This window comes from Actinomycetospora callitridis (genome assembly GCF_028737265.1).
GTDB lineage: Bacteria > Actinomycetota > Actinomycetes > Mycobacteriales > Pseudonocardiaceae > Actinomycetospora > Actinomycetospora callitridis.
Genome location: NZ_JAQZAK010000001.1, coordinates 114,263 through 169,040, shown reverse-complemented (window position 1 = coordinate 169,040; position 54,778 = coordinate 114,263). Strand labels below are relative to the sequence as shown.

The 54,778-nt window shown below is 74.5% G+C and carries 64 protein-coding genes (2 of these 64 cut by a window edge); 41 read left to right on the top strand and 23 right to left on the bottom strand.

What is annotated here, in order from left to right:
- The 4 genes in view from PH191_RS00845 to PH191_RS00830 are tightly spaced (at most 33 nt apart) and all read left to right on the top strand, a layout consistent with a single transcriptional unit that may run on beyond the window.
- On the top strand, nt 1–408 hold the 3' portion of the coding sequence (locus PH191_RS00845; RefSeq protein WP_274192736.1) for an SRPBCC family protein. 72 nt of this gene lie to the left of the window's left edge; only the last 408 of its 480 coding nucleotides appear in the window; its start codon lies off the left edge, out of view; the stop codon is at nt 406–408.
- Nucleotides 409–441: 33 nt separating this feature from the next.
- A complete protein-coding gene (locus PH191_RS00840; RefSeq protein ID WP_274192735.1) occupies nt 442–843 on the top strand; it encodes a nuclear transport factor 2 family protein in 402 nt (133 codons plus the stop codon).
- Nucleotides 840–1,490: a class II aldolase/adducin family protein gene (locus PH191_RS00835; RefSeq protein WP_274192734.1), complete on the top strand. Its 651-nt coding sequence runs from the start codon at nt 840–842 to the stop codon at nt 1,488–1,490. The genes PH191_RS00840 and PH191_RS00835 overlap by 4 nt, the downstream gene beginning before the upstream one ends.
- A 23-nt stretch (nt 1,491–1,513) precedes the next feature.
- Nucleotides 1,514–2,302, top strand: a complete 789-nt coding sequence (locus PH191_RS00830) for a GntR family transcriptional regulator (RefSeq protein WP_274192733.1) — start codon at nt 1,514–1,516, stop codon at nt 2,300–2,302.
- Here the strand turns inward: PH191_RS00830 and PH191_RS00825 are convergent.
- The 4 genes from PH191_RS00825 to PH191_RS00810 form a co-directional block, all read right to left on the bottom strand.
- Nucleotides 2,259–3,149: a VOC family protein gene (locus tag PH191_RS00825; RefSeq protein ID WP_274192732.1), complete on the bottom strand. Its 891-nt coding sequence runs from the start codon at nt 3,147–3,149 to the stop codon at nt 2,259–2,261. The genes PH191_RS00830 and PH191_RS00825 overlap by 44 nt on opposite strands.
- On the bottom strand, nt 3,137–4,054 hold the full coding sequence (locus PH191_RS00820) for a fumarylacetoacetate hydrolase family protein (RefSeq protein ID WP_274192731.1): 918 nt from the start codon (nt 4,052–4,054) through the stop codon (nt 3,137–3,139). The genes PH191_RS00825 and PH191_RS00820 overlap by 13 nt, the downstream gene beginning before the upstream one ends.
- Before the next feature lie 25 nt (nt 4,055–4,079).
- Nucleotides 4,080–5,198 (bottom strand): quinone oxidoreductase family protein, encoded by a 1,119-nt coding sequence (locus PH191_RS00815; RefSeq protein WP_274192730.1) that lies wholly within the window; start codon nt 5,196–5,198, stop codon nt 4,080–4,082.
- 80 nt (nt 5,199–5,278) lie between these two features.
- Nucleotides 5,279–5,869 carry a dihydrofolate reductase family protein gene (locus PH191_RS00810; protein WP_274192729.1) on the bottom strand — a complete coding sequence of 197 codons (591 nt, stop codon included), beginning with the start codon at nt 5,867–5,869 and terminating at the stop codon, nt 5,279–5,281.
- A gap of 115 nt (nt 5,870–5,984) precedes the next feature.
- On the opposite strand from PH191_RS00810, the gene PH191_RS00805 reads away from it, so the two are divergent.
- From PH191_RS00805 to PH191_RS00765, 9 genes are all read left to right on the top strand, one after another.
- Nucleotides 5,985–7,196: a pyridoxal phosphate-dependent aminotransferase gene (locus PH191_RS00805; RefSeq protein WP_274192728.1), complete on the top strand. Its 1,212-nt coding sequence runs from the start codon at nt 5,985–5,987 to the stop codon at nt 7,194–7,196.
- 74 nt (nt 7,197–7,270) lie between these two features.
- Nucleotides 7,271–7,450, top strand: coding sequence for a hypothetical protein (locus PH191_RS00800; protein ID WP_274192727.1), 180 nt, complete (start codon nt 7,271–7,273; stop codon nt 7,448–7,450).
- A gap of 133 nt (nt 7,451–7,583) precedes the next feature.
- Nucleotides 7,584–8,249 carry an HAD family hydrolase gene (locus tag PH191_RS00795; RefSeq protein WP_274192726.1) on the top strand — a complete coding sequence of 222 codons (666 nt, stop codon included), beginning with the start codon at nt 7,584–7,586 and terminating at the stop codon, nt 8,247–8,249.
- A gap of 99 nt (nt 8,250–8,348) precedes the next feature.
- Nucleotides 8,349–9,548, top strand: coding sequence for a sedoheptulose 7-phosphate cyclase (locus tag PH191_RS00790; protein WP_274192725.1), 1,200 nt, complete (start codon nt 8,349–8,351; stop codon nt 9,546–9,548).
- A complete protein-coding gene (locus PH191_RS00785) occupies nt 9,545–10,369 on the top strand; it encodes an O-methyltransferase (RefSeq protein WP_274192724.1) in 825 nt (274 codons plus the stop codon). The genes PH191_RS00790 and PH191_RS00785 overlap by 4 nt, the downstream gene beginning before the upstream one ends.
- A gap of 8 nt (nt 10,370–10,377) precedes the next feature.
- Nucleotides 10,378–10,926 carry a TauD/TfdA dioxygenase family protein gene (locus PH191_RS00780; protein WP_274192723.1) on the top strand — a complete coding sequence of 183 codons (549 nt, stop codon included), beginning with the start codon at nt 10,378–10,380 and terminating at the stop codon, nt 10,924–10,926.
- Entirely contained in the window at nt 10,923–12,257 is a 1,335-nt protein-coding gene (locus tag PH191_RS00775) for an ATP-grasp domain-containing protein (protein ID WP_274192722.1), read from the top strand. Before PH191_RS00780 ends, PH191_RS00775 begins: the two co-directional genes overlap by 4 nt.
- A 1-nt stretch (nt 12,258) precedes the next feature.
- Complete coding sequence (locus PH191_RS00770) at nt 12,259–13,284, top strand: D-alanine--D-alanine ligase family protein (protein WP_274192721.1); 1,026 nt, start codon at nt 12,259–12,261, stop codon at nt 13,282–13,284.
- A 111-nt stretch (nt 13,285–13,395) separates the two neighbouring features.
- Entirely contained in the window at nt 13,396–14,010 is a 615-nt protein-coding gene (locus tag PH191_RS00765; protein WP_274192720.1) for a superoxide dismutase, read from the top strand.
- Between the two features lie 140 nt (nt 14,011–14,150).
- On the opposite strand, the gene PH191_RS00760 is transcribed toward PH191_RS00765, so the two are convergent.
- The gene (locus PH191_RS00760) at nt 14,151–15,215 is read right to left on the bottom strand and encodes an acyl-CoA dehydrogenase family protein (protein WP_274192719.1); all 1,065 of its coding nucleotides are present in this window, start codon (nt 15,213–15,215) and stop codon (nt 14,151–14,153) included.
- 52 nt (nt 15,216–15,267) lie between these two features.
- Here PH191_RS00760 and PH191_RS00755 point away from each other — a divergent pair, with 52 nt between their 5' ends.
- From PH191_RS00755 to PH191_RS00735, 5 genes are all read left to right on the top strand, one after another.
- A complete protein-coding gene (locus PH191_RS00755) occupies nt 15,268–15,981 on the top strand; it encodes a siderophore-interacting protein (protein WP_274192718.1) in 714 nt (237 codons plus the stop codon).
- A gap of 61 nt (nt 15,982–16,042) precedes the next feature.
- Nucleotides 16,043–16,771, top strand: a complete 729-nt coding sequence (locus tag PH191_RS00750; protein WP_274192717.1) for a metal-dependent transcriptional regulator — start codon at nt 16,043–16,045, stop codon at nt 16,769–16,771.
- A gap of 66 nt (nt 16,772–16,837) precedes the next feature.
- Nucleotides 16,838–17,068, top strand: a complete 231-nt coding sequence (locus tag PH191_RS00745; protein ID WP_274191114.1) for a FeoA family protein — start codon at nt 16,838–16,840, stop codon at nt 17,066–17,068.
- 2 nt (nt 17,069–17,070) lie between these two features.
- Nucleotides 17,071–17,946, top strand: coding sequence for a FeoB small GTPase domain-containing protein (locus PH191_RS00740; protein ID WP_274192716.1), 876 nt, complete (start codon nt 17,071–17,073; stop codon nt 17,944–17,946).
- Nucleotides 17,943–19,352, top strand: a complete 1,410-nt coding sequence (locus PH191_RS00735; protein WP_274192715.1) for a nucleoside recognition domain-containing protein — start codon at nt 17,943–17,945, stop codon at nt 19,350–19,352. Before PH191_RS00740 ends, PH191_RS00735 begins: the two co-directional genes overlap by 4 nt.
- A gap of 77 nt (nt 19,353–19,429) precedes the next feature.
- On the opposite strand, the gene PH191_RS00730 is transcribed toward PH191_RS00735, so the two are convergent.
- Together PH191_RS00730 and PH191_RS00725 are read right to left on the bottom strand one after the other, a co-directional pair.
- Nucleotides 19,430–20,287: a CbtA family protein gene (locus PH191_RS00730; RefSeq protein ID WP_274192714.1), complete on the bottom strand. Its 858-nt coding sequence runs from the start codon at nt 20,285–20,287 to the stop codon at nt 19,430–19,432.
- A gap of 46 nt (nt 20,288–20,333) precedes the next feature.
- A complete protein-coding gene (locus PH191_RS00725; RefSeq protein ID WP_274192713.1) occupies nt 20,334–20,546 on the bottom strand; it encodes a CbtB domain-containing protein in 213 nt (70 codons plus the stop codon).
- Between the two features lie 263 nt (nt 20,547–20,809).
- Between PH191_RS00725 and PH191_RS00720 the strand changes: the two genes are divergently transcribed.
- Genes PH191_RS00720 through PH191_RS00690 form a run of 7 tightly spaced genes read left to right on the top strand, consistent with a single transcriptional unit; the run spans nt 20,810 to nt 27,804 of the window.
- Nucleotides 20,810–21,598, top strand: coding sequence for an ATP-binding cassette domain-containing protein (locus PH191_RS00720; protein WP_274192712.1), 789 nt, complete (start codon nt 20,810–20,812; stop codon nt 21,596–21,598).
- Nucleotides 21,595–22,371, top strand: a complete 777-nt coding sequence (locus PH191_RS00715) for an ABC transporter ATP-binding protein (protein WP_274192711.1) — start codon at nt 21,595–21,597, stop codon at nt 22,369–22,371. Before PH191_RS00720 ends, PH191_RS00715 begins: the two co-directional genes overlap by 4 nt.
- Nucleotides 22,368–23,639, top strand: a complete 1,272-nt coding sequence (locus PH191_RS00710; protein WP_274192710.1) for an MFS transporter — start codon at nt 22,368–22,370, stop codon at nt 23,637–23,639. The genes PH191_RS00715 and PH191_RS00710 overlap by 4 nt, the downstream gene beginning before the upstream one ends.
- Nucleotides 23,636–25,123 (top strand): ABC transporter substrate-binding protein, encoded by a 1,488-nt coding sequence (locus tag PH191_RS00705; protein WP_274192709.1) that lies wholly within the window; start codon nt 23,636–23,638, stop codon nt 25,121–25,123. The genes PH191_RS00710 and PH191_RS00705 overlap by 4 nt, the downstream gene beginning before the upstream one ends.
- Nucleotides 25,120–26,850 carry an ABC transporter permease subunit gene (locus PH191_RS00700; RefSeq protein WP_274192708.1) on the top strand — a complete coding sequence of 577 codons (1,731 nt, stop codon included), beginning with the start codon at nt 25,120–25,122 and terminating at the stop codon, nt 26,848–26,850. The genes PH191_RS00705 and PH191_RS00700 overlap by 4 nt, the downstream gene beginning before the upstream one ends.
- 9 nt (nt 26,851–26,859) lie before the next feature.
- A complete protein-coding gene (locus tag PH191_RS00695; protein WP_274192707.1) occupies nt 26,860–27,468 on the top strand; it encodes a histidine phosphatase family protein in 609 nt (202 codons plus the stop codon).
- A 6-nt stretch (nt 27,469–27,474) separates the two neighbouring features.
- Nucleotides 27,475–27,804, top strand: a complete 330-nt coding sequence (locus PH191_RS00690) for an ankyrin repeat domain-containing protein (RefSeq protein WP_274192706.1) — start codon at nt 27,475–27,477, stop codon at nt 27,802–27,804.
- Here PH191_RS00690 and cobF read toward each other — a convergent pair.
- Nucleotides 27,783–28,538, bottom strand: a complete 756-nt coding sequence (gene cobF, locus PH191_RS00685) for a precorrin-6A synthase (deacetylating) (protein WP_274192705.1) — start codon at nt 28,536–28,538, stop codon at nt 27,783–27,785. The genes PH191_RS00690 and cobF overlap by 22 nt on opposite strands.
- 69 nt (nt 28,539–28,607) lie before the next feature.
- Here cobF and PH191_RS00680 point away from each other — a divergent pair, with 69 nt between their 5' ends.
- Complete coding sequence (locus PH191_RS00680; protein WP_274192704.1) at nt 28,608–29,075, top strand: SRPBCC family protein; 468 nt, start codon at nt 28,608–28,610, stop codon at nt 29,073–29,075.
- Here the strand turns inward: PH191_RS00680 and PH191_RS00675 are convergent, their stop codons facing one another.
- Nucleotides 29,076–30,545, bottom strand: a complete 1,470-nt coding sequence (locus PH191_RS00675) for a hypothetical protein (RefSeq protein WP_274192703.1) — start codon at nt 30,543–30,545, stop codon at nt 29,076–29,078.
- A gap of 126 nt (nt 30,546–30,671) precedes the next feature.
- On the opposite strand from PH191_RS00675, the gene PH191_RS00670 reads away from it, so the two are divergent.
- The 5 genes from PH191_RS00670 (at nt 30,672) to PH191_RS00650 (ending at nt 34,393) form a co-directional block, all read left to right on the top strand.
- The gene (locus PH191_RS00670) at nt 30,672–31,247 is read left to right on the top strand and encodes a hypothetical protein (protein WP_274192702.1); all 576 of its coding nucleotides are present in this window, start codon (nt 30,672–30,674) and stop codon (nt 31,245–31,247) included.
- The gene (locus PH191_RS00665) at nt 31,244–32,326 is read left to right on the top strand and encodes an HTTM domain-containing protein (RefSeq protein ID WP_274192701.1); all 1,083 of its coding nucleotides are present in this window, start codon (nt 31,244–31,246) and stop codon (nt 32,324–32,326) included. The genes PH191_RS00670 and PH191_RS00665 overlap by 4 nt, the downstream gene beginning before the upstream one ends.
- Nucleotides 32,327–32,449: 123 nt before the next feature.
- Nucleotides 32,450–33,247: a hypothetical protein gene (locus tag PH191_RS00660; RefSeq protein WP_274192700.1), complete on the top strand. Its 798-nt coding sequence runs from the start codon at nt 32,450–32,452 to the stop codon at nt 33,245–33,247.
- Nucleotides 33,248–33,255: 8 nt separating this feature from the next.
- Nucleotides 33,256–33,870: a class F sortase gene (locus PH191_RS00655; RefSeq protein WP_274192699.1), complete on the top strand. Its 615-nt coding sequence runs from the start codon at nt 33,256–33,258 to the stop codon at nt 33,868–33,870.
- Nucleotides 33,871–34,000: 130 nt separating this feature from the next.
- On the top strand, nt 34,001–34,393 hold the full coding sequence (locus PH191_RS00650; RefSeq protein WP_274192698.1) for an ACT domain-containing protein: 393 nt from the start codon (nt 34,001–34,003) through the stop codon (nt 34,391–34,393).
- Nucleotides 34,394–34,396: 3 nt separating this feature from the next.
- Here the strand turns inward: PH191_RS00650 and PH191_RS00645 are convergent, their stop codons facing one another.
- The 3 genes from PH191_RS00645 to PH191_RS00635 form a co-directional block, all read right to left on the bottom strand.
- Entirely contained in the window at nt 34,397–34,999 is a 603-nt protein-coding gene (locus PH191_RS00645; protein ID WP_274192697.1) for a DJ-1/PfpI family protein, read from the bottom strand.
- 85 nt (nt 35,000–35,084) lie between these two features.
- The gene (locus PH191_RS00640; protein WP_274192696.1) at nt 35,085–36,251 is read right to left on the bottom strand and encodes an MFS transporter; all 1,167 of its coding nucleotides are present in this window, start codon (nt 36,249–36,251) and stop codon (nt 35,085–35,087) included.
- 79 nt (nt 36,252–36,330) lie between these two features.
- A complete protein-coding gene (locus PH191_RS00635; RefSeq protein ID WP_274192695.1) occupies nt 36,331–36,669 on the bottom strand; it encodes a universal stress protein in 339 nt (112 codons plus the stop codon).
- Nucleotides 36,670–36,817: 148 nt separating this feature from the next.
- On the opposite strand from PH191_RS00635, the gene PH191_RS00630 reads away from it, so the two are divergent.
- Complete coding sequence (locus PH191_RS00630) at nt 36,818–38,137, top strand: MFS transporter (RefSeq protein WP_274192694.1); 1,320 nt, start codon at nt 36,818–36,820, stop codon at nt 38,135–38,137.
- Between the two features lie 90 nt (nt 38,138–38,227).
- Nucleotides 38,228–38,929 carry a Crp/Fnr family transcriptional regulator gene (locus tag PH191_RS00625; RefSeq protein ID WP_274192693.1) on the top strand — a complete coding sequence of 234 codons (702 nt, stop codon included), beginning with the start codon at nt 38,228–38,230 and terminating at the stop codon, nt 38,927–38,929.
- 12 nt (nt 38,930–38,941) lie between these two features.
- Here the strand turns inward: PH191_RS00625 and PH191_RS00620 are convergent, their stop codons facing one another.
- Both PH191_RS00620 and PH191_RS00615 read right to left on the bottom strand, forming a co-directional pair.
- Nucleotides 38,942–39,295: a DUF3040 domain-containing protein gene (locus PH191_RS00620; protein WP_274192692.1), complete on the bottom strand. Its 354-nt coding sequence runs from the start codon at nt 39,293–39,295 to the stop codon at nt 38,942–38,944.
- A gap of 194 nt (nt 39,296–39,489) precedes the next feature.
- Nucleotides 39,490–40,017, bottom strand: a complete 528-nt coding sequence (locus PH191_RS00615) for a TetR/AcrR family transcriptional regulator (RefSeq protein ID WP_274192691.1) — start codon at nt 40,015–40,017, stop codon at nt 39,490–39,492.
- 101 nt (nt 40,018–40,118) lie between these two features.
- Here PH191_RS00615 and PH191_RS00610 point away from each other — a divergent pair, with 101 nt between their 5' ends.
- Entirely contained in the window at nt 40,119–41,585 is a 1,467-nt protein-coding gene (locus PH191_RS00610; protein WP_274192690.1) for an MFS transporter, read from the top strand.
- Between the two features lie 38 nt (nt 41,586–41,623).
- Here the strand turns inward: PH191_RS00610 and PH191_RS00605 are convergent, their stop codons facing one another.
- Nucleotides 41,624–41,947, bottom strand: coding sequence for a putative quinol monooxygenase (locus PH191_RS00605; protein WP_274192689.1), 324 nt, complete (start codon nt 41,945–41,947; stop codon nt 41,624–41,626).
- Between the two features lie 113 nt (nt 41,948–42,060).
- Between PH191_RS00605 and PH191_RS00600 the strand changes: the two genes are divergently transcribed.
- Both PH191_RS00600 and PH191_RS00595 read left to right on the top strand, forming a co-directional pair.
- Complete coding sequence (locus tag PH191_RS00600; RefSeq protein WP_274192688.1) at nt 42,061–42,909, top strand: helix-turn-helix domain-containing protein; 849 nt, start codon at nt 42,061–42,063, stop codon at nt 42,907–42,909.
- Nucleotides 42,910–42,914: 5 nt separating this feature from the next.
- Complete coding sequence (locus PH191_RS00595; RefSeq protein WP_274192687.1) at nt 42,915–43,352, top strand: VOC family protein; 438 nt, start codon at nt 42,915–42,917, stop codon at nt 43,350–43,352.
- Nucleotides 43,353–43,555: 203 nt separating this feature from the next.
- Here PH191_RS00595 and PH191_RS00590 read toward each other — a convergent pair whose 3' ends face one another.
- The 3 genes from PH191_RS00590 to PH191_RS00580 all read right to left on the bottom strand — a co-directional run bounded on the left by PH191_RS00590 (nt 43,556) and on the right by PH191_RS00580 (nt 45,876).
- Nucleotides 43,556–44,344 (bottom strand): YybH family protein, encoded by a 789-nt coding sequence (locus PH191_RS00590; RefSeq protein ID WP_274192686.1) that lies wholly within the window; start codon nt 44,342–44,344, stop codon nt 43,556–43,558.
- Nucleotides 44,345–44,427: 83 nt separating this feature from the next.
- Complete coding sequence (gene idi / locus PH191_RS00585) at nt 44,428–45,012, bottom strand: isopentenyl-diphosphate Delta-isomerase (protein ID WP_274193647.1); 585 nt, start codon at nt 45,010–45,012, stop codon at nt 44,428–44,430.
- 291 nt (nt 45,013–45,303) lie between these two features.
- Nucleotides 45,304–45,876, bottom strand: a complete 573-nt coding sequence (locus PH191_RS00580; protein ID WP_274192685.1) for a DUF1707 SHOCT-like domain-containing protein — start codon at nt 45,874–45,876, stop codon at nt 45,304–45,306.
- A 155-nt stretch (nt 45,877–46,031) separates the two neighbouring features.
- Between PH191_RS00580 and PH191_RS00575 the strand changes: the two genes are divergently transcribed.
- Nucleotides 46,032–46,769 (top strand): VIT1/CCC1 transporter family protein, encoded by a 738-nt coding sequence (locus PH191_RS00575; protein WP_274192684.1) that lies wholly within the window; start codon nt 46,032–46,034, stop codon nt 46,767–46,769.
- Here the strand turns inward: PH191_RS00575 and PH191_RS00570 are convergent.
- Nucleotides 46,742–47,734: a helix-turn-helix transcriptional regulator gene (locus PH191_RS00570; RefSeq protein WP_274192683.1), complete on the bottom strand. Its 993-nt coding sequence runs from the start codon at nt 47,732–47,734 to the stop codon at nt 46,742–46,744. The two genes, PH191_RS00575 and PH191_RS00570, sit on opposite strands and share 28 nt — an antisense overlap.
- 39 nt (nt 47,735–47,773) lie before the next feature.
- On the bottom strand, nt 47,774–48,565 hold the full coding sequence (locus PH191_RS00565; RefSeq protein WP_274192682.1) for an HpcH/HpaI aldolase family protein: 792 nt from the start codon (nt 48,563–48,565) through the stop codon (nt 47,774–47,776).
- A 107-nt stretch (nt 48,566–48,672) separates the two neighbouring features.
- Here PH191_RS00565 and PH191_RS00560 point away from each other — a divergent pair, with 107 nt between their 5' ends.
- The gene (locus PH191_RS00560; protein ID WP_274192681.1) at nt 48,673–48,933 is read left to right on the top strand and encodes a hypothetical protein; all 261 of its coding nucleotides are present in this window, start codon (nt 48,673–48,675) and stop codon (nt 48,931–48,933) included.
- A 186-nt stretch (nt 48,934–49,119) separates the two neighbouring features.
- Here PH191_RS00560 and PH191_RS00555 read toward each other — a convergent pair whose 3' ends face one another.
- Entirely contained in the window at nt 49,120–49,728 is a 609-nt protein-coding gene (locus tag PH191_RS00555) for a response regulator transcription factor (RefSeq protein ID WP_274192680.1), read from the bottom strand.
- Between the two features lie 125 nt (nt 49,729–49,853).
- Here PH191_RS00555 and aroQ point away from each other — a divergent pair, with 125 nt between their 5' ends.
- Nucleotides 49,854–50,303, top strand: a complete 450-nt coding sequence (gene aroQ / locus PH191_RS00550) for a type II 3-dehydroquinate dehydratase (RefSeq protein WP_274192679.1) — start codon at nt 49,854–49,856, stop codon at nt 50,301–50,303.
- Nucleotides 50,304–50,307: 4 nt separating this feature from the next.
- Here the strand turns inward: aroQ and PH191_RS00545 are convergent, their stop codons facing one another.
- Together PH191_RS00545 and PH191_RS00540 are read right to left on the bottom strand one after the other, a co-directional pair.
- The gene (locus tag PH191_RS00545) at nt 50,308–51,234 is read right to left on the bottom strand and encodes an alpha/beta fold hydrolase (RefSeq protein ID WP_274192678.1); all 927 of its coding nucleotides are present in this window, start codon (nt 51,232–51,234) and stop codon (nt 50,308–50,310) included.
- 3 nt (nt 51,235–51,237) lie between these two features.
- On the bottom strand, nt 51,238–52,608 hold the full coding sequence (locus PH191_RS00540) for an NAD(P)/FAD-dependent oxidoreductase (RefSeq protein ID WP_274192677.1): 1,371 nt from the start codon (nt 52,606–52,608) through the stop codon (nt 51,238–51,240).
- A 254-nt stretch (nt 52,609–52,862) separates the two neighbouring features.
- On the opposite strand from PH191_RS00540, the gene PH191_RS00535 reads away from it, so the two are divergent.
- Both PH191_RS00535 and PH191_RS00530 read left to right on the top strand, forming a co-directional pair.
- On the top strand, nt 52,863–53,960 hold the full coding sequence (locus PH191_RS00535) for an SDR family oxidoreductase (protein ID WP_274192676.1): 1,098 nt from the start codon (nt 52,863–52,865) through the stop codon (nt 53,958–53,960).
- A 96-nt stretch (nt 53,961–54,056) separates the two neighbouring features.
- Nucleotides 54,057–54,778: the 5' portion of a glutamate racemase gene (locus PH191_RS00530; protein ID WP_274192675.1), read on the top strand. It continues 154 nt past the right edge of the window; 722 of the gene's 876 nt are visible here — the first part of the coding sequence; its start codon is at nt 54,057–54,059; its stop codon lies beyond the right edge, outside the window.

Below are 54,778 nucleotides of genomic sequence, written 5' to 3'. Positions count from 1 at the left end.
GACGGGCTGGTGCGCAAGGCGGAGAACGCGCTGCCGTTCGTCCCGTCGATGACCGACTGCACGGTCACCGCCCGGTACAGCGACACCGTGTTCGACCGCGACATCGTGTTCAAGGGCCAGGCGTTCTCCGAGCGGATCACCCTCGAGCACCCGCACCGCGTGGTGTTCACCCGCATCGCCGGGCCGGTGCTGGGCACGATCGCGAACGAGATCGAGGGTGCCGACCCCGACGACGGCGGTCCGGACGACCTGACGCTGCGGTTCAGCTTCGCGCTGACCGTGGCCGGCGAGCCGGGCGGGTCGGCGGGCGAGAAGGCCCACGCCGACCAGATGACCGACAGCTACCGCGCCGCGGTGGCCGCCACGCTCGGCGCCGTCCGCAAGATCGCCGCCGGCGCCGCCGTCTGAGCCCACCCGCCTGACCACTTCCTGGGAGCAACCATGTCCGACTGGGTCACCGACTACTACGCCGACGTCGACGCCCTGCGTCTCGAGCCGTTCGTCGCGCGCCACGCGGAGGATGCCGTGGTGACCTTCGGCAACCAGCCGCCGACGGTCGGCGTCGCCGCCATCCACGACGCCTTCGAGGGCTTCTGGTCGATGATCGGCGGGATGCGCCACGAGGTCCACCACCGCTGGGACGAGAACGACGGCGCGACCGCGATCCTCGAGGTGACCACCCACTACACGACCAAGGGCGGCGCCCACGTGTCGATGCCGTGCGTGTCGATCCTCGACCGCACCCCGCAGGGCCTGGTTTCCTCGTTGCGCATCCACATCGATCTCGCGCCCCTGTTCGCCGCGATCGAGGCCGAATCCCAGGAGGCCGCACCGGTCCCGTGACACTCGACGAGATTCGCGAGCAGGTCGCGCTCGCGGCGCGGACGCTGGCCCGGCACGGGCTGGTCACCGCGTTCGGGCACGTGTCCGCGCGCGTCGGCGACCTCGTGGTGATCACCCCGCCGATCGCGCCGGGCGACGTCACCGCCGACGCGCTGGTGACGCTCGACGCGGCCGCCGGGGAGCTGCCGGCGGGCACCGCCCCGGAGACCTGGGCGCACCTCGCGATCTACCGGGCGCGCCCCGACGTCGGCGCCGTGGCGCGCGCCCAGCCCGAGTCGGCCTTCGCCGCGTCGGCGATCGCGACCGAGCTGGTCCCGCTGCACGGGCACGCGTCCTGGCTCGGGCGCCGCATCCCGGTGCACGGCTCCGCGCGGCTGCTGCGCGACCGGGAGCGCGCCGAGGCCGCCGCCGACACCCTCGCCGACGAGGACGCCGTGCTCCTGCGGGGCAACGGCGCGCTCACCGTGGGCGCGGACCCCGGGGCGGCGGTGGCCCGGATGTGGCTGCTCGAGGCCACGTGCCGGGTGCACCTCACGACCGTCGGGCACGGGCCGCGGGCCCTCACCGTCGACGAGATCGACGCGTGGCGCGCGGCCGCCCCGCCCCTGATGGAGCGGTTGTGGCGTCACCTCGCAGGGCTGCCGTGAGCGCGTCTGCATACACTCCGGCGGTGTCGATCGGCGAGCTCCTGGGGGGCCGGGCGGGGCTGCGCATCAACGACCCGCGCCAGACGAGCGTCAGCGTGCACGCGTACCTGCGCGACCTGATCATCTCCGGCGCGCTGCCGCCCGGCACCCAGCTCAAGCAGGCCGAGCTCGCGCGCGTCCTCGCGGTGTCGCGCACGCCGCTGCGCGAGGCGTTCCGGATGCTGCAGGAGGAGGGGCTCATCTCCTCCGAGCCCAACCAGCGCAGCCACGTCCTCGGGCTCGACGCCGAGGAGCTGGACTCGCTCTACGCCGCCCGGATCACGCTCGAGTCGCTCGGCGCGCGCCTGACCGCCGGTCGGCTGAGCCGCGAGGAGATCCGGGGCGCGACGTCGGCGTTCAAGGAGATGGAGCGCACCTACCGGGCCGGCGACATGGCCAGCTGGACCGTCGCCCACCGCGGCTTCCACCGCCTGCTGGTCGGGCGCTGCGGCGCGACCGTGCTGCGCACCATCAACTCGTACGCCGAGCAGAGCGAGCGCTACGTGCGCATCGACCAGGCCCAGCACCGGACCGACTTCGGGGCCCGGCAGCGCGAGCACCAGGCGATCTTCGACGCCGTGCGCGACGCCGACCCCGACGCCGCGGTCGCCGAGATGGCGCGCCACCTCGCCGGCACGGCCCGGCGCGTGGTCGACGGCCACGCCCCGGGCCACGGCACACCGTGCGTCGACGGGGCGCTGGCGCTGCTGCTGGGCGGTCGAGCAGCGGTCAGTGATCCAGACTCGGCGGGTCGATCGGCCCCCACTGGTTGACCGTGGCGAGGTCGACCTCCCAGGTCCGCGGGTACATCGGGAACTCCTCGTGCCAGGGGCGCGGTTCCCAGTGGCCCTTGGCCTCGTCGACCACGACGTCGATCTGGGTGAACAGCTCGATGACGTTGCCGTCGGGGTCGCGGTGGTAGGTGAACAGGTTGTGGCCCGGCCCGTGGCGGCCCGGCCCCCAGTGCAGCCGGTAACCGTGCTTGGCGAGGTGGTCGAGCATCGAGATCAGGTGGTCGGGGCTGCGCATCTCGTAGGCGACGTGGTGCATGCCGGAGTACTTCTGGCTGGCCATGAAGTTGGCCGCGTGGTGGTCGGCGTTGCAGCGCATGAAGACGAAGAAGTCGCCGACGGTGTCCGACCACCGGAAGCCGAGCAGGTCCTGGTAGAAGGACTGCATGGTCGCCAGCTCGGGGGTGTAGGCCGCGACGTGGCCGAGCTTGGTGGGGCGCAGGGGCGTGAAGCCCTGGACGCCGCTGGGGTCCTGCGAGGTCGCCAGGTGCAGCGCGACCCCGGTCATCGGCTCCTCGAGCACCAGGACGTCGGGCGTGCCCGGTCCGATGTCGCTGCGCCGCTCGGTGACGTACCCGGCGTCCTTGAGCCGCTGCTCGGCGCTGTCCAGGTCCTCCCAGAGCTCGTAGCCGACCACCTGACGGGCCTTGGTCTCGCCCTTCGTGACGACCACGCAGTGGTGGTCGGAGCCGGTGGTGAGGAACGCCCCGCGGTCGTCGCCCTCGACGAGCACGAAGTCCAGGACCGTCGTGTAGTACTCGACGAGCCGCTCGACGTCCGGGGTCTCGAAGCCGACGTAGCCGAGCTTCGAGACGTTCACCGTGCCCATGACCTGTCCTCTCGTTCGATGACGGGGTTGTGCAGCGCGCCGACGCCCTCGACCTCGGCGACGGTCTCGTCGCCGGGCGCCAGGAACTCGCCGCGGGGGAAGCCGACCCCGGCCGGGGTGCCGGTGGCGATGACGTCGCCGGGCTCGAGGGTCACCGCCCGGCTCGCGGCGGCGATCAGCTGATCGATCGGGGTCACCATGTCGGTGGTGCTCGAGTCCTGCTTCACCACGCCGTTGACCGACAGGCGCAACGCCACCCGCTGCGGGTCGTCGACCATCCACGACGGCACGATCCCCGGCCCCGTGGGGCAGAACGTGTCGCCGGCCTTGGCGCCGACCCAGTCGTGCCCGAACGGCGGCGCGATCGCGCCGGCGCGGTCGAGCAGGTCGCGCGACGAGACGTCGTTGACGACCGTCCAGCCGGCGACGACGTCGAGCGCGTGCTCCACCGGCACGTCGACGCACCGGCGGCCGATCACGGCGGCGAGCTCGACCTCCCAGTCGATCTTCCGGCCGGCCCGCGGGGGCAGCACGATCGGCTCGCCCGGCCCGACCACCGACGTCGTCGGGGGCTTGAAGAAGAAGTACGGCTCGACCGGGCCCGGAGGGCGGTCCACGCCCATCTCGGCGAGGTGGGCGTAGTAGTTCGCCCCCGCGCAGAGCACCTTCGGCGGGTAGAGCAGCGGCGCGAGCAGCACGGCGCCCTCCACGGGCGCGAGCCGGTCGGGGTCGAGGCCGCGCAGGACCGGGGCCAGGGTGTCCCACTCCCCCAGCACCTCGAGCATCGTCCGGCCGGCGAGCTCGTCGGGCGCCCGGCGGATCACCCCACCGGCACGGATGCCGACCTCGGACTTCGCCGCGTCACCCTGGTGGTGGGTGACGAGCATCCACGGCGCCTCGCGCACGCGTCCTCCCCTGCTCTGTTCGGACTCAGGCCTGGCCCGTGATCAGCACGATCCGGCCCATGTTGTCGTCGGCCTCGAGGAACCGGTGCGCCTCGGCCGCCTCCGCCAGTGGGAACGCGCGGTCGACGACGGGCCGGAACCCGCGCGCGACCTCCGCCCACAGCGCCAGGGCGCTCGCGTCGTTGCCCGTGCGGACACCGAGGATCCGCTGGTTGAGCGTGTAGAGCCGGGCCAGGTTCAGCGGCACCGTCCCGCCGAGGAACGCCCCGGACGAGACGAGCACGCCCTGCGGGGCGAGGACGTCGGTGAGGCGGGCGAAGATGTCCGGGTCGCCCAGGTCGTCGACGGCCACGGCGACGCCGGCCCCGCCGGTCAGCGCGCGGACCTCGTCGACGAAGCCCTCGGCGGTGGGGTCGAGCGCCGCCTCGAGGCCCATCGCGAGGAGCCGCTCGCGCTTCCAGGCCGCTCGGGAGGTGCCGATGACGCGCGCACCGAGGTGGCGGGCGAGCTCGGCGGTGGTGGACCCGAGGGCCGACGCCGCGCCCGCCACGAGCACCCAGTCGCCCGTGCGCAGGCCCGCCTGGCGCAGCTGGTTCATCGCGACCGGCCCGGCGAGGGCGACGCCCGCGGCGGTCGCCGGGTCCAGGTCGTCGGGCAGCGACCAGACCGCGTCCGCGCCGACCGCGGTGTACTCGGCGTAGGCGCCCCGGGAGTGCACGCCGTCGATCCGCAGCGTCGGGCAGGCCTCCTTGCTGCCCGACAGGCACGCTTCGCAGTTGCCGCAGCCGAGCACGGGCCAGACGGCGACGTGCTGGCCGACGTCGATCTCGCTCACGCCCGTCTCGACCCCTGGACCGACCGCGACCACCGTGCCCGCGTGCTCCACCCCGAGGACGTGGGGCAGCTCCGGCATGACGGGGTGCCGGCCCGCGCGCAGGGAGACGTCGAGGAAGCGCCCGACGCACACCGCCGCGACCCGCACGAGGACCTCGCCGGGCCCCACCTCCGGGACGTCCACCGTATCGACGCGCAGCACGTCCGGCGGGCCGAAGGCGTCGAACACGACCGCCGACATGGTGCGCGGCAGCTCACGCGGCACCGACGGCCACGCGGCGGGGACGGGTCTCGCGGAGAGGGTCGTCATCGACAGGCTCCTTCCCTGGGCGGCTCATAGTGCACACACTTTGAGGGCCCGCGCAATGCGCTCCGGGAGCCTGCGCCGGTCTACCGGGGAACGCGGTAGCGCAGGTGCGTGACGCGGCGGCCCGGCACCGAGACGTAGGGGTCCTCGAGCACGACCTCGGGGGCGTCCTCGCCGAAGAAGCGCTTCCCGCGCCCGAGCACGACGGGCACCAGGGAGATCTCGACCTCGTCGACGAGGCCGGCCGCCAGCGCCTGCCCGCCCACGTCCCCGGCCGTCACCGTGACGTCGGCGTCGCCCGCGAGCTCCTTCGCGGTCGCCACCGCGGCCTCGACGCCCTCGGTGACGAAGGTGAACGGGGCGGTGTCGAGGTACGGCCAGTCGGTGGGCACGGAGTGCGTCAGCACGACGACGTGGTCGCCGGCCGGCGGGCGCCCGTCCCAACCGTTGGTGTGGTCGAAGAGGTGCCGACCGCAGACGCCGGCGCGGACCTTCCCCCACTGCTCGCGGATCCAGGTGGCGCTCGCCTCGGTGGTCCGGAAGACGCGGTCCTCGTCGGCCGCGGTCACCTCCTCGGTCCCGGCGCCGAACCAGTCGAACAGCGGGCCCACCGAGTCGTCGGGTCGGGCGATGAAGCCGTCGAGCGACATCGTCGCCACCAGCAGCACGGTCATGGGCGCTTATTCAACCACAAAGTTGAGCAACCGGAGACCCCCGTCACACGTCCTCGTTTGGTAGACCGGCACGCGGCACGGAGTCGTGCCGGCGTCGTGTGCGAGGGGTAGTGCGGTGGAGTTCCGGCAGTCGAACAAGTTGCGCGACGTCTGTTACGAGATCCGCGGCCCGGTGGTCGAGCAGGCGAACCTGCTGGAGGAGGCGGGGCACAGCGTCCTGCGCCTCAACACCGGCAACCCGGCGCTCTTCGACTTCGAGGCGCCCGAGGAGATCGTCCAGGACATGATCCGGATGCTCCCGCAGGCGCACGGCTACACCGACTCGCGTGGCGTGCTGCCCGCGCGGCGCGCGGTCGCCGGGCGCTACCAGGCGCGCGGGCTCGACGTCGACGTCGACGACGTCTTCCTCGGCAACGGCGTCTCCGAGCTGATCTCGATGGCCGTCCAGGCCCTGGTGGAGGACGGCGACGAGGTCCTCGTGCCCGCGCCGGACTACCCGTTGTGGACCGCGGTGGCCACGCTCGCCGGCGGGCGCGCCGTGCACTACCGCTGCGACGAGTCGGCGGACTGGTTCCCCGACCTCGACGACGTCGCCGCGAAGATCAGCGACCGCACCAAGGCGCTGGTGATCATCAACCCGAACAACCCGACCGGCGCGGTCTACTCGAAGGAGGTCCTCGAGGGCCTGCTCGACCTCGCGCGCCGGCACGGGCTGATGGTGATGGCCGACGAGATCTACGACCAGGTGCTCTACGACGACGCGGTGCACCACGACATCGCCTCCCTCGCGCCGGACCTCGTCGTGCTCACGTTCTCGGGGCTCTCGAAGACCCACCGCGTCGCCGGCTTCCGGTCGGGCTGGCTGGTGGTCACCGGGCCGCGCCATCACGCCCGCGACTACCTCGAGGGCCTGGCGATGCTGGCCTCGATGCGCCTGTGCGCGAACACCCCGGCGCAGTACGCGATCCAGGCCGCGCTGGGCGGGCGCCAGACGATCGGCGACCTCACCGCCCCGGGCGGGCGGCTCTACGAGCAGCGCGAGCGGGCGTGGACGGGCCTCAACGCCATCCCCGGCGTCTCCTGCGTCAAGCCCCGCGGCGCGCTCTACGCGTTCCCGCGCCTCGACCCCGAGCGCTACCCGATCAAGGACGACGAGCAGTTCGTGCTCGACCTGCTGCGCGAGGAGAAGATCCAGGTCGTGCAGGGCACGGGCTTCAACTGGCCCACGCCCGACCACTTCCGGATCCTCACCCTCCCCCACGCCGAGACCCTCGACGACGCGATCACGCGGATCGGGAGGTTCCTGGAGACCTACCGCCAGGAGTGAGCCGGGCGACGTCGGACACGCGGTACCACCGGTATCGGGTACTGTCGGTACCTCCTACTGAAGGAGGACGACCCATGCTGGGCGACATCGCCGGTACCGCGCCCCTGCGCGAGGCCCTGGAGACCACGAACACCCTGCTCGAGCAGGTCCTCGAGGAGCTGCGGCGCGTGAACGCCGACGGCCTCGTCACCGTCGCGCAGGAGCTGCGCGCGATCCAGGACGCCCTGCCGACCGGGAGCACGTCCGCCGCCTGAGCGGAGGCGCGCGACGGGTCCCGCCCCGAGCGGGCCCGTCGCCCCCGCCGAGGAGCACGTTTCGGCCGTCCCCCCGTGGTCACCCCCCTCGCGGCGCCCAACCCTGCGCGTCCGCATCGAAAGGGACACCCCGGTGACCGCACTCCTCTTCGGCTCGATCAGCAGCGTCGCCGACTCCTCCGAACTCCAGCGCGAGGCCTTCAACGAGGCCTTCGCCGAGCACGGCCTGGACTGGCACTGGGACCGCGACGACTACCGCTCCCGTCTCGGGAAGGCGGGCGGCGAGGCCCGCATCGCCGACGAGGCGACGGCCCGTGGCGAGGACGTCGACGCCGCCGCGGTGCACGCCACGAAGTCGCGCATCTTCCGGGAGAAGCTGCGCACGCAGGCTCCGGCACCCCGCCCCGGCGTGCTCGATGCGCTGCGCGCGGCCAAGAGCCAGGGCTGGAAGACCGGGTTCGTCACGACGACGTCCCGCGACAACGTCCTCGCCCTGCTCGACGGGCTGCAGGCGACGATCCGTCCCGAGGACTTCGACGTCGTCGTCGCCTCCGACCAGGTCGACACCCCCAAGCCCGACCCCGCCGCCTACGCCCTCGCGCTGACGACCCTCGGTGAGGACGCCGGCGCCGCCGTGGCCATCGAGGACAACGCCGACGGCGTCCGCGCCGCCGCCGCGGCCGGGGTCACCTGCGTCGCCTTCCCGAACGAGAACACCGCCGGCGGCGAGTTCCCCGGGGCGGCGCGCCGTCTCGACCGTCTGACCGTCGACGACCTCACCTCCCTCACCGCGGCCTAGCAGCCCCTCTCCGCACCACCCGTCGACCGCCGGCCACCTGGCGGTCCGATGGCGCACGCCCACATCACCCCGTTCAACCAGTTTCGGGAGACCGCGCCCATGACCGCCCAGCCGACACTCACGGCCACCGACACCGCCTTCCACGTCGAGGGTTACCAGAAGATCGACTACTCGCTCACCCTCGTCGACGGCGTGTTCGCGCCGGAGAACACCGGCCTGGCGGACGCCTACCGTCCCTACGGCCGCTGCCTCGCCGTCGTGGACGCGACCGTGGCCGAGCTGCACGGCGACGCGATGGCCGCCTACTTCGACCACCACGGCATCGACCTCACCGTCTTCGCCATCGCGATCGACGAGGCCGACAAGACCCTGCGCACCGCGGAGCGCATCGTCGACGCGTTCGGCGACTTCGGGCTGGTCCGTACCGAGCCCGTGCTCGTCGTCGGCGGTGGCCTGACCACCGACGTCGCCGGCTTCGCGTGCTCGATCTTCCGGCGCTCCACCGACTACATCCGCATCCCGACCACGCTCATCGGGCTCGTCGACGCCAGCGTCGCGATCAAGGTCGCGGTGAACCACGGCAAGGCGAAGAACCGGCTCGGGGCCTTCCACGCGTCGCGCCAGGTGCTGCTCGACTTCTCGTTCCTCCCGAGCCTGCCCGTCGAGCAGGTGCGCAACGGCATGGCCGAGCTCATCAAGATCGCCGTGGTGGGCAACGAGAGCATCTTCGAGCTGCTCGAGAAGTACGGCGAGGACCTGCTGGCGACCGGTTTCGGGCACCGGGACGGCTCGCCGGAGCTGCGCGAGGTCACGCACCGGCTGACCTACGACGCCATCGAGACGATGCTGCGCCTCGAGGTGCCGAACCTCCAGGAGCTCGACCTCGACCGCGTCATCGCCTTCGGCCACACCTGGAGCCCGACGCTCGAGCTCTCCGGCGACGAGCCCTTCTTCCACGGGCACGCGATCAGCGTCGACATGGCGCTCTCGACCACGCTCGCGCAGCGCCGCGGCTACATCACCGAGTCGGCCCGCGACCGGATCCTCGGGCTGATGAGCCGCCTCGGGCTCTCCCTCGACAGCCCCCTGCTGACCCCGGAGGTGCTGGCCAAGGGCACCGACTCGATCCTGCAGACCCGCGACGGCAAGCTGCGCGCCGCGGTCCCGCGCCCGATCGGGACGACGCACTTCGTCAACGACCTGGGCGCCGACGAGCTCGAGGAGACGCTCGTCGCGCACCGCGCCCTGGTGGCCGGCCACCCCCGCGCGGGCGCGGGTGTGGACCCGTTCCGGCGATGAGTGCGCCGGCCCGCACGTCCGGTCCCCGGCCGGTGACCCCGGTCGGCATCCTCGCCGCCACGCTCGACCGGATCGCCGGCGGTCTCGACGGCGTGGCGGACGTGCCCGACGACGTCCGCGCCGACCTGCGCCGGGCGCAGGAGCTCGCCGGCGGGCTCGACCCGTACCTCGAGCGCTGCACCACGCCGGAGTCGTCCGCGCTCGCCCGGCTCGCCGCGGTGACGCACGAGCACGACTGGGCGGGGCGCGACCCCGGGGCGGTGTTCCTCGAGCAGGAGATGCTCTCGGGGCACGTCGAGGGGCAGGCGCTGAAGATGCTGGTCGGCGCCACGCGGGCCCGGCGGGTGCTGGAGATCGGCCTGTTCACCGGGTACTCGGCGCTCGCCATGGCCGAGGCCCTGCCCGTCGACGGGCGGCTGGTGGCGTGCGAGCTCGACGCCGGGGTCGCCGACCTCGCCCGGCGGGCGTTCTCGGAGTCCCCGGCCGGCGGGCGCATCACCGTCGAGGTCGGGCCGGCCGCCGACACCCTCGCCGCGCTGGCCGCGGCCGGCGAGGAGTTCGACCTCGTGTTCGTCGACGCTGACAAGGCGGGCTACGCGGGCTACCTCGCGACGCTCCTCGACACGGGGCTGCTCGCCCCGCACGGCCTGGTCGCGGTCGACAACACGCTCATGCAGGGCGCGCCGTGGGTCTCCGGGGACCGCGGCGCGAACGGGGACGCCATCGCCGGGTTCAACGACACCGTCGCCGCCGACCCGCGCGTCGAGCAGGTGCTCCTGCCGCTGCGCGACGGCCTGACCCTGATCCGCCGGAGCGGGTGAGGAGCACCGTGCCGACCACCGCACTGCAGCCGATCGGCGTCGAGGTCACCGGCCTCGACCTCGCCACGGCCGACGACGCCCGGATCGACGAGCTGCGCACCCTGCTCGCCGAGCACGGCGTCGTCGTCGTGTCCGGCCAGGAGGGGCTCGACGACGACGGCCTCGCGGTGCTCCGGCGCCGCGTCGGGGACGTCCTGGCCGCGCCGGAACGCGGGGGCGAGGCGCTCTTCGGCGACCGGTACCGCGCCTACGAGACCCTGTCGTCGGACATCCGCATGCACCTCGCGGGCCGCACCATCACCGATCGGGCCGGCGCCGAGCACCCGCTATTCCGGCGGCACCCGGACACCGGGCGCACCGCGCTGCACCTCGTCGCGCCCGAGCGCGGCGCGGAGATCAGCGGGATGGACGGCGGCGCGTCGCGGACGACGATCGGCTTCCTGTACGAGCACGCCACGGCCGCGGACACCGCCTACCGGCACACCTGGCGCCCGGGCGACGTCGTCCTCTGGGACCACGACCGCGTCCTGCACCGCGAGACGGTGGTGGCCCCGTGACCCTGCGCAGCGTCCTCACCCACGCCCCGAAGACCCTCGGCGCGCTCGCCCTGCTGACCGTCCCGCTCCCGGTGACGCTCGCGGCCACGGGGGCGGCGCTGGTGCGCTCGCTGCTGGTCCCGCCGCGGCGCACGGTGGCCGTCGACCCGCGCACCGTGCTCGTCAGCGGCGGCAAGATGACCAAGGCCCTGGCGCTGGCGCGTGCGTTCCACGCCGCGGGCCACCGGGTGGTGCTGGTCGAGTCGGCGAAGTACCGGTTCACCGGGCACCGCTTCTCGCGGGCGGTCGACGCCTTCCATGTGGTGCCGGAGCCCGGCGCGCCCGGCTACGTCGAGGCGCTGCGCGACGTCGTGGTCGCCGAGGGCGTCGACGTGTGGGTGCCGGTCTGCAGCCCGGCGGCGAGTCGGTACGACTCGCTGGCGAAGCCGGTGCTCGCCGAGTTCTGCGAGGTGCTGCACCCCGACCCCGAGGTGCTGCGCATCCTCGACGACAAGGACCGCTTCGCCGAGGCCGCCGACACGCTCGGCCTGCCCGTCCCCGAGACCCACCGGGTGACCGCGGCGAAGCAGGTCGAGGACTTCGACTTCGACGCGCAGCCCGGGCCCTGGATCCTCAAGAGCGTCCCGTACGACCCGGTCGCGCGGCTCGACCTCACGACGCTCCCGCGCCCCACGGTGGCCGAGACCGAGGAGTTCGCCCGGTCGAAGCCGATGTCCGCGGACACGCCCTGGATCCTCCAGGAGTTCACCCCGGGCCGGGAGTACTGCACCCACAGCACCGTGCGGGACGGCCGCGTGCAGGTCTGGGCGTGCTGCGAGTCGTCGGCGTTCCAGCTCAACTACGCGATGGTCGACAAGCCGGAGATCGAGGAGTGGGTGCGCCGCTTCGTCGGGGCGCTGCGCGTCAGCGGGCAGCTGTCGTTCGACTTCATCGAGACCCCGGAGGGCGACCTCGTCGCTCTCGAGTGCAACCCGCGGACGCACTCGGCGATCACGATGTTCCACCGCGACGCCGAGGCCCTCGCCCGGGCCTACCTCGACGACCTGGACCCCGACGAGGGCCCGCTGACGCCTCGCCCGGACAGCCGCCCGACCTACTGGCTCTACCACGAGCTGTGGCGGATGATCTCGCGTCCGTCGACGGCCCTCGAGCGCCTCGACGCGATCCGGCGCGGCACCGACGCCGTCTTCGACCGGGACGATCCGCTGCCGTTCCTGCTGCTCCACCACCTGCAGATCCCGTCGCTGCTGCTGCGCAACCTCGTCACCGGCCGGCCGTGGATCCGCGTGGACGTCAACATCGGCAAGCTCGTCGAGCCGGCGGGGGACTGACGTGACCGCCCTGCGCGTGCTGCACCTCGCCGGGTCCGCCGTGAGCGACTTCCACGCCGACCTCTCGCTGACCTACGCCCGCGGCTGCCTCGCGGCCACCGCCGACCCGCAGCGCTACGAGGCCCACCCCGCCGTCGTCTCCCCCGACGGCCGGTGGCGCTTCCCGGCGTCCTTCGACGCCGACGTGATCGCCGCCGCGACGCCCTTCGAGCCGGCCGACGCCCTCGCCCACCTGGGCGTCCTCGGCCTCGACGTCGTGCTCCCCCAGATGTTCTGCCGGCCCGGCATGACGTCCTACCGCTCGCTGTTCGAGGTGCTGGGCGTGCCCGTCGTCGGCAATACCGGCGAGGTCATGGCGATCGGTGCGCGCAAGGCCGCGGCCAAGGCGATGGTCGCCGCGGCGGGCGTCGACGTCCCGGCCGGTGAGGTCCTGCGGCGCGGGGACCGGCCGACCGTCGCGCCGCCCGCCGTGGTGAAGCCTGCGGACGCCGACAACTCGCTCGGGGTGACGTTGGTGCGCACCGCGGACGGCTTTCCCGGCGCCCTCCACGACGCGTTCGCGCACTCCTCGGAGGTCCTGGTCGAGGAGTTCGTGCCGCTCGGGCGCGAGGTGCGCTGCGGGCTGGTGGAGCGGGACGGCGAGCTCGTCGGCCTGCCGCTGGAGGAGTACCTCCTCGACGGGACGACCCGGCCCGTCCGCTCCTACGACGACAAGCTCGCGCCCTCCGACACCGGTCTGCGGCTCGTCGCCAAGGACGACCCGGACGTCGTGATCGTCGACCCCGAGGACCCTGTGACCGCCCGGGTGTGGGACGCCGCGCGCCGCTGCCACGTGGCGCTCGGGTGCCGGGACCACTCGCTGTTCGACTTCCGCATCGACCCCACGGGGCGTCCGGTGTTCCTCGAGGCGAGCCTCTACTGCTCCTTCGCGCCCTCCAGCGTCCTCGCCGTCATGGCCGCCGCGGGCGGGATCGCGCTGGACGAGCTGCTGGCCACCGCGGTCACGGGTGCGCTGAAGCGCCGGTGACGCGTGCTGATCGAGATCGCGGTCGGCGACACGGTTGAAGTTGCCTGAGATCGGCAACAACATCAGAGTGGCTCTCACCGAGTCGCATCAGTTGACCGTTCGGAGACACGCATGGCGGAGTACACGCTCCCCGATCTGCCCTACGACTACGGCGCCCTCGAGCCGCACATCTCGGGCAAGATCATGGAGCTGCACCACGACAAGCACCACAACACCTACGTCACCGGGCTGAACACGGCGATCGACGCCCTCGCGGAGGCCCGCGAGCAGGACACGATCGGCACGACGGCGCTGCTGTGGGAGAAGAACCTCGCCTTCAACTACGGCGGGCACATCAACCACTCGGTGTTCTGGCACAACCTCAGCCCGGACGGCGGCGACAAGCCGACCGGTGAGCTCGCCTCGGCGATCGACCGCGACTTCGGGTCGTTCGACCTCTTCCAGAAGCACTTCACCTCGGTGGCCACGAGCATCCAGGGCTCGGGCTGGGCGATCCTCGGCGTGGACACGCTGGCGCAGAAGCTGCGCATCTTCCAGCTCTACGACCAGCAGGCGAACGTGCCGCTGGGCATCGTCCCGGTGGTCATGCTCGACATGTGGGAGCACGCCTTCTACCTGGACTACCTGAACGTCAAGCCGGACTACGTCAAGGCCTGGTGGAACGTCGTGAACTGGGCCGACGCCGCCCAGCGCTACGAGAAGGCGCAGGGCGTCTCGATCGTCTGACACCCCCGATCTCGCGCGGTGATCGTTCCGACAAGCGTCCGCCGCGCGGCGCGCGACGACCCCTCGAGCCCTCGGGCCGGGGGGTCGTCGTGTGCCTGCGGCATGTGAGCACTTCGAGGTACCGGAGCACTTCGAAGTGCTCACGTGCGCGGTAGCGCACCCAGCAGCTCGGCGCGGATCTCGGGACGGCCGGCGGCGACGAGGGTGAACGCCGCCTCGCGGGCCAGCCGCCGGGCCGGGTGGCGCCCGACGATCGCGCGGCTGCCCACCGCGACAGTCAGCGTCGCGGCCGCGCGCACCGCCAGCTCCGAGGCGGCGGCGCGCGCGGCCGGCAGGCGGGCGGCGTCGGCGAGCCCCGCGTCGAGGTCGTCCCGTGCGGCGTCGAGAGCCTTGCGCAGCGCCTCCGCGACCCCCGGCTCGCCGGCCTCCTCGACGAGCGCGGCGCACCGCCGGGCCACCCCCAGCGCGAGGCAGCCGTTGACCCGCGCGCCGGCGTGGCGGGCCGCGAGGAACTCGGCGCGCGTGGGCGTCGCCACCACCGCGTCGTCGCCCACCGACCAGCCGTCGACGTCGAGGCGGACGGTCCGGCTCCCGTCGGCCGCGGCGAGGTCGAGGGGGTGCACGGTGACGCCGGGGGCGGGCCGCGCGGGGACGAGGACGGACACCACGCGGGCCCGGTCGTCGGCGTCGTCCTCGGCCTCGTCGTCGTGGGCGTCGGCCGTCGCCGCGTCCCGGGCGGAGACCAGCAGCAGGTCGACGATGCCCCAGCCGGTGACCAGCGGCGCCACGCCGTCGAGCCGCCAGCCGCCGTCCACCCGCGTCGCCCACAGCTTCGGCGGCTGCGGGATCGCGCCGGCGAAGGCCACCCCGCAGCGGGTTGTGCCCCGCACGGCGCCGGCGAGGTGGCGCTCGCGCAGGGCGGCGTTCGTGGTGCCGGCCAGCCCGCGCACCACGCCGTGGTGCTGCATCCACGTGAAGGTCGTGGCGAGGCAGGCGCCGGCGAGGGTCTCGACGATGCCGAGGAAGTCCTCGAACCCGACGTCCGGCCCGCCGAGCTCGGGCGGGGCCGCCAGCCCGTAGAGCCCGGCGTCGGCCAGGGCGCGGAAGTGGCCCTCCGGGATCGTCGCGGTCGCGTCGACCTCGTCGGCCGCGGGGAGCAGCACGTCGGCAGCCACGTCCCGGGCCCGGTCCAGCACGTCACCCATGACACGCGAGGATAGCTGTCGGCGACCAGCAAGTAAGGCTAGCCTCACCTACGTGCCCTCGCTCCCCGCTCCCCTCGCCGCCCGCGCCGAGCGCTGGTTCGGACGGCCCGCGACCGTCGTCGAGATCACCGAGCTCTCCCCCGGCCTGGTCCGGGTCGGGTTCGCCGGTCCGCCCTGGCGGGGACGCTCCTGGGTCCGCGGCCAGGAGGTCGAGTTCCGGGTCGGCGACCGCGAGTTCCGGCACTACACCCCCGCCGACGTCGATCCCGACAGCGGGCGGTTCGACGTCGTGTTCGTCCGCCACGGGGACGCGCCGGGGACGGCGTGGCTCGCCGGGCTGGGCGTCGGCTCCGAGGTCGGCGTGATGGGCCCCGGCGGCGGCCTGCGTCGTGAGCCCGACCGCCGCGAGCTCTTCCTCGGCGACGCCACCGCCCTCGGGCTGTTCGCCGCGCTGATGCCGACCTCGCGCGACGCGAGCGGCGCGGTGGAGGTGCCCGCCGAGGACGTCGCCGCGGCCGCCGCCCTCGTCCCGAGCCTCGCTGTCGTCGTCACCGGGGCCGCCCCCGGCAGCGCGCTCGACTCCTGGCTCGGCGTGCACGCCGACGACCTCGTCCGCGAGAACGAGCCCCCGCCCGAGCAGGCCTGCCTCGCCGGGCACGTCGGGACGATCGACCTGCTCCGCCGCCGGATCCGCACCGAGTTCGGCCTCCCCCGGCGCGCCGTGGCCACCAAGGCGCACTGGTCCGAGGGCAGGCGGGGCCTGTGACGGCGCGGTGACGGCAATGAGCGACCCTCTGAACCGCGCCGCCCCCGGCTACGCTCAGGGCATGACCGGACCGGCCGCGCAGCGCACGGTGGCGGTCGACGACTACATCAAGGCCATCTACGCCTGCGACGAGCGCGGCGAGGGCCCGGCCACGACGACCGGCCTCGCCCGGCGTCTCGGGGTCGGCGCGTCCTCCGTCTCGGGCATGCTGCGCAAGCTGGCCGAGCAGGGGTTCATCGAGCACCGGCCCTACGGCGGGGTGCGGCTCACCGCCGACGGCACGAGCGCCGCGCTGGACGTCCTGCGCCGGCACCGGCTCCTCGAGACCTACCTCGTCCGCGAGCTGGGCTACGGCTGGGACGAGGTGCACGACGAGGCCGAGGTGCTCGAGCACCACGTGTCGCCGACGCTGCTCGACCGCATGGACGCCCGGCTGGGCCACCCGCGCTTCGACCCGCACGGCGATCCGATCCCGGCCGCCGACGGCACCGTCGCCACCTTCTCCGGCCGCCGGTTCGCCACGCTCGAGCCCGGCGACCACGGCCGGCTCGTCCGCGTCGACGACACCGAGCCCGCGATGCTCACCTGGCTGCGCGAGCAGTCGATCGCGCTCGAGGTGCGCCTGGAGCTCGTCTCCCGCCGCCCGTTCGGCGGACCTTTCCTGGTGCGGGTCTCGGACGGGACGGCGGCGGACGCCGGACGCGAGATCGACCTCGGGCCGGAGCTCGCCGACTCGTTGTGGGTCGACGATGTCGTCGAAGGGGTGTTCCACCGGGCGCAGGCGACGTAGAGTTCGGCCAGCCGAACTTTCAGTCTCCAGCGCGGCGAAGTCGCCGCCGGACCCCGAGGTGGTGGCATGACGCTCGACGAGATGCCTCGCGACCGGCGTGGTGTGGTGACCGCCCTGGACACCCGGGGCGCCGAGCGCCGCCGGCTCATGGACCTCGGCCTGCTGCCCGGGGTCTCGATCAGCGCCGAGCTCCGCAGCCCGCTGGGCGACCCCACGGCCTACGAGGTGCGCGGCACCCTCGTGGTGCTCCGCGGCCACCAGGCCCGCACGGTGCACGTCGAGCTCGAGGACCGCTGACCGTGGGCGGCCCGGGAGGGGGCACCGAGGACCTCCCGACGCCGCGGCCCCGCCCGGCGCAGGACACCCACGACTCCCACGACGCGGCCCCGGGCTGCGCCTCCTGCGCGCTGTCGAGCGGCGGGGCCCGGCTCGCCCGGCTCGGGCTCGCGCCGGGACGCCACGACCACGTCGTCGCCCTCGCGGGCAACCCGAACACCGGCAAGAGCACCGTCTTCAACGCGCTGACCGGCCTGCGCCAGCACGTCGGCAACTGGTCGGGCAAGACGGTGGCGCGCGCCGAGGGCGGCTTCACCTACGGCGGTGCCCGCTACCGGATCGTCGACCTGCCCGGCACCTACTCGCTGCTGTCCACCAGCGCCGACGAGGACGTCGCCCGCGACGCGCTGCTCTTCGGGCGGCCCGACGTCGTCGTGGTGGTCGTCGACGCGACGCGCCTCGAGCGCAACCTCCCGCTGGTGCTGCAGATCCGCCAGATCACCGGACGCGTCGTCGTCGCCCTGAACCTCGTCGACGAGGCGCGACGCCACGGCCTCACGGTCGACGCCCGGCACCTGACCCGCGAGCTCGGCGTCCCCGTCGTCCCGATGGCCGCGCGCCGCAACGAGGGCATCCCGGAGCTGCTCGCGGCGATCGCGCAGGTCGCGGGCACCCGGGACGCGCCGGCGCCCCTGCGCCTCGTGCACAAGGACCCGGCGCTGGAGGAGGCGGTGGCCGACCTCGCCGGCCGCGTCGCCGGACAGTTCCCCGGCGTGCCCAACGCCCGGTGGGTGGCCCTGCGCCTGCTCGAGGGCGACCCGGGCATCGAGGCCGCGGTCCGCGACGGGACGCTCGGCGAGCTGGCCACCCCGGCGGCCCCCGTGGAGCGCGCGGGATGAGCAGCGACCTCCTCGACGAGGCGGCCCGGCTGCGCCGCGCGCTGCCCGACGACGTCGGCGACCGCGTCGTCGAGTCCCTCTACACCGACGCCGCCCGGCTCGCGTCCACCAGCGTCGACCGCGACGACGCCCGCGCGCGCCTCACCCTCGACCGGGCGCTCGACCGCATCCTCACCCACCGCGTGTGGGGCTTCGTCGCCATGGGCGTCCTGTTCTTCGGCGTCTTCTGGTTCACCATCGCCGGCGCGGCGGTGCCCTCGGACCTTCTCTACGTCCTGCTGGTCGAGAACGGCCACGCCTGGCTGCGCGACGTCTTCGTCGCGGCCGGGGCGCCGGCGTTCGTCACCGGTCTGCTCGTCGACGGCGTCTACCTCGCCACCGCGTGGGTGGTCGCGGTGATGCTGCCGCCGATGGCGATCTTCTTCCCGCTGTTCACGCTGCTCGAGGACTTCGGCTACCTGCCGCGCGTCGCGTTCAACCTCGACCGGCTCTTCGCGCGGTCCGGGGCGCACGGCAAGCAGGCGCTCACGATGATGATGGGCTACGGCTGCAACGCCGCCGGCGTCACCGCGACGCGGATCATCGACAGCCGCCGCGAGCGGCTGATCGCGATCATCACCAACAACTTCAGCATCTGCAACGGACGCTGGCCGACCCTGATCCTGATGGGGACGATCTTCGTCGGGGCCGTGGTGCCGCCGGGGCTCGCGGGGCTCGTCGCGGCCGGCAGCGTCGTCGCCGTCGTCATCCTCGGCATCGGCGTCACGCTCGCGGTGTCGTGGACGCTCTCGCGCACGGTGCTGCGCGGCGAGAGCTCGGTGTACTCCCTGGAGCTGCCGCCCTACCGGCCGCCGCAGCTCTGGCGCACGCTCTGGACCAGCATCGTCGACCGCACGCTCAAGGTCCTGAAGCGCGCGCTGATGATGGCGGCGCCGGCCGGCGCGGTGATCTGGCTGATCGGCAACGTCCACCTCGGCGACGCGAGCCTCGCCGCGCACCTCGTGAACGCCCTCGAGCCGCTCGGCTGGGTGCTGGGCCTCAACGGCGTGATCCTGCTGGCCTACCTCGTGGCCGTGCCCGCCAACGAGATCATCATCCCGACGATCATCATGCTGACCCTGACGCTCGGCGCGAACACCGTCGGCGCGGCGCCCGGCGTGATGCTCGAGCTGGGCGACGACGCCGCCGTCGGCTCCGTGCTCGTCACCACCGGCGGCTGGACGCTGCTCACCGCCGTGAACCTCATGCTGTTCACCCTGCTGCACAACCCCTGCAGCACGACGGTGCTGACGATCTGGAAGGAGACCCGCAGCGCCCGCTGGACGGCCGTGGCGACGCTCCTGCCGATCGCGCTGGGGTTCATCGTGTGCGCGTCCGTCGCGGGCGTGGTCCGCGCGTTCGGCTAGCGCCTCCTGCGTGGACGACGTCGGCCCCGGACCTCGCGCGGGGCGAGGGCCGGGGCCGACGGGTCGAACGGCTCGACTCAGACCGCGGAGGCCTCCGGGGCCCGGCCGGCGGTCTCGTTCTTGGCGAGCCGGCGCTCCACCAGGCCGCCGAACACGAGACCGAGGACGCCCCACAGCAGCGCCTGCGCAGTGAAGGACGCGACGCGGAAGTGGTAGAGGACGTCGGCGTCGAAGCCCGGGTAGAGGATCGCCCCCGAGGCGTCCCGCAGCGGCAGTGGCGTCTCGGTGACCCGCGGGCCGCTCTCGACGACGTTGATCGTCAGCTCGCCGAGACCCGGCAGCACCGACATCAGGATCCCCGCGAGGGCGACGTACACGACACCGCCGACCAGGACGGCGTTCCACGTCCCGAGGCGCTCCCGCAGCAGCCGGGTGACGGCGACCGCGGCGGCGAGGAACACCAGCGAGCCGATCACCATCACCAGGTACAGCGCGGTGCGGTCGCCGATGGTCTCGTCGCTGCCCACCGCCGGCGGGCTGGCCGGGTACTTGACGAACGGCGTCGCGTAGATCGTCAGGAAGCCGGCGCCGGCCACCAGGAGCGCGAGCACCCGCGGCCGCAGGGCCACCCGGCCGTGCAGCAGCGTGTACGCGACGGCGAACAGCAGGCCGACGGCGATCCCGATGCCGACCATCCCGATGCCGACCCCGAGGGTGGCCTGGACGCCACGGCTGACGATCTCCTCCTCGCCACCGCCGGCCGGGGCCGCCCCGCCCGCGACGGCCAGGGCCTCCTCGGCCTCGCCGCGACCCTCCTCGTAGGCGATCGCGGCGTTGATCTGCGGCTCGGCGAACACGAGCGCGAACAGCCAGGCGACGAGCCCGGCAACGCCGCCGGCGATGACGCCACGGAGCACGAACGAGCGTGCCTCCATCAGGACCCTCTCCTCCCTCGGGACTCCGGTGCCGACCGAGCCGGACTCAGTGGCAGGGGAAGCCGAGGAAGTGACGGGCGTCGTGGACGAGCTCGTGGACGTAGCTCGTGTCGCCGAAGACCGAGACGGCGCCCTGGTCGATGCCGATGAAGAAGTAGAGCGCCAGTCCGACGAGGACGGCACTGATCAGCCAGGGCAGGGTCTCCGACGCGGGGACGGCGGTGGCCTTGGCGCGGGCGACGGCACCGGCAGTGGTCACAGGGTTCTCCTCGATGCGCACGACGACGTCGCCGTCCACACCGGGCGGCGACGGTTGCGAACGTAGGTGGCTCGCGCAACGATCGTCAACACCTCAGCAGGTGATGAGGTATGTCTCCTGAGCAGCGCGTGCCACACCCCGGGGGCGGGCGCTCCCACCTTGTCTACTGCATCTAGTTGGCAACGGATGCAGACATGCTTCTGCGTGGTTGCGTTGTAACGCACAGCTCGCACCTCCCCAGAGCTGGCATAGGGTCTCGGCCGATGTCGACCTCCGCGATCGTCGAGATCCGTGATCTCCGGGTGCTCGTCGGCGGGATTCCCGGGGTCGACGGTCTCGCCCTCCGGATCGGGGACGGCGAGCGGTGGGGCCTCGTCGGGCCGTCGGGCGCGGGCAAGTCCCTGACCGCCGCCGCCGTCGCCGGCCTGATGCCCCCCGGGGCGACGGCGACCGGCAGCGTGCGCGTCGCGGGCACCGAGCTGGTCGGCGCGTCCGAGCCCGCGCTCGCCGACGTCCGGGGGAGCGGCGTCGCGCTCGTCGCCCAGGACTCCGCGGTGGCCCTGCACCCGCTGCTGCCGGTCGGCCGCCAGCTCGCCATGCCGCTGCGTCGCCACCAGGGACTCGACCGCGCCGGGGCCCGGGCGCGGACGGCCGAGCTCCTCGCCGAGGTCGACCTGCCCGCCGAGCTGGCGCGGGCCCGTCCTGCGCAGCTCTCCGGCGGGCAACGTCAGCGGGTCGCCCTCGCCGCCGCGCTGGCCTGCCGGCCCCGTCTGCTCGTGGCCGACGAGCCGACCGCCGCGCTCGACCCGCCCGTGGCCCGCGCCCTGCTCGACCGGGTCGACCGCTCCCTGGCCGCCGCCGGGACCGCGCTGCTCCTCGTCACCCACGACCTCGGGGTGCTCGCCGCGGTGTGCGAACACGTGGTGGTGCTCGCCGGCGGGCGCGTCGTCGAGTCCGGCACCGTGCCCGAGGTCCTCGCCGCGCCGGAGCACGAGGTCACGCGCGAGCTGGTGGAGGCCGCGCGGCTGTCGGTGCCGGAGGTGCGGGCATGACGGCCACGTTCGCGCTCGAGGGTGTGGTTCGCCGCTACTCCGTGCCCGGCGACCGGCCGTGGCGCCGGGTGGCGCGCACGGCGCTCGACGGGGTCGACCTCGCCGTCCCCGTCGGGCGCGACCTCGCGATCGTGGGGGCCTCCGGCTCGGGCAAGTCGACGCTGCTGCGGCTGCTGCTCGCCCTCGAGGCGCCGGACACGGGCCAGGTCCGGTTCCGCGGCGAGGCGGTGTCTCCCCGCTCGCCGGGAGCCCTGCGGCGCTCGGTCGGCGTCGTCCCCCAGGACCCCGGCAGCTCGCTCGACCCGCGGCTGCCCGTCGGCGCGAGCATCCGCGAACCCCTCGAGTGCCTGGGCGTCGACGGCGACCACGGGGCCCGGGTCGCCCAGCTCCTCGACGCCGTCGGCCTCGACCCGGCCGTCGCCGAACGCCGGCCCGCCGCGTTCTCCGGCGGCGAGCGCCAGCGCATCGCCCTGGCCCGCGCGCTCGCGCCGCGTCCGGACGTCCTGATCGCCGACGAGCCGTTCAGCGCCGTCGACCCCACGACCCGGCGCCGCCTGGTGGCGCTCGTCGGCGACCTCACCCGGGCGTCGGGGACCCAGCTGCTGCTCGTGAGCCACGACCTCGGCATCGCGTCGCGGCTCTGCGCCGACGTCGCGGTGCTGGACGCGGGACGGGTCGTCGAGACCGGCCCGATCGCCGCGGTGTTCGCGCGTCCCGCCGCCGACGCCACCCGTGTCCTGCTCGGCGCCGTGCTCGGGGTGGGAGTCGGATGAGGGCCCTGCTGCGCCGCTGGTCGGTGCTCGGACGGCTCTCCGAGCTGCCCGGCCCGATCCGGCTGATCGTGCTCGGTCAGCTCGCCTTCAACACCGGCTTCTATCTGGTGCTGCCGTTCTTCGCGCTGCACCTCACCCGCGACCTCGGGCTCGGCGGCGCACTCGTCGGGCTCCTGCTCGGCCTGCGCACGTTCAGCCAGCAGGGTCTGTTCTTCCTCGGCGGCGCGCTCGCCGACCACTTCGGCACCCGCCCGGTCGCGCTCACCGGGTTCGTCGTGCGGATCCTCGGGTTCCTGCTCCTCGCACTGGCCGACGGCGCGGTCCTGCTCGTCGCCGGGACGGTCGCGACGGGCTTCGCCGCGGCCCTGTTCTCCCCGGCCGTCGAGGCCGAGCTGGCCCGGCGCGCCGGGGAGCTGGAGCGCGAGGACGGGCCGACGCGTAGCGAGGCGTTCGCGATGTTCGGCGTCGCCGGCGAGGTCGGCGTCGTCCTCGGCCCGGTGCTCGGGTCGCTGCTGCTGACCGTCGACTTCGCGGCCACCGCGCTCGCCGCGGCCGGGGTGTTCGTCGTCGTCCTCGTCGCCTTCGCCCGCGGGATGCCGCGACGGCCGGCGGCGCACGCCGGTGAGCCCGTGCTCGCGGGGTGGGGCGAGGTGCTGCGCAACCCCGCGTTCCTCGCGTTCACCGCGTCCTACTCGACCTGGCTGCTCAGCTACAACCAGCTCTACCTCACGCTGCCCGTCGAGCTGGAGCGCGTCGGGGCGGGCGGGCTGCTCGGCCTGCTCTTCGTCCTGTCCGCGGTGCTCGTGGTGCTCGGGCAGATCCCGCTGGCCGCGCTGGTGCGCCGCCGTCTCGGTGCCCGCGCGCTGCCCGGGGGGTTCGGCGTGCTCGCCCTCGCCTTCGCGGCGACCGCCGTGCTCATCGGGCTCGGGACGGCGGGCCCGGTGCCCGCGGTCGTCTTCGTCGTGCTGCTGACGCTCGGGCAGATGACCGTCGTACCGGTGGCGCAGGACGCCGTCGGCCGCCTCGCCGGCGAACGGCGCCTCGGCGCGTACTTCGGCGTGCTCGCCTCGGGCGGCGGCCTCGCCGTGCTCGGCGGGAGCGCCCTGCTCGGCGCCCTGCTCGAGGCCGGGGGCCCGCCCGCCCTGCCGTGGGCCGTCACCGCCGCCCTGCCCCTGGCCAGCGCCGTCGTCATGGGCATCCTCGTGCGCCGCGTCCCCGCCCTGCAGCCCGACCCGCCCCTGACCCCCGCCGAGAGGAACTCCCGATGACCCGCCGGCTGGCCGTCCTCCTGGCCGTCCTCGGTCTCGCCCTCACCGGCTGCTTCAGCGGATCCGGGGGCGGCGACGCCGCCGACGGCCGGCTGCGGGTGGGTCTGTCCTTCCCGCCCACGTCGGGCCTCTCGCCGTACGGCAACGAGGCGACGCTCGCCACACGGCTCGGCGTCACCGAGCCGCTGGTGGTCCTCGAGGGCGGCACGCCGACGCCGGCGCTCGCGACGGCCTGGACCCGGGTCGCGCCCACGGAGTGGCGCTTCACCGTGCGTCCCGGCGTCACCTTCCACGACGGCTCGCCGCTGACCCCGGACGCGGTCGTCGGCAGCCTCACCCGCGCCGCCGCGGCCACCCCGACGCCCCGCGCGCTGGCCTCGCTCGCCGGGACGGGACCGGCCCTCACCGCGCGGGCCGACGGCCCCGACGGCGTCGTGGTGACGACACCCGCGCCCGACCCGGTGCTCCCCCAGCGCCTGGCGTCGCCGGAGCTCGTGATCCTCGCGCCCGGCGCCTACGCCGACCCCACCCGCCCGAGCCCCGTCCGCGCCGGCACCGGTCCGTTCGTGCTCACCCGCGTCGACAGCTCCACCGGGGCCGCCCTCGACGCCAACCCGAGGTCGTGGCGCGGCCCGGTGGCCGCGCCCGGCATCGACGCGCGCTTCCTCGCCGACGGCGTCGCCCGCGCCAACGGCCTGCGGGCCGGGGAGCTGGACGTCGCGGAGGCGATCCCGGTCTCGCAGGTGGCCGCGATCGCGCCGCCGCAGCAGGTGGTCGGCGTCCCGCTGCCGCGCAGCGTCGCGGTGTACCTCGACCAGCGGTCGCCGGTGTTCGCCGACCCCGGGGTGCGTGCCGCGGCCCGTACCGCGATCGGTGCCGTCGACGTCGCCGGCACGATCTACGAGGGGCGCGCGGACGCCGCCGCCGGCCTGTTCGGTCCGGCCACCCCCTGGGCAGGCGCCCGTCCCCCGCATCCCGTGACGGCCCCTGGTGCGGTCGCCGGGCAGCGAATCCGCCTCGCGACCTACTCCGACCGCGCCGAGCTCCCCGAGATCGCCGCGGCCGACGCCGACGCCCTGCGTCGCGGCGGGTTCACCGTCGACGTCACCGTGCTCGAGAGCTCGGCGTTCGAGGCCCGGCTCGGTACCGGCGCCTTCGACGCGGTGATCATCAGCCGCTCGCAGCAGCTCGACACCGGCGACCCGGTGGGCTACCTGGCCAGCGACTTCTCGTGCGCCGGCAGCTACAACCAGGCCCGCTACTGCGATCCCGCCACCGACGCGCTCCTCGCGACGGGCGCGGCGGCCAGCGACGTCGAGGCCCGGCGACGCGCCGCGCTCGAGGTCGAGGGCCGGGTGCTCGAAGCCGACGCGGTCGTCCCGCACGTCACCGAGCGCGCGCGGGTCGGCGTGGGCGCCGGCGTGACCGGGGTGGCCGAGGACCCGGACGAGCAGTTCCTGATCACCGGTTCCACCCGGCGATGACCGCCGCTCGGCGCCTCCTGCCCTGGGCCTCCGCCGGCCTCGCGGTGGTGGTGCTGACCGTCGTGCTCGCCGCGCTGCCGTGGCTGTGGGACTCCGATCCCGCCGCGACCGTCCTGCGGACCCGCTACCCCGAGCGCGGGGTCGACCCGGCCACGCTCGACGCCCTGCGCGCCGAGCTGGACCTGCCGACGAACCCGGTCGGCGGGGCGCTCGGTTGGCTCGGCGGGGTGCTGACCGGCGACCTCGGCACCTCGTGGGTCTCGCGGGGCCCGGTCGCCCCGGAGGTGCTCACGGCGATCGGGGTCTCGCTGACGCTGGCCGTCGCGGCCGCGGTCGTCGCCGCCGTCGCGGCGCTCGGTCTGCTCGCGCCGGGCGTGTCGCGGTCGGTCCGCCGCGGGACCGGCGACGCCGGACGCGGCTCCGCCGTCCTCGCCTCGGTGCTGGGTGCGGTGCCCGAGATCGCGCTGGGCGCCGTGCTCGTCGCCGTCGTCGCCGTCGCGTGGGGTCTGCTGCCCAGCACGGGGTTCTCCGGTCCGGCGCACCTCGTGCTCCCGGCGCTCGCGCTCGGCCTGCCCGCGGGCGGCCTGCTCGCGCGGATGCTGTCGTCGGCGACGGAATCGGCGCTGGCCGAGCCGTGGGTGCGCACGTGGCGCTCGTGGGGCACGACGCCGGCGACGATCGCGCTCGGCGTCGCCCGGCGGGCGGTGGCCACGGCGGTGCCCCAGATCGCGCTGCTGGTCGTCGGCCTGCTCGGGAGCGCCGTCGCCGTCGAGCAGCTCTTCGGCGTGCCCGGCGTCGGTTCGACCGCGCTGGACGCCGTGCTCGCCCAGGACCTGCCCGTCGCCCAGGCCGCCGTGATGCTGCTGGTGCTGCTCGGGCTGGGCCTCGGCGGCGTCGGGGTGCTCGCCCACCGGGCGCTGCTCGGGCCGGCGCGCTCGGGCGGCGAGCTCCCGGCGGGCGTGCCGTTTCCCGGTGGACGAGGGAGCTCCTGGGCCCCGTGGGCCGCGGCCGGGGTGCTCGCCGCGGTCGTGCTGGCCGGCCTGCCCCGCGACCCGTCGGCCGTGGTCGAGGGGCGCCGGCTCGCCGCGCCGTCGTGGTCGGCGCCGCTGGGTGCCGACGCGCTCGGCCGCGACCTGTGGGCCCGGGTCGCGCACGGCGCCCTGCTCACGGTCGGCACCGCGGTCGCGGTGACCGCGGCGTGCCTGGTCGTCGGCCTGCTCATCGGCGTCGGGGCGCGGTCGACCCGCGCCGGGGCGGCGGACGTGCTCAACGCGCTGCCGCCCGTCGTCGTCGGGCTCGTCGTCGCCGCGATCGCCGGGCCCGGCCTGCTCGGCGCGGCGATCGCCGTCGCGGCGGTCGGCTGGGTGCCCCTCGCCGTACACGCGCGGACGCTCGCCGCCGAGGCCCGCGTCTCGGGCTACGTCCGGGCCGCGGTCCTGGCCGGTGCGTCGCCCGCCCGCGTCGCCCGGCGTCACGTGCTGCCCGCGGTCGTCGGACCGGTGATGCGCCACGGGCTGGCGCGGGTGCCGCACGCCGCGCTCGGGATCGCCGCGCTGAGCTTCCTCGGCCTGGGTGCGGCGCCCGATTCGCCGGAGTGGGGCGCGGTGCTCGCGGACTCCCTGGCCTACGTCGAGCGCGCGCCGTGGACGATCATCGCCCCGGCCACCGGGCTCGTGCTGCTCGCCGTCGTGGTGGCCCTCGTGCGCGAGACCCGGACCAGCAGTTAGGAAGCACCCGTGCGACTGCACCTGCTCGCCCACGCCGCCACCGAGGCCTCCCGGGCCGCCCGCTTCCCACGCGACGAGCCGCTCGACGCCGGAGGCCGGCGCACCGCGGGCGAGCTCGCGGGACGTCTCCGGGAGCCGGACCTCCTGTGGTGCGCGCCGTCGGCCCGGTGTCGGGAGACGACGGCGCTCGCGCTGCCGGGCCGGGAGCCCGACGCCGACGCCCCGACCGGGCCCGATCCCGGGGCCTGGGCCGGACGGTCCCCCGCCGACCTGGCCGCCGGGGACCCCGCCGCGCTGCAGGCCTGGATGATCGACGCCGAGGCGGGGCCGCCCGGGGGCGAATCACTGCGGGCCCTCGTCGACCGGGTCGCCGGCTGGATGGACGGTCTGCCGGGCGAGGAACGCTCCGTCGGCCTCGCCGTCGTCGACCCGCCCGTCGTCCGGGCCGCCGTCGCCCACGCGCTCGGGGCCGGACCGGCCGGGGCGTGGCGCGTGGACGTGGCCCCGCTCACCCTCGCCGTGCTCACCGGACGCGGCGGGCGGTGGAACCTGCGTTCGCTCGGGGCGGCCGGTTGTGTGCCGCCGATTCGCGAGCCCGGCCTCGATCACCCACACTGACGTCGTGTGAAGCCAGTCACCCTCGTCGACGCCGCGGCGACGGGTCTCGACGACACCGTCACCGCGCTCCTGCACGTCTCCCCCACGCCGGGCTGGGACGAGATCGACGTCGCCTTCTGGAGCGCCTGTCGCCACGGGCACCGGGAGTGCGCGGAGATCCTCCTGCGGCACGGGGCGGAGCTGAACCGCTGCCAGCCCTCGTACGACGGGACGCCCCTGGACGCCGCCGTCCAGGGCGGGGCGGACGACATCGCCCGGTGGCTGCGCACCCTGGGCGGGGCACCCGCGCGGAACCTGCGGCCCCCGGAACAGACCTACGCGCGGCGCACCAGGTAGGTGTCCATCAGCCAGCCCTTGCGCTCCCGGTGCTCGATGCGGGCCGCGAGGATCTCCTCGCGCACGTCGCCGACGCGTCCCGAGATCAGCACCTCGTCGCCGGTGCCCACGTAGGCGCCCCAGTAGACGGTCGCGTCGTCGGGCAGGTGCTCGAGCCCGTGCGCCTTCGACCCGTCGAGCATGACGACGAGGTCGGCCTCGCCGGAGTCCACGCTGTCGTCGAGGACGCGTCGCGCCGGTGTGATCGTCGCGGCGCGGGCGGTGCGGGTCAGCGTCGTGCGGTGAGCCGCGGCCAGCACCGACGGCGCCCCGAGACCGGGCACCACCCGCCAGTCGAGGTCCACCCGGCCGCGGGCGTCGAGGCGGTGGAGCATCTCGACGGTGCCGTCGTAGATCGCCGGGTCGCCCCACACGAGCAGGCCGCAGGAGCCGCCGTCGGGCACCTCGTCGAGCAGGGTCTGCTCGTAGAGGGCCGCGCGCTCGTCGCGCCAGCGCTCGGTGGCGCCCTCGTAGTCGGCGGAGGCACGGTCGCGCACGGCGTCGTCGCGCTCGACCACCCGGGCCTGGGGCGCGAAGCGCTGGACGATCGCCGCCCGGATCGCGGTCAGCTCGTCGGCGGGCCCGGGCTTGTGCAGGAGCACCACCACGTCGACCCCGCCGAGCGCCTCCACCGCGTCCAGGGTCAGCTGACCCGGGTCGCCCAGCCCGATCCCGACCACCTGCACCGTCCGCACGGCACGCACGCTCTCACGCCGGGTCACCCCCGCCGAGACGGCGAGCGTCACATCCCGAGGATGGGCGGGGTGTGGGCCTTCGTGCTGTCCTCGCTCGTCCCCGCCGACACCGGCGTCGTGTGGCGGCGGGTGGTCACCCCGGAGGGCATCAACGACGAGATGCGGCCGTGGATGACGATGTCGTTCCCCCGGGACGCGGACGTCCGGAGCATCGAGGCCGTCCGTGTGGGCGAGCCCCTCGGACGCGCCCGGCTGCGACTGTTCGGGGTCGTCCCGTTCGACCACGACGATCTCGTGATCACCGAGCTCGAGCCGGGGCGACGTTTCCTCGAGGAGTCGACGATGGCCTCGATGCGCCGCTGGGTCCACGAGCGGACCGTGGCACCCGCTCCGAACGGCGCCACGACGATCACCGACCGCGTGACCTTCGAGCCGCGGGCCCTCCTGAGGTGGGCGGGGCCGGTGCTGCGACCGGTCCTGGTCGCCTTCTTCGCCCACCGCCAGCGTCGCCTCGTGCGCCGGTTCGCGGTGCGGTGATCACGGCGTCGGCGCCGCCGCGGGGGCCACGTCGACCGTCACCGGCACAGTGATGATCTGCCAGTCGCGCTGCACCTGGACCCACAGCGCGTAGCGGCCGGCGCGCGGGAAGGTGTAGTCGAAGCCGACCTGCGGGCCGTACGTGCCGGCGGGTCCCGCCGCGCCCATGTCGTGGACGTGCCCGAACGCCGACGCGGGATCGCCCGGGTCGGGCACGCCACGCAGACCGGGACCGAGCAGCATCAGGTGGCCCCCCATGCCCAGCCAGCCCTGGAGATCGGTCACCGGGGCGCCACCGCCCCCGGTGAAGGCGACCGAGACGCGGGTGGGCCGACCGGCGACGGCGGCCGGGGCGATCACCTCGGCGTCCGTGCCGGCGACCTCGCGGACCCCCGCGCCCGGGGCGGCCGGGGTCGCCGGAGCCGCGGGCCCGCCCACGTCGAACGCCGTGCGGGCGACCTGGTGGCCGCCGTCCCCGGCGCGCTCCATCTCGGCGAAGACGCCGTAGCGCCCGCCGGTCGCCGGCTGCACGCGGACCACGTAGCGACCGGGAGCGATCCGGACCGGGTGGACGTGCGCCAGCCGCCCGTCCGGGCCGATCACCGCGAGGTGGATCAGGGCGTCGTCGTGGATCGTGAGGTCGTCCACCGCGGCGCCGGTGGAGCCGTCGGTGAGGTCGAGCTCGAGATCGGTCGGGGCGCCGGCCTGCGCGCCGGGGCCGGTCCGGGCCGTGACGACGACGGCTCCGGGACCCATGGCCGACATGTCCGATGCGGGCGTCCCAGCCGTGGCCGGCAACGCGCCGCCACCGTGACCCGCGTGGCCCCCGGCCGGCGCCGCCGCCGGGTCCACCGGCGCCGCGGCCGGCGTGGCGGCCGCCGAGGTCGCCGGCGCCGTCGCCACGGCGGTCGCGGCGATCGTCAGGCCGACGATCGCGGCCGCGCCGAGCGCGAGGGCCAGGCGGGGACGCTGCCGCACGCTCGGGGCCAGGGCCGCGATCAGGGCGACGACGCCGAGCACCGCGCCGATCCGCACGGCCCACACCCACCCGGGAGTCGGGGCGGGGGCGGCGACCGTGATCGGGATCCGGGCGACGGTCGCGCCGTCGGCGACCGCGATCTCCCAGGCGCCGACCCCGTCGGCGGTCAGGACGACCTCGTGCGGCTGCCCGACGGGCGCCCCGGGCGCGACGACCGGCGCCGTCGCCGGGCCCTCGCCCGGGCGGACGGCCGCGAGCGTGACGTCACCCGGGGGCGCCTCGCCGCGCGGGAGCACCACCACCGGCATGCGCCCGCCGCCCTCGGGTGGCGCGGTGATCGTGAGGGCGAGCGTGCGCGCACCGAGCGAGAGCTCGATGCGCTGGACGCCGACCGGGGTGGACTCGTGGGCCGAGGCCACCGGGGCGAGCAGCGCGGTGAGCGCGGCCAGCAGGACGACCAGGGCACAGGCCCGGACTCGCGGCGCGATCACGGCGCACACCGTAGCGACACCTCAGCGATCGATGAGGTGAACCGTGACGACAACTGCTCCGTAACGCTCAGCGCGTTCCACCGATTCCTCTCCAGAACGACACGCCTGCGTGAGAGGTCGGGGAGCATGGAGACGACGACCCAGGAGCCGGAGACCCCGGAGCCGGTTGCTGAGGACGTCGACGAACCGGCCCCGATGAGCCGCGGCAAGTACTTCGGCATCTCGGCGCTCATCGTGCTGACCCTGCTGGGGATGCTCGCCAGCACCGCCCCGAAGTCGGAGATCAAGAACGGGCTGCTCGACCTGACCCGGCCCTTCCTGCTGGTGACCGGTCTCGACCAGGCGTGGGGCGTCTTCGCCCCGAGTCCGCCCCGCACGACGAACCTGGTCGTGGCACGCGTCGACCGCGTGGACGGCACCGTCGGTGTCTACCCGCTGGAGGGCAGCGACGGGCTCGCCGAGTACTGGGACTACCGCTGGCGCAAGTACGGCGAGCAGCTGTGGAAGAAGCGCGCGGCGGAGCGAGAGCGCACGGCCTTCGCGGGGTGGATCGCGGACCAGGACCGCGCCACCGGGCACCAGCCGGTGCGCGTGACGTTGGTGCGCGTCAACCACGCGAACCCCCCACCAGGAAGCCCGGAGCCCAGTGGCGGAACGTGGCGGGACATCCCCTTCTTCACCGTGCCGGTGAGTCAGCGATGACCCGGCCCTGGACCCGTCTGCGCCACGGGTGGGACCGCTTCTGGTTCGCCCCGCGGTCCACGGCCCCCGTCGAGGTCCTCCGCATTGCCTTCGGGTTCCTCGCGACCCTCTGGATGCTGTCACTCATCCCCATCCTCGAACCATTCTTCGGCCACGAGGGCGCCATCCCGGTGCGCGAATTGGCACCCGGCGTGTGGACGCTGTTCACCCTGGTTCAGGGTTCGCCGCTGATCTGGGTTCTGTGGTCGGCGGGCGTGCTCGGCGCGGTCGCGCTCACCGTCGGCTTCCGCACGCGGCTGGCGGCCTTGGTGGTGTTCGTGGTGATGATGTCGGTGAGCCGGTCCGCCCCGCTCGCGTTCAACGCCGGCGACGGACTGCTGCGAGTCATCGCCTTCTACCTGCTCCTGATGCCGGCGGGGTCCGCGGTATCGGTGGACCGATGGCGCGCCGACCCCGGACGTCTGTGGACCTTCCCTCGTCGAGCGCCGTGGGCCCTGCGGCTCGCGCAGATCCAGCTCAGCGTCATCTACATCTCCACCGTCTGGGAGAAGGCGGCCGGCGGAGGCTGGCGCGACGGCACGGCGGTCTCGTACGCCGTGCGCATCGGTGAGGTCAGCCGCCTCCCGGTGCCGTCGTTCATCACGAACTCGCCGCTCCTCACCGAGCTGGCGACCTACGGCACGGTCGCCGCGGAGCTGGCCATCGGCGTCCTCGTGTGGAACCGGGCAGCCCGGCCCTGGGTGCTCGCCCTCGGTGTCCTCCTCCATCTCTCCATCGAGCTCACCCTCGCCGTCGGCTTCTTCAGCCTGGCGATCGTGACCCTCTACCTCGCCTTCCTCCCACCCGAGCGTGCCGAGCAGGTCCTGTGGTGGGTGCGTGACCGGCTCGCGCGGCGGCGTCGACGACGTCCGGTGGCGGAGCCGGCGGCCGAGGAGGAGCCAGGAGAACGAACGGTCCCGGAGGCCCGCGAGCCCTCGGACCCGGAAGCGGAGTCGGCTCCGGAACCGGAACCGGTCCTCGTCCCCGGGGGCAGCGTGATCGCGTCATCGGCGGAGAGCGCTGTCCGGCGCCTGAGCTAACGCTTTCGTCACGATGCGACGGATGAGTAACAACGAACGGGTGATCGCCGACAGGGACATGTCGACGGGGCGACGGTCAGCGCACGGATCAGGCCGGTACGGGCCGGGGACTGGAGAGAGGGTATGAACAGTCAAGGAAGAGGTCAGCGGTTCCTGGTGCTCGGGGCCGGGGTGCTGCTCATCGGATCGCTCGGGGTCGGATCGGCGTCCGCCACCGACTACACCGGCGGCAACACCTGCGTCGAGGTGTCGAGCTACGACCACCCCCGCCACGACGGCAACGGCGACGGCTCCACGGACAGCAGCACCGACAGCTCCACGGACAGCAGCACCGACAGCCCGCTCGACGCCCTCACCGACACCCTGACCGACCTCGTCGACGGTCTCCCGACCACGGACCTGCCGACGACAGACCTCCCGACCACGGACCTGCCGACCACGGACCTCCCGACCACGGACCTGCCGACCACGGACCTCCCGACCACGGACCTGCCGACCACGGACCTGCCGACCACGGACCTCCCGACCACGGACCTGCCGACCACGGACCTCCCGACCACGGACCTGCCGACCACGGACCTCCCGACCACGGACCTCCCGATCGGTGGTCTCGGCGGCGGGTCGGGCCCCAGCGAGACGCAGGGCCTCCGGGCGGCGGAGCCGACGACGGACTCGGGTTCGGGCAGCGACGCGGACACGGACGCCGACATCGACACGAGCGGCGCCACCCTCACCACGACCGACGAGGGCGACAACTACGGCTCGGGCTACCGCCACGGCTCCGGCTACAGCCACGCCCGCACCGTCTGCTACTTCAACAGCACGGTGAACCACTACTGGTACGACTACCGCCCCGTCGGTGAGGTGTACGCGACCCAGGTCAAGCGTGTGCCGTCCGGCGGCGTCGACACGGGGAACTGAGCGAGCGGATGAGCATCACCGACAAGGGCCCGGAGCAGAAGTCCGGGATCTCGATGACGAACGTCTCGATCGGTCTGATCGTCGTCCTGGTGGGCCTGGCCCTGGTCGTCGGGATGAACTCGTCCGGTCCCTCGGGCTTCGGTTCGCCCGCGCCGCTGGCCGCCTCGGCCCCGACCCGGGTCACCGTGCCGTCGATCTCCGCGGAGTCGTCGCTCGTCCCGACCGGGCTCCAGGAGAACGGCAGCCTCGAGGTGCCGCCGGTCTCCGAGCCGATGCAGGCGTCGTGGTTCGACCAGAGCCCGACGCCGGGTGAGGTCGGGCCGAGCATCGTCCTCGGTCACGTCAACGGCGGCGGCCGGCCGGGCATCTTCGTGAACCTGAAGGACGTGGTCGCCGGCGCGCAGGTCTTCATCGACCGTGCCGACGGCCAGCGCGCCGTGTTCGAGGTGTCGCGGGTGGACACGATCCCGAAGGACTCGTTCCCGACGGACGCGGTTTACAACGACACCGCCAACCCCCAGCTGCGGCTCATCACCTGCGGCGGGGACTACGACCGGAGCGCCCGGTCGTACCTCTCCAACGTGATCGTCTACGCCGACTTCGTCGAGGTGCAGAAGATCTGACCGGCGGCCGAGGGCCCGGGGCGAGCACGATCCGCCCCGGGCCCTCGGCCGTTCCCGGGGTCGCTCCGGACCCGGTCGGCCGATCCGACGGCCCGCTGTCCGCCGTGACGACGAGCGGGAGGATGCGCGGGTGCCCGGCGACACCGATCCCTCCCGACTTCTCGCCGGGATGGACCCGGTGCTGCACGCCGACCGCTACGTGTTCGTCTCCGTGCCCGAGCTCCCCGACGGGCTCGTGCCGCTCGCGACGATGCGCGAGGACGAGGGGCTCTCGGCGGTGGTGACCTCCGACGACGCCGACGCCCACGACCTGGTCGGCGCGTTCCCCTGCGCGGGGATCACCCTGCGCGTGGCCTCGGCCCTCGAGGCCGTCGGCTTCCTCGCCGTGATCACCCGGGTGCTCGCGGACGCCGGGATCGGCACCAACCCCGTCGCCGGCTTCCACCACGACCACCTGTTCGTGCCGTGGGAGCGCCGCGACGACGCGATGGCGGTGCTGCGGGAGCTCGCCGAGATGTCGTGACGGCTAGACCGGCGGCTCGGGGTCGTACTGGATGCCCCGGCGGACCTGCCGGGCGCGCTCGACGCCGACGAGGCGCACGACGAGGTGGAACGCCATGTCGATGCCGGCCGAGACGCCGGCGCTGGTGATCACGTCACCGGAGTCGACGTAGCGGTCGTCGCGGCGGACCTCGACGCTCGGATCGAGCTGGGCGAGGGTGTCGAGCTGGCCGTGGTACGTCGTGGCGGGACGGTCGGTGAGCAGGCCGGCGGCGGCGTAGACGAGCGAGCCGGTGCACACGCTGGTCATCAGCGGCACGTCGCGGCGCCAGGCCCGCACGCGGTCGAGGTGTGCAGGGTCCTCGACCTGGGGCCGCGTGCCGCGCCCACCCGGGTGCAGGAGCACCTCGAGCGGCCCGACGTCGTCGGCCGAGTGCTGCGGGACGATCGTCATGCCCTTCGCGCAGGTCACCGGCCCGCCATCCACCGAGAAGAGGGTCGCGGCGTAGCCATCCTCGGGGAAGTTCGCCGTCCACCACGACAGGACCTCCCACGGACCCACGGCGTCGAGCTCCTCGACGCCGTCGAACAGCAGGATCCCCACTCGCTTCACCTCGGGTGCGCTCACGGCTCCAGCATGCCGCGTCACACCGGGCCGACGGGACGTGAAAACGCGGGCGCCGAGCCCGACCCCGCGCGCCCGCGGCACCTCGTCACGGAGGTGGGGCGGGGGTACCGCTTCGAGCCGTGAGCAGGCCGCCGGCCGTGACCAGGAGGAGCGCGGCCAGCCCGACGAGGACGGCGGTCAGGCTGACGAGCCCGAGGAGCAGGCCCACGACGGCCGGGGCGATCACCGCGGCGAGCGCCCCGACGGCGACGACGACCGTCAGCGCCTCGCCCGACCGGTCCGGGGCGATCTCGGCGGTCCACACGGCGAGCACGGCGGCCCCGCCCATGATCCCGGGCGCGAACACGACCGCGGCGCCGAGCGCGACGAGGGCGGACCCGGCGCCCGCGCCGAGGATCACCAGCGACGCGGCGATCGACAGCAGGCACGCGGCGGCGACGCGGACCGTCCCGAACCGCGCGCACCAGCCGCCCGTGCCGAGCGCGACGAGGCCGACCACCCCGACCAGGGCGTAGAGCACGCCGGCGAGCCCGGCGTCGAGCCCGCCGCGGCGCAGCATGTCGGCGGCCCAGGTGAAGAACGTCGTGACGCCGACGTGGAAGGCCACCGAGTAGAGAGTCGGGACCGCGAGGCCGCGCAGCGGGATCCGTCCCGCCGGCCCGGTGCGCGAGGGTCGCACCGCGGGCGTCCCCCGCAGGTTCAGCAGGCCCGCCGCCGCGGACGCGACCGCGATCGCCACCCACACCAGCCGCCAGCCGGGCACGGCCATCACCGCGAGCGCGACGAGCCCGGAGACCACCAGGCCCCCGCTCGTCCCGGTGCTGATCACGGCCAGGACCCGCGGGCGGCGGGGGGCGTCGACGACGGCGGCCGCGAGGTCGGAGTACGCCGGCCACACCCACCCCGCGGCGCTGCCGGCGAGCACGGTGCCGACCGCGAGCACCGCCGGCGACGGCGCCACCGCGGCGAGGATGCCGCCGATGACGCCGCACACGCTCCCGACCGTCGTCGGGGCCCGCGGCCCCAGGCGGCGGCTCAGCACGGGCGCGAGCAGCAGACCCGCGAGGTAGCCGGCGAAGGACGCGGAGGCGATGAGGCCGAGGACGGCGTCGTCCAGACCGTCCGCCGAGAGCGACGGGTCCCCGCGCAGCGCCGGGAGCGTCAGACCGAACGCGTACCGGCCCATCCCGTAGGCCACGCCCACCACCGCGGCGCCGGCGACGGTGAGGCGGAGCTCCGGGGATCGCGGCACCGGCCGATGGTCACAGCACCGGCACGGGTCGGCCACACCGATCGGGAGGCGGGCGGGTTCTCCCCCCTCGCGGAGCGCGCTAGGTCTTCACCGCCAGCACGGGCACGTCGGCCTCGAGCAGCAGCCGCTGCGCGACGTCGCCGAGGAACGCCTTCCCCACCGGGCTGCGGCGGCGGACGCCGATGACCAGCAGGTCGACGTCGGTGTCCGCCTCCAGCCGCTCGAGCACCGCGTCACCGTCCTCGACCCCGGACGTGCGGTCGACGACGGTGACCGTCGCGCCGGCCGGGACGGTGAGGGGGCCGACACCCAGGTTCAGCGCCACCACCGCGGTGTCCCGCCAGGCCGCCTCGGCCAGCGCGGCGCCGAGCGCCACGGCCCCCGTGCCGTCGTCGGTGACGGCCACCAAGATCGTCATCGATCCCCCGAGATGTCTGAGCCGACCACGCTACGGTGTGTACCTCGGCGAGCACGCGGGGACACGTTCCGTCTGTAGTGTGCGATACAGACCTCAATCTTCCTGAACCGGACACTCGGCGTACCCGTACGAACGTTCAGGAGGCTCCGTGAGTCAGAGCGACGCCGCGCCCGCCGGCGCGTCACCACCCATGCGCCGCATCGCGATCGCGAGCATGACCGGCACGGTGATCGAGTTCTACGACTTCTTCATCTACGGCACCGCCGCCGCGCTCGTGTTCAACAAGGTCTTCTTCCCCTCGCTCGGGGCGGCGGCCGGCACGGCGCTGGCACTCGCGACGTTCGGCGTGGCCTTCGTGGCCCGCCCGTTCGGCTCGGTGCTCTTCGGGCACTTCGGCGACAAGCTCGGCCGTAAGCGCACGCTCGTGACGACGCTGCTGGTCATGGGCCTCTCGACGTTGGCCATCGGCCTGCTGCCCACCACCGGTGCCATCGGCATCGCCGCGCCGATCCTGCTCGTGCTGCTGCGCATCCTGCAGGGCCTCGCGGTCGGCGGGGAGTGGGCCGGCGCGACGCTGCTCACCGCGGAGAACTCGCCGGGCAAGATGCGCGGCAAGTACGCACTGTTCCCGCAGCTCGGCCCGTCGCTGGCCTTCGCCCTGGCCAGCGCCACCTTCCTGACCACCGCGCTCACCATGAGCAACGAGGCGTTCCTGGCCTGGGGCTGGCGGGTGCCGTTCATCGGCAGCGTGGTCCTGGTCGCCGTCGGTCTCTACGTGCGGCTCGCCATCACGGAGACCGCGGCGTTCATGGCCCGGGAGAAGACGACGAGCACGCGCATGCCGGTCATGGAGGTGCTGAGCACGCACACGGGCCGGGTACTGCTCGGTGCGGGCTCGACGATGGCCGTGTTCGCGTTCTTCTACATCGGCGTCACCTACCTGACGAGCTACGGCACGCAGGAGCTCGGACTGCCGCGCACCACGGTGCTCGCGATGGGGATCATCGGCGGCCTCGTCTTCGCCGCGACCACCATCGTGGGCGCGATCCTGTCCGACCGCGTCGGGCGGCGAAAGATGATCATCATCGGCAACGCGTCCGCCATCGTCGGCGGCATCATCGCGTTCCCGATCCTCGACATCGGCACCGCGTGGGCGTTCGGGCTGGGGCTCTCGCTGGTGCTCGGCGTCGTCGGCATCGCCTACGGTCCGCAGGGCGCACAGCTCCCGGAGCTCTTCCCGACGCACTACCGCTACACCGGCGCGGGCCTGTCCTACAACCTCGCCGGCGTGCTCGGCGGCGGCGTCGTCCCGCTGATCGCCACCGCACTGGTGGCGGGACTGGGGTCGAGCCTCGCGATCGGTGTGCTGCTCGCGGGCCTGTCGGTGATCAGCCTCCTGTGCACCATCGCGCTGCCCGACACCAACGCCGAGTCCATCTCCTCCACGCCCGTCCGCGCGGCAGCCTGAGCACGGCCGGACGAGCGTCCCTTCCGGGACGCTCGTCCGGCCCGTAGCCTGCCCTCACCCGCGCTCCGGCGGACGGATCGGAGGACGGCGATGGCTCCGCACGACGTTCCACCCTCGCCGACCGTCTCGCCCTTCCTGCTCGGCGAGCCCGGTGCCGTCAGCCGGCGGATCGAGGCGCTCGGCGTCCCGCGCCCCGTCCGCGCCGGTGAGCACCTCTACCGGCAGGGCGAGCCGTCGTCGTCGTTCCACGTCGTGGTCAGCGGCCGCGTCCGGATCCACATGCTGCGTCCCGACGGCACGGTGCGGGTGATCTCCTGGGCCGAACCGGGCGCGAGCCTGGGCGAGGGCGTCTGCTTCGACGGCGGCCTCAACCAGGTGTCGGCCACCGCGATCACGCCGTGCGAGCTGCTCGCCGTCGGTCGCGACGCCCTGGTCGCCGCCGCCCGCGACGACCCGGAGCTGCTCGTCGAGGTCGTCCGCCGGGTGTCCCACAAGCAGCGGGTGCTGCACCTGCACGTGTTCCTCGACGGCCTGCCCGCCCGCGAGCGGGTGATCCTGCTGCTCGGGCACCTCGTCGAGGCCTACGGCAACGGGGCGCTCGGGACGTCGGCGCGCCTGTCCGTGCGGCCGCCGGTGGACGAGCTCGCGCTCATGGTCGGGCTGACCCGGGTGACGCTCAGCCGCGAGCTCTCGCGCCTCGTCGCCGAGGGCGTGCTGGTCAAGGACGGACGCAGCATCGTGGTGCGCGACCTGCCGACCCTGCGGCGGCGCGTGGACGCGGTCGCCGTCTAGGGCGCACCGGCCTCAGCGCATCAGCGGGCGCATCCGGTGCAGGACGATGCGCACGGCCAGCGGGGCGCCGGCCGGCAGCAGGGTCGAGCCCAGGGCGCCGATGACCAACAGGACGACGGACCCCGTGTGGACCCCGACCGCGAGGGGCAGGACACCGACCAGCAGGGTGCTCACCAGTCCCGCGAGCAGCATCAGGTGACCGACGCCGAGACGGCGCGCCCTGGGGACGCTGACCCGGCGGACGAACCGCGGGTCCTGGACCGCCAGCGCGCGCACCATCGCGTCGAAGGGGGCGCGGTAGGGGTCGACGGCCCGTTCGGCGGCGATCTCCTCGGCGGCCCGGTCCGGCTCCTCTGGCTGCTCCACCTTGACAGGATGCGTCAGGGGCCGGGGGCTCACACCGTGTCCTCGACCACCGACACCTGGCGTCGACCAGCGGAAATGCGGCGGGCACCTCGTCACGTCCCGGCCCCGCGCGGGCGCCCTCGCCGCACGACGGCGACCGCCGGGCCGACGGGGGCCGTGGACGACGCCGTCGGACCGGCCGCCGACCGCCCCGTTCACCGTGCTCCGGCCCGCCGGAGCACCTCCTCGATCGCCCCGCCGAGGCCCTCGCTGGAGTCGCCGACGATCGCGCGCAGGTAGATGCCGTCGCCCACCGCGGCCACCAGGTCGGCGGCGAACGGGTCGCCGAGCTCCTCGGTGAGCGCCGTCCGCCACCCCGCCAGGCAGCGGCGTGTCGCCTCTGCCGCGCGGGGCTCGGTGGTCGCGAGCTTGATCAGCGCGACCGTCGCCCGGTAGACGGGGCTCGCGGCGGCCGGCTCGTCGATCGACGTGCGCAGGTAGTACCGCGCGACGCCCTCCGGGGCGGACCGGGCCGCGGCGAGGTCGTCGTCGTTGAGCGCCCGGGCCCGCGCCAGCAGCCCCTCGAGCAGGGCCTCCCGCGACCCGAAGTGGTAGAGCAGCCCGCCCTTGGACACCCCCGCGGCGCTCGCGACGGCGTCGAGCGTCACGGTCTCGGGACCGGAGGTCACGACGAGGTCCGTGTACGCGTCGAGGATCCGGTCGCGCTGTGACGGGCGTGGCACGGCGTTGACAGTAGACCGTCCAGCCGGTGTAGTTTCACCGTCGTCGGAAACTACACCGTCTGGACGGTGTAGACACTTGTGCTCCCGCTCGGAGGCTCGCCATGTCCCGCCGGTCGCCCGCGATCGCGCTGGCCGCACTCGTCCTGCCGGTGCTGCTCATCAGCATCGACATGACGGTGCTGGGCGCGGCACTGCCGGTGCTCGCGGAGGACCTGGACCCCGGGGCCGCCGAGCAGCTCTGGATCGTCGACGCGTACTCGTTCGTGCTCGCCGGCCTGCTCGTCACCATGGGCACGCTCGGCGACCGCGTCGGGCGACGCCGCCTGCTGATGTGGGGCGCCGCGGCCTTCGGCATCGCCTCGGTGCTCGCGGCGTTCGCGCCCACGGCCGGCACGCTCGTCGTCGCCCGCGCCCTGCTGGGCCTCGGCGGGGCGACGCTCATGCCCTCGACGTTCTCGCTGATCAAGACCACGTTCCCCGAGCCGGGCCGCCGGGCCACCGCCGTCGCCGTGTGGTCGGCCGCGTTCTCCGGCGGCGCGGCGGCGGGTCCCGTGGTCGCGGGCGTGCTGCTCGAGCACTTCTGGTGGGGCTCGGTCTTCCTGATCAACGTCCCGGTGATCGTGCTGCTGCTGGCGGTCGGCCCGTTCGTCCTGCCCGAGAGCCGGGACCCGCATCCGGGCCCGTTCGACCTCGCCTCGGCGGCGCTGTCGCTCGTCGCGATGTTCCCGCTGGTGTCCGCCCTCAAGACCGTCGCGACCGAGGGCCCGACCGTCGGGGCGGCGCTCTCCGCCGTCGTGGGCGTCGTCGCGGGCACGCTGTTCGTCCGGCGCCAGCGCCGCCTCGCGCACCCGCTCCTGGACCTCGGGCTGTTCTCCCGCCCGTCGTTCTCGGTGTCCGTGACGACGAACCTGCTCGGCGTGTTCGCGCTGGTCGGCCTGCTCCTGCTGCTGCCGCAGTACCTGCAGTCGGTGCTCGGCTACTCCCCGCTCGAGGCCGCGCTGTGGATGCTGCCCGGCTCCGTCGCCGGGGTGACCGGCGCGCTCCTGGCCACGCGCATGGCGCGCCGGCTCACGCCGCCCGCGCTCGTCGGGCTCGGGCTCGGGTCCGCCGCGACGGGCCTCGCCCTCGTCGCCGTCCTCGGCGGGCTCGCCGGGGTCGTGGTCGGGTTCGCACTGCTCGGAGCGGGCGTCGCGCTCTCGGAGGCCCTGACCAACGACCTGATCCTGGCCGCCGCCCCGGCCGACCGGGCCGGTGCCGCCTCGGCGATCTCCGAGACGGGCTACGAGCTCGGCGGAGCGCTGGGCACCGCGGTGCTCGGCAGCCTCGCCGCGGCCGTCTTCACCGCGCGGACGGGGCAGGAGACCCTCGGCGGCGCGATCGCCCACGCCGGGGCGCTGGAGCCCGGAGCCGGCGACGCGCTCGTCACCGCGTCACGGGAGGCGTTCGTCGTCGGCATGCAGGGCGCCGCGGCGCTCGGTGCCGCCGTCCTGACGCTGACCGCTCTCGGGGCGTGGCGACTGCTGCAGCGGGCGGCGGCCTCCGCGGAGCGCGAGCCGGTCGGGGTCTGACCCGGCCGGCCCGGCGCCGCGGTCCACCGGTGTCCCTCTCAGCGGGGCTCGATCTCGCCCATCTCGCCCCAGCCGTCCTGCGGGACGTTCTGGACGTTGATGATCTTCGGCTTCTGCGAGACCCAGTCGGGCGCCTGCGCGACGAACGTCCGGAAGTGGTCGGACTGGACGTGCGCGTCGCCGGCGTCGTCCTGGAACGCCTCGACGAGGACGTACGTGTTGTCCTCCTCGAGGTGCCGGGACCACTCGAAGAAGATGTTGCCGGGCTCCTGGCGCACCGCGTCGGTGAAGTCCTTGACCAGGGACGGGAACTGCTCGGCGTACTCCGGCTTCACGGTCCACTTGACGTTGATCAGGATCAAGGCCGTCTCTCCACATCGTCCGGGGTCGGGGTGCGGTGCGCATCCTCGCGCGGCGGAGCGGGGGTCCGCCACGGACCGTTCCGATCGCCGTCCGCCGGGGCCACACTGGGAGGGTGGAGCCGGTGTCGGACGGACGGTCGGGGGTGCCCGGCGCCGCTCTGCGCGGGCACGTCGCCTACCACGGCTACGACTTGCGCGGCGGCCCGCCGGGCGTGCACCGCGGCCTGCCCTCGCCGTACCTGACACTGATCGTCACGTTCGGCGAGCCGCTGGTCATGCGCACGCCGGACGGCGGTCTGGCCCGGCGCCGCACGGCGATCGGCGGGCTGCACACGACGCCCGAGGAGATCGTCCATGACGGGCGCCAGTCCGGGGTGCACGTCGTGCTCGACCCCCTCGCGGCGCGGGCCCTGCTCGGGCGGCCCGCCTCGGACCTCGCTGGGATCACCGTCGACGGCGACGACGTCCTCGGCGCCGTGACGCGCGAGATGGAGGAGCGGGTCGAGGCCGCCGAGGGCTGGGACGGGCGCTTCGCCGTGCTCGACGACGTCCTGCAGCGAGCGCTGGCCGTCGACTCCCCGGGGCGCCCGGTCGCGCCCGAGGTGCGCCGTGCCTGGCGTCGGCTCGTGGGGTCGGCCGGCACGGTGCCCGTGCACGCGCTCGCCGACGAGGTCGGCTGGAGCGAGCGTCACCTCGGCCAGCGCTTCCGCGCCGAGATCGGCGTGGCCCCGAAGGTCGCGGGGCGGATGGCCCGCTTCGACCGCGCCCGGCGCCGCCTCGCCGCCCGCGCGGTCGCCGGCGGGCCCCTCGGGCTCGCGGACATCGCCGCCGACGGGGGCTACGCCGACCAGGCCCACCTCACGCGGGAGTTCGGCGCGCTCGCCGGCTGCTCGCCCACCCGCTGGCTCGCCGAGGAGATCGGGAACGTCCAAGACGCCGGGACCCCCGACACGGCACCGTGAGCACCATGGACACCTCCTCCACGACCGACGCCAAGACCCCACCGCCCCAGATCTGGCCCACGCTCGCGGCCCGGGACGCCCGCGCCCTCATGGCGTTCCTGACCGAGGTCCTCGGGTTCGTCGAGGTCGTCGCGTACGCCGACGACTCCGGCGTCGTGCAGCACGCCGAGCTGGCCTGGCCCAGCGGCGGCGGGATCATGATGGGCCAGCAGCGCCCGGGCACCGACGTGCGCGCGACGTCCTCCGGCTCGTTCACCGCCTACGTCGTCGTGCCCGACGCCGCCGAGATCGACGCCATCGCCGCGCGGGTCCGGGATCACGGCGGCGGCGAGGTCACCCAGGGCCCCTACGACACCGACTACGGCTCCCACGACGTCGCCGTGCGCGACCCGGAGGGCAACCACTGGCAGTTCGGCACGTATCACGGCGCGCCCCGGCCCTGAGCGTCGCGGACACCTCGGTTTCCGAAGCATCGGGCCGGGCCGGAGGACGGTGGCCGACCGACCGACCGCGCGGCCGACGGACGCCCGCCGTGAGTCCTCCCACGGACGCTTCGGTTCTCGAAGCGTTCTCCGGTCGGCTCAGCAGAGGTCGTCCGACCGGCCGCCGGGGATGACGTGGTGGTGATCGGCGGAGCGGCGTGCCATCAGACGGGGAACGACAGGTGCTGGTGGATCATCGACCAGCCCTCGCTCGTGCGGCGGAAGACCCGGGTGCCGCGGGAGAGCACCGGCTCGGCGTCGGGGCCGGGCGTGATGTGGTCGATGCCCCACGAGACCGCGATGTCGCCGCCGGCGACGACCCGGAGGTCCGGGATCTCCCAGCGGACCGACTCCGGCGAGGCCTCGAGCCCGGCCCGGCAGACCTCGCGGACGTCGTCGATGCCGACGTACTCCAGCGGGCCCTCGTGCTCGTAGGAGACGATGTCGTCGGCGATCGGCGCGACGAGCGCGTCGAGGTCGCCGGCGGCGGTGTCCTGCGCCCACTTCCGATGCACGTCGCGCACCGCCTGCTGGTCCTCCTCCACGATGTGGCTCTCGTCGGGGAACGAGTGGTGCTCGTGCACCACCACCCAGCGGCCCTCCTCGCGGCGCAGGCCGAGGGTGAGCCGCAGCCGGAGGTCGGGGCGGGCGGCGACGGCCTCGGGGGTGTCGCAGCGCAGGAGGGCGTGGGCGAACGCGACGTCGTCGCCCGCGGTGACGTCCAGCTCGACGATGTCGAAGCACCCGCCGGAGGCCTGGAACTCGAAGAACGGGGGCCAGGCCGCGGTGTAGGCGGCGAGACCGCGGATCCCGTCCTGGGGCGGGGGCACGTCGAACATGACGATGTCCTCGGCGTGGTCGGCGACCACGGTCTCGAGGTCGCCGACGTGCACGGCGTGGGCCCAGCGCTCGATCAGCTCGCGGACCTCGCGCTCGGCGTCGTTGTCGGCCATGGGGCTGTCCTCCCGGGTTCGGATGGCGTCCTCAACCGGTGGAACTCCCGCGGCCGGCCCGACTCATCGGCGGGACCGGAAACTCACGTCGCCAGGAACGCCGCCGGGGGCAGCGCGGCCGGGTCGGCGGTGGCCCAGCGGCCGGGCTCGGGGCCGAGCGAGGCGAGCAGGCGGATCTGGTCGGCGCACCACGGCGAGATCCCCGACCAGCGATCGGCGAGGACCTCATCGCGGAACGGCGCCCACGGCACGGTACGGATCTCGTCGACCTCGCCGGGGTCCGGCTCGCGGGGCACGTCGTGGGTGCGGGCGACGAAGACGGGACACATCTCGTTCTCGCGCACACCGCCCTGCTCGGCGTCGTACCGGAAGCCGGGCAGGACGAGGCGCAGGCCGTCGAGGTCGATCCCGAGCTCCTGGCGCCCGCGACGGCGGACGGCCTCGTCCATCGGCTCGTCCGGCGCGGGGTGGCCGCAGAACGAGTTGGTCCACACGCCGGGGAAGGTCCTCTTGCTGCGCGCACGCCGGGTCAGCAGCAGGTCGCCGCGCCCGTCGAACACGTAGCAGGAGAACGCGAGGTGCAAGGGCGTGGCGTCGTGGTGGACCTCGGCCTTCGCCGCCGTCCCCGTCGCCGCCCCGGACTCGTCGAGAAGCACGACCCGTTCGATGATCCCCATAACGGACACAGCTTCCCCTGCGCCCCGCGCGGCGGCACCTCGAAGCGCCGACGACTCACGCGACCGGGAGGCCGGGGACCTGAGCCGGATCCCGTCGCCGCTGGTCACGCGCTCGACCGGAGCGCGGAGGGGCGAAACGTGGTATCCAGGAGAGATCGGTGGCCCCGGGCTCGTCCCTCGAGCCCGGGGCCACCTCTCGCCGCTGCCGCTGGCGCCACCACAACACCGCGCAGCGATGAGGCAAGCCTAACCTCATCCACGGCGGCCGCGCCACCCCCCTTTTCACCAGGGCCCGTGTGGTCCGTGCCTCCCGCCGTGGCCGTGCCCGTGGCCCCCGGGCCCGCGTCCGTGCCAGCGCCCGTGCCGCGCGCCGAGCACCAGGAACAGCAGCGGGAGCACCAGCAGGCCGCCGGCCGACCCCGTCGCCGCCGCGCCCACGAGGAGCGCCGGCAGCACGAGCACGAGCACCATCACCAGCGCGATGCCGAGGGCCGGACCGGCCGGGGCGGGCCGGCGGTCCCGGACCTGCTCGGGCACGGGCGACGGCGCCGCCGGCACCGGGGGCGAGGGTGCGACGTGGGGGTGGGGCAACGGCGGGTGCGGCGCCGGCAGGTCGAGGAACAGGGGTTCCAGGTCGGAACGGTGGACCGCGACGGCCGCGCGGGCGGACCGTTCGCCGAACTCGTCGATGTCGAGGCGCCCCGCCTCGAGGTGCGTGCCCAGGGCCTGCAGAGCGGCGGCGCGCTCGGCGTCGCTCACCCGCAGGTCCGGTGGCCCGCTCCGCTCGGGCAGGCGTGACCGGTGCTCCTCCGGGTCGCCCCGCCCCTCGCGCTCGGCTGCTCCCTCGGTGTCCACGGCGCCTCCTCCTGCCGGGCGCGGCGGCCCCGTCCGCGTCACCCGGCCCCACCATCGTGCGCTCCCGGGCGCCGGATCGCCGTGAGGATCACGCGCGGACTGAGGGCAGGCTCAGTTTTCTGGAATCATTCCATTCTTCGTGGGACCCTGGGGGCATGCGCGAGACGGTGAGCAGCTCCGGGACCCCGGGCGAGGTCCACCCCGAGCCGCACGGCGGCGAGCTCTCCCAGCGGCTCAACGCCCTGCGCGCCGGCGTGCTCGGCGCCAACGACGGGATCGTGTCGACGGCGGGCATCGTCGTCGGCGTCGCCGGCGCGACGGTCGAGCGCGCCCCCATCGTCACCGCCGGGATCGCGGGCCTCGTGGCGGGCGCGGTCTCGATGGCCCTCGGCGAGTACGTCTCGGTGTCCAGCCAGCGCGACTCCGAGCGCGCCCAGCTGGCGAAGGAGAAGCGCGAGCTGCGCGAGACGCCCGACGAGGAGCTCGAGGAGCTCACCGAGCTGTACGAGGCGAAGGGCCTCTCGCGGGCGACCGCGCGGCAGGTGGCCGTCGAGCTCACCGAGCACGACGCGCTCTCCGCCCACGTCGACGCCGAGCTCCACCTCGACCCCGACGAGCTGACCAGCCCCTGGCGGGCGGCGGGCGCCTCGGCGGTGGCGTTCACGCTCGGCGCGCTGCTGCCGCTGATCGCCGTGATCGCGACCCCGCCGACGTGGCGGGTCCCCGTCACCGTCGCGGTGGTGCTCGTCGCCCTCGGGCTCGCCGGCTGGGTCGGCGCCCGGCTCGGCGGCGCGACCCCGAGGCGGGCGGTGCTGCGGGTGATGGTCGGCGGCGCCCTGGGCCTCGCCGCGACCTACGGCATCGGCTACCTGGTGGGCGGCGCGGTCGGCTGAGCGTCCCCGGCGGCCCGCAGGTAGCGCGCGGCCACCACCCGCAGCTCCTCGGACAGGGCGTCGGGCGATTCGACGGTGAACTCCGTACCGAGCCCGAGCAGGATGATCGTCGCGGCGCGGGCGTCGTCCGTGGACAGCGACACCCGGCAGGCGTCCGGCCCGTCGGGCTCGATGCGTACCTGGTCGGTCCAGATCGTCGCCCGCACCTGCTCGGCCGACGCCTCCACGCGCACGACGCAGCGGAACGGCCGGACGTCGGCGACGCGGTCGGAGACGAACGCCGCCGGGTCGCCGCCCGGGATCTCGCGCGGGGCGAACCGCGGGCCGGTCGGGAGCCCGTCCGGCGCCAGCCGCGGCGTGAGGCGGTCGACGCGCAGGGTGCGCCAGTCCTCGCGGTCGCGGTCCCAGGCCACGAGGTACCAGCGCCGACCCCAGGCGACGAGGTGGATCGGCTCGATGCGCCGACGGGTCGCCGCTCCGTCGCGTGCGATGTAGTCGATCTCGAGCACACGGCGGTCGCGGCACGCCCCGCCCACGACGGCGAGCACCGAGGGGTCGACGGTCGGCGCGACGCGCGGCGCCACGATCGCCACCGGCATCGCCGAGACCCGGTGCCGCAGGCGCGCGGGCAGGATCCGCTCGAGCTTGACCAGCGCCGCCAGCGCCGTCTCCCCCGTGCCCGCCACCCCGGACCCGGCCGCGGTCCGCAGCGTCACCGCGACCGCGACGGCCTCGTCGTCGTCGAGCAGCAGCGGCGGCAGCGCGGCCCCGGAGCCGAGGCGGTAGCCGCCGCCGGGGCCGAAGCCGACCTCGACCGGGTAGTCGAGCCCGCGGAGCTTGTCGACGTCCCGGCGCACGGTGCGGGTGGTGATGCCGAGGCGCTCGGCGAGCTCCGGTCCGGTCCACTCCGGGCGGGCCTGCAGCAGCGAGAGCAGGCGCAGCAGGCGGGCGGAGGTCTCGAGCACCCGCTCAGTGTGCCCCGCGAGGCGGACGGGAACGGTCCGCTATCCCCGGAACCCCTCGCGCGCGCCGTCCAGACCCTCGAGCAGCGCCGGCACGTCGGACCACGTGGTGACCAGCGAGAACCCGTCGGCCGCCCGGGCGGCGGCGTACTGCGCGCGGGTGGCGTGCACGGCCGCGCGCGTACCTGCGGCGGCGCAGGCGTCGAGGACGCGCCGGAACGCGTCGTGGATCGCGGGCTCCTCGCGGTTCTGGGCGGGGCCGAGCCCGAGGGCGACGCCGAGGTCGCCGGGGCCGACGAACAGCCCGTCCAGGCCCGGCACCGCGGCGATCTCGCCGGCCCGGTCCAGGGCGTCGGCCGTCTCGATCATGGCGAACACGAGGACGGAGCCGGCGGAGCCCACGGGATCGGCGCCGGGACGCAGCGCCGTGCGCACGGGCCCGAACGAGCGGCGCCCGGCCGGCGGGTAGCGGCACGCGGCCACGAGCTCGGTGGCCGTCGCGACGTCGGAGACCATCGGGGCGATCACGCCGCGGACGCCGAGGTCGAGCACGAACCCCACGCTCGCGTCGTCGACCGAGGGCAGGCGCACCAGCGGGGCGAGCCCGTGCGCGTCGACGGCACGGACCGCGGCGGCGGTCGACGCGCGGTCGAACAGGCCGTGCTGGAGGTCGAGGGTCAGGGCGTCGAGGACGTCGTGCCCGGCGGCGTACGCGGCCACGACCTCGACGAGGTGGGCGTCCGGGACGGTGAGCCAGCCGTTGCGTGCCGCACGGCCCGCGGACCAGGCCGCGTGCACCGTGTCGAGAGGGCCCGTGTCGAGGGGGTCTGCCACCCGTCCACCCTCCCCGTCAGCGCCGAGCCGAGACGTCGCTCACCTTCTCACGACTACTCCGTTCGAGGGCGGCGGACGGGTGTTCCGTGCCCGTACGATCGGCGGCGATGGCCGCTCCCTCCCGTGCCCCCTCCCGCACTGCCTCCCGAACGGGGCGCACGACCCCGACCCCCCGGTTCACGTTCGCGCGCGACACCGCGTACCGGATCACCGTGCGGGGCGAGGGCGGCGAGCGGCAGGACCACGCGCTCGACGCCTACCAGGGCTGGATCGCCGGCCCCGACGGCATCCGCCACCGGTTCGGGGCGCACCCGCGCACCCGCACCGAGCTGCGTGACGACACCATCCGGACCGTCGTCGGCCCCTGAGACACGTCACGGCGGCACCTCACGGCCCGGCTCCTGCGGGCACGCCGACCGGACCCGGTGGGCGGGCGCATGCGGGGTACGCCCGTCCACCGGGTCCGGTCGACCCGTCCTTCCTCCTGCCCCGCTGACCTCCTGCCGCCTCCGACCCGGCGGGACGTCGTCGGGTGTCTCCCCCCGGCAGCTGCCTCAGGAGACGAGGCCGCAGCGGAAGCCCTGCGCGACCGCCTGGGCCCGGTCGGCCGCCGAGAGCTTGCGGAACAGCCGACGGGCGTGGGTCTTCACCGTGTCCTCGGACAGGTAGAGCTCGCGGCCGATCTGGCCGTTGCTCTTGCCCTGGCTCATCCCGCGCAGGACCTGCATCTCGCGCTCGGTGAGGTTGACGCCCGCGCCCGGCTGCGCACCGCGCTGCATGGGCATGGCGCCGACCTCGGCGCCCGCGGCGGAGTGGGCGAGCGCGGCGACCAGCTCGGGACGCGAGGCGTCCCAGCGCAGGTAGCCGCGGGCGCCGCCGGCGATCGCGGCGGCGATGCTGCCGCCGTCGTCCGGGGCGCCGAAGACCATGACGTTGGCCTGGGGGTGCGCGGCCATGAGGCGACGGGTCGCCTCGGCGCCCGAGGCCACGGCGCGCTGCGTCCCGACGAAGACGACGTCCGCGCTCTGGCGGGCGTAGCGGGTGAGCAGCTCGTCGGCCGTGGACACACAGTCGATGCGCTGGACGCCGGGGACCGCGGACATGACGCGCGTCAGTCCCTCGCGGACACTGCGCCGGTCGTCGCAGATCAGAACCGTCCTCATACAGACTCCGTCCGAGATGGGGAGACCGCCCGTGCTGGGCGCTGTCCCTCTCATCGGTCGTCCCACCCGTCCGCTTGACCCCCGAATGACAAAGGCGTGGTTATGAACCCCCGATGGAGTGGCGCATGAACGCCCGCCGCGTGCTGGTCGTCAACGGGCCCAACCTCAACCTCCTGGGCCGCCGGGAACCCGAGGTCTACGGCACCGACACCCTGTCCGACCTGGAGGAGCGCTGCCGGCGCACCGCCGCCGAGCTCGGTCTGGAGGTCGACGCGCGCCAGAGCAACCACGAGGGCGTGCTCATCGACACCGTCCAGGAGGCCATGACCGGCCACGGCGGAGTGATCATCAATCCGGGCGGCTACACCCACACGTCCGTGGCCCTGCGCGACGCGCTGGCCGCCCTGCCGGTCCCGGTGGTCGAGGTGCACCTGTCGAACGTGCACGCCCGCGAGGCGTTCCGGTCGCACTCCTACGTGTCCCCGGTGGCCACGGCCGTGATCGCCGGGGCCGGGGTGACGGGGTACGACCTGGCGCTGCGCTTCCTCGCCGAACGACTCGTGCGCCAGATCTGATGCGTCAGAGCTGAGCCCGCGTCGCGAGCGCGGCCAGCTCGCCCGCGAGGGCGTCGGGGAACTGCAGGGGCAGGAAGTGGCTGCCCGGCAGGCGCACGAGCCGGGCGTCGGGCAGGACGGCCGCGAGCGCCGTCATGTCCGCGGGCGGGGCGAGCGTGTCGAGATCGCCGGACACGATCGTGACGGGCACGTGGAGCGAGCCCAGGTCGTCCGGCGTCGGGTGCTCGGCCGCGGCGAGCACGAGCCGGGAGAACCACGTCCAGTCGTGGCGGGCGAACTCCCGCGCCACCTCGGCCAGGGTGATCATCGGCGCGGCGGAGCCCGTGGGGTCGAGCTGGGCAGGGTCCACGCCGGCGCGCCCGAGGGCGTCGCGGCCCGCGTCCAGGCTCCGGGGCAGCAGGTTGATCAGCCCCGCCGTGGGCGGCCCGACCACCCGCAGCAGCCATCCCCCGATCTGCGCCGCCCGCCGGTGCACGCCCTCGGGCACCTGGGCCGGCAGGGGCGAGAGCTGGGGCAGCACCCGGAACGCGCCCGTCGCCGCGCCGCCGAGGACGAGCAGGCCCGCGACGCGGTCGGGCGCGCGCCGGGCGGCCTCGATCGCGATCGCGACGCCCACCGACCAGCCGACGACGAGGGCCCGGGACATCCCGGCCGCGTCCATGACCGTGAGCAGGTCGTCGACGTGGTCGTGCACGGAGATGCGCGTCTCGTCGTCCGGGCGCGCCGAGCCGCCGAGACCGCGGTGGTGCCAGCTCGTCGCGTGGTAGCCGCAGTCCGCGCCGTGCAGGAACGGCCACGCCGTCGGGCTCGCCCCGAGGCCGTTGGACACGACCACGGGCACGCCCTGCGCGCCGTTGTCCCAGCGGCGCAGGAGCGTCCCGTCGCGGGCGAGCAGGTCCTCCCGGTACTCCGGGTCCTCAGGGGGCGTCACGCGTCACCCGGCCGCGCTGGCGGCGCGCTTCGCGATCTCCTCCTCCGAGAGGTAGTCGCGCGTCTCCTCGAAGGACGACGTCTCGCTCTTGCGCCCCGTGAGGAAGCCGATGCGGATGAAGTCGTCGCCCCCGAAGAAGTGCAGGATCCAGTTGGCGACGACCCGGGCGCGCGTGCGCGTGAGCGGCAGCGCGTAGAGGTGGTAGCCCCGGGTCACGGCCTGGGCGACGATGCCCGTGAGGCGCAGCTTCAGCGGGTGGGCCACCGCCTGGGTGCCGCCGAGGTCGACGACGAGCCCCAGGTCGTGGTGCTTGTACTCGCGCAGCGACTCGCCGCGCAGCGAGGCGACGACGTTGTCCGCGGCGACGACCGCCTGGCGCGTCGCGTGCTGGGCCGTGGGCGGGCAGAGCGTGGAGCCCGGGTCCTCGGCGGTCAGGTCGGGCACGGCGGCTGCGTCGCCGAGCACGAACACCTCGTCGTACCCGTCGAGACGCAGGTCGGTGCCGCACTTGACCCGGCCGCGCACGAGTTCGACACCGAGCTGCTTGACCAGCGGGCTCGCGGTGACGCCGGCGGTCCAGACCAGCGTCTTCGTCGGCAGGGTGTCCCCGTCGGTGAGCGTGACGCTGTCGGCGGTGACCTCCTCGACGCCGGTCTCGAGCCGGACCCCGATGCCGCGGCGGCGCAGCAGGTCGAGGGCCTCCTCGCCGAGGCGCTGCCCGAGCTCGGGCATGAGCCGCGGCGCGATGTCGACGAGGGTCCACTTGACCAGCGTCGGGTCGAGGCGCGGGAAGCGCTTCATCGCGGCGTCGGTGAGCAGCTCGAGGCACGCGGCGGTCTCGGTGCCCGCGTAGCCGCCGCCCACCACGACGAAGTGGCACCGCGCGGCGCGCTCCTCGGGATCGGTCGACGCGTTGGCGAGCTCGAGCTGCGAGAGCACGTGGTCGCGCAGGTAGGCGGCCTCGCCGAGGTTCTTCATCCCCAGCCCGTGCTCCTCGAGCCCCGGGATGTCGAACTGGCGCGTCACGCTGCCCGCGGTGATCACCAGCCGGTCGTAGGGCAGGTCGACGACGTCCTCGCTGATCTTCTTGACCACGGCGACCTTGCGCTGGAGGTCGAGCCCGATCACCTGGCCCGGCAGGCGCTGGGAGCGGTGGATGGCCCGGGGCAGCGGCACGGTGACCGACTGCGCGGTGATCACGCCTGCGGCCACCTGCGGCAGCAGGGGCAGGTAGAGCATGTAGTCGTGGGGGTTGACCACCACGATCTCGACCTCGCCGCGTGCCAGCTCGCCCTTGAGCTCACGTTCGAGGCGCTGGACGCACTTCAAGCCGGCGAACCCCGCGCCGACCACCACGATGCGCTGCGCGCTCATGCGAACGTCCTCCCATCAGTCCCCGAGGGCATTGTCCGCCCGCAAGTGTCGTTCGTGATGATTTCCCCTGGTACCGCGCCCGGACACCTTCCCGGACCGACCGACCGCGCACCCATGACGGCACTCACAACGCCCGACGGTGCGACGGGCGAGCGCGCGCGTGGAGGACATGGTGTCCTCCTCGCGACACCGACCCTGCCCGACCCTCCCCCGCCCGCTCCCCGGTGGAGGCCCGATCCTCCCCGGAGGCCGCGTTGCCGACGACCGTGCTGTTCACCGGCTTCCCCGGGTTCCTCGGCAGCGCCCTGCTGCCGCGCACGCTGCGCCGCTCCGCCGACGCGCAGGCCGTGGCGCTGGTGCAGGAGCGCTGGCTCGACCAGGCGCGCCGGACGCTCGAGCGTCTCGAGGCCACCGAGCCGGCGCTGGCCGGGCGCACCCGCCTCGTCGTCGGCGACATCACCCGGCCGGGGCTCGGCCTCGACGAGGACGAGGCCGCGTCCCTGCGGAGCGGGCGCCTGGAGATCTTCCACCTCGCCGCGGTGTACGACCTGTCCGTCGCCCCCGAGCTCGCCTGGTCGGTGAACGTCGAGGGCACCCGGAACGTGGTCGACCTCGCGCGCGGGGCCGACGAGCTCGTGCGGCTGCAGTACGTCAGCACCTGCTACGTCTCCGGGCGCTACCCGGGCCTCTTCTTCGAGGACGACCTGGAGCTGGGCCAGCGCTTCTCCAACCACTACGAGCACACCAAGCACGAGGCCGAGCGGATCGTCGCCAAGGCGCGCGAGGCCGGCATGCCGGTGACGATCTACCGGCCCTCGGTGGTCGTCGGTGACAGCCGCACGGGCGAGACCCAGAAGTACGACGGGCCGTACTACGCGCTGCAGCTCATCGCCCGCCAGGGACGCGTGGCCGTGATGCCGCTGCCCGGCGACCCCTCGCGCGTCCACTTCAACCTGGTGCCCAGCGACTTCGTCGTCGACGCCATCGCCGCGCTCGCGCCGCACCCGGGCGCCCTCAACCGCACCGTCGCCCTCGCCGCCCCGCACCCGCCGACCGTGCTCGGCATGTGCGAGGCCTTCGCCGCGCACACCGACAAGAAGCTGCGCGTCGTGCCCGTCCCCACCACGCTGTCGCGGTTCTCGATCGACCACCTGCCGGGCGTCGGACGGGTGTTCAAGCTGCCCTCCTCGACGCTGGACTACCTGACCCACCCCACCGACTACGACGTCACCGCGACCACCGCGCTCCTCGCCGAGGTCGGCGTGCGCTGCCCGACCTTTGCCGAGCACGTCGGCGCGATGGTGGCCTACCACCGCGAGCACCCGGACGTCGGCAGTGCTGCCATGGTGTGAGGGGCTGCCATGGTCTGAGGGGCTGCCATGGTCTGAGGGGCCGCCATGGTCCGAGGGCTGCGGGGACGTGAGGGGCAAGGTCCTAGACTGGAGGCGATGGTCGGGCACCCGGCGGGCTCCGCACCGCGCATCGCGCTCCTCGACTCGGGCTGCGGTCTGCTGCCCACCGCGGGCTGGCTGCGCCACCTGCGCCCGGACCTCGCCCTCGACCTCTACCTCGACCCCGAGGGCATGCCGTGGGGCTCGAAGCCCTCGCCCTGGATCGTCGACCGCGTCGTCGGCACCGGGCGCCTCGCCGTCGAGCGCGGCGCGGACGCCGTCGTCGTGCCCTGCAACACCGCGTCGGTGACGGCGGTGGTGCCGCTGCGCGCCGCCCTCGAGCCCGACCGCCCCGTGGTGGCCACCGTCCCCGCGGTGAAGCCGGCCGGGGCCACCGGCGTGCCCTTCGCGGTGTGGGCCACCGAGCGCACCACGGTCAGCGAGTACCAGCGCGACCTGCTCGAGCGCTTCGCCGCGCCCGGCCAGGCCGAGTCGGTCGCCTGCCCCGGCCTCGCGACGGCCGTCGAGCACGCCGACGCCGCGGCGGTGCGCGAGGCCGTCGCCCTCGCCGCCTCCCGCACGCCGGAGCGCTGCCGCTCGGTGGTGCTCGGCTGCACGCACTACCCGCTGGTGGTCGAGGACATCCTCGCCGCGCTGCCGCCCGGGACCGCGCTGCACGACAGCTCGCGCGCCGTGGCCGGGCAGGCGCTGCGGCGCCTCGGCGTGCCCGAGGACCCCTCGCGCGAGCCGGCCGAGGTCCGGGTGCACCTCGGCGGCGA

Coding starts and splice junctions, on each gene's coding strand:
- PH191_RS00840 (WP_274192735.1), top strand. CDS start 442: ATGTCCGACTGGGTCACCGACTACTACGCCGACGTCGACGCCCTGCGT.
- PH191_RS00825 (WP_274192732.1), bottom strand. CDS start 3,149: ATGGGCACGGTGAACGTCTCGAAGCTCGGCTACGTCGGCTTCGAGACC.
- PH191_RS00815 (WP_274192730.1), bottom strand. CDS start 5,198: ATGACGACCCTCTCCGCGAGACCCGTCCCCGCCGCGTGGCCGTCGGTG.
- PH191_RS00810 (WP_274192729.1), bottom strand. CDS start 5,869: ATGACCGTGCTGCTGGTGGCGACGATGTCGCTCGACGGCTTCATCGCC.
- PH191_RS00800 (WP_274192727.1), top strand. CDS start 7,271: ATGCTGGGCGACATCGCCGGTACCGCGCCCCTGCGCGAGGCCCTGGAG.
- PH191_RS00790 (WP_274192725.1), top strand. CDS start 8,349: ATGACCGCCCAGCCGACACTCACGGCCACCGACACCGCCTTCCACGTC.
- PH191_RS00785 (WP_274192724.1), top strand. CDS start 9,545: ATGAGTGCGCCGGCCCGCACGTCCGGTCCCCGGCCGGTGACCCCGGTC.
- PH191_RS00765 (WP_274192720.1), top strand. CDS start 13,396: ATGGCGGAGTACACGCTCCCCGATCTGCCCTACGACTACGGCGCCCTC.
- PH191_RS00760 (WP_274192719.1), bottom strand. CDS start 15,215: ATGGGTGACGTGCTGGACCGGGCCCGGGACGTGGCTGCCGACGTGCTG.
- PH191_RS00750 (WP_274192717.1), top strand. CDS start 16,043: ATGACCGGACCGGCCGCGCAGCGCACGGTGGCGGTCGACGACTACATC.
- PH191_RS00745 (WP_274191114.1), top strand. CDS start 16,838: ATGACGCTCGACGAGATGCCTCGCGACCGGCGTGGTGTGGTGACCGCC.
- PH191_RS00735 (WP_274192715.1), top strand. CDS start 17,943: ATGAGCAGCGACCTCCTCGACGAGGCGGCCCGGCTGCGCCGCGCGCTG.
- PH191_RS00730 (WP_274192714.1), bottom strand. CDS start 20,287: ATGGAGGCACGCTCGTTCGTGCTCCGTGGCGTCATCGCCGGCGGCGTT.
- PH191_RS00720 (WP_274192712.1), top strand. CDS start 20,810: ATGTCGACCTCCGCGATCGTCGAGATCCGTGATCTCCGGGTGCTCGTC.
- PH191_RS00715 (WP_274192711.1), top strand. CDS start 21,595: ATGACGGCCACGTTCGCGCTCGAGGGTGTGGTTCGCCGCTACTCCGTG.
- PH191_RS00710 (WP_274192710.1), top strand. CDS start 22,368: ATGAGGGCCCTGCTGCGCCGCTGGTCGGTGCTCGGACGGCTCTCCGAG.
- PH191_RS00705 (WP_274192709.1), top strand. CDS start 23,636: ATGACCCGCCGGCTGGCCGTCCTCCTGGCCGTCCTCGGTCTCGCCCTC.
- PH191_RS00700 (WP_274192708.1), top strand. CDS start 25,120: ATGACCGCCGCTCGGCGCCTCCTGCCCTGGGCCTCCGCCGGCCTCGCG.
- PH191_RS00670 (WP_274192702.1), top strand. CDS start 30,672: ATGGAGACGACGACCCAGGAGCCGGAGACCCCGGAGCCGGTTGCTGAG.
- PH191_RS00665 (WP_274192701.1), top strand. CDS start 31,244: ATGACCCGGCCCTGGACCCGTCTGCGCCACGGGTGGGACCGCTTCTGG.
- PH191_RS00660 (WP_274192700.1), top strand. CDS start 32,450: ATGAACAGTCAAGGAAGAGGTCAGCGGTTCCTGGTGCTCGGGGCCGGG.
- PH191_RS00655 (WP_274192699.1), top strand. CDS start 33,256: ATGAGCATCACCGACAAGGGCCCGGAGCAGAAGTCCGGGATCTCGATG.
- PH191_RS00635 (WP_274192695.1), bottom strand. CDS start 36,669: ATGACGATCTTGGTGGCCGTCACCGACGACGGCACGGGGGCCGTGGCG.
- PH191_RS00625 (WP_274192693.1), top strand. CDS start 38,228: ATGGCTCCGCACGACGTTCCACCCTCGCCGACCGTCTCGCCCTTCCTG.
- PH191_RS00610 (WP_274192690.1), top strand. CDS start 40,119: ATGTCCCGCCGGTCGCCCGCGATCGCGCTGGCCGCACTCGTCCTGCCG.
- PH191_RS00595 (WP_274192687.1), top strand. CDS start 42,915: ATGGACACCTCCTCCACGACCGACGCCAAGACCCCACCGCCCCAGATC.
- PH191_RS00590 (WP_274192686.1), bottom strand. CDS start 44,344: ATGGCCGACAACGACGCCGAGCGCGAGGTCCGCGAGCTGATCGAGCGC.
- PH191_RS00575 (WP_274192684.1), top strand. CDS start 46,032: ATGCGCGAGACGGTGAGCAGCTCCGGGACCCCGGGCGAGGTCCACCCC.
- PH191_RS00560 (WP_274192681.1), top strand. CDS start 48,673: ATGGCCGCTCCCTCCCGTGCCCCCTCCCGCACTGCCTCCCGAACGGGG.
- PH191_RS00555 (WP_274192680.1), bottom strand. CDS start 49,728: ATGAGGACGGTTCTGATCTGCGACGACCGGCGCAGTGTCCGCGAGGGA.
- aroQ (WP_274192679.1), top strand. CDS start 49,854: ATGAACGCCCGCCGCGTGCTGGTCGTCAACGGGCCCAACCTCAACCTC.
- PH191_RS00540 (WP_274192677.1), bottom strand. CDS start 52,608: ATGAGCGCGCAGCGCATCGTGGTGGTCGGCGCGGGGTTCGCCGGCTTG.